This is a genomic window from Comamonas aquatica NBRC 14918 (genome assembly GCF_000739875.1).
In the GTDB taxonomy this organism is placed as follows: Bacteria; Pseudomonadota; Gammaproteobacteria; order Burkholderiales; family Burkholderiaceae_C; genus Comamonas; species Comamonas aquatica.
The window spans coordinates 1-41,325 of sequence record NZ_BBJR01000059.1 but is presented as its reverse complement, the minus strand read 5'-3'; the positions used below and the strand labels follow the sequence as shown (position 1 = coordinate 41,325).

At 66.6% G+C, this 41,325-nt stretch carries 34 protein-coding genes, 1 pseudogene and 1 riboswitch; of the genes and pseudogenes, 17 read left to right on the top strand and 18 right to left on the bottom strand.

Translation table 11 applies throughout. The annotated features are described in order from the left end of the window. The coding region (locus CA2_RS13910) for a M23 family metallopeptidase (RefSeq protein WP_042418479.1) at positions 1–306 on the top strand (306 nt) is incomplete at its 5' end. Positions 307–379: 73 nt separating this feature from the next. Then, complete coding sequence (locus CA2_RS13905) at positions 380–1,510, top strand: anhydro-N-acetylmuramic acid kinase (RefSeq protein ID WP_081889016.1); 1,131 nt, start codon at positions 380–382, stop codon at positions 1,508–1,510. A gap of 27 nt (positions 1,511–1,537) precedes the next feature. Here the strand turns inward: CA2_RS13905 and mdtD are convergent, their stop codons facing one another. The 4 genes from mdtD to rplM form a co-directional block, all read right to left on the bottom strand. Further along, complete coding sequence (mdtD, locus tag CA2_RS13900) at positions 1,538–2,956, bottom strand: multidrug transporter subunit MdtD (protein WP_042418474.1); 1,419 nt, start codon at positions 2,954–2,956, stop codon at positions 1,538–1,540. Positions 2,957–3,084: 128 nt separating this feature from the next. Beyond that, positions 3,085–3,450, bottom strand: a complete 366-nt coding sequence (gene erpA / locus CA2_RS13895) for an iron-sulfur cluster insertion protein ErpA (RefSeq protein ID WP_042418472.1) — start codon at positions 3,448–3,450, stop codon at positions 3,085–3,087. 230 nt (positions 3,451–3,680) lie between these two features. Beyond that, positions 3,681–4,073, bottom strand: a complete 393-nt coding sequence (gene rpsI / locus CA2_RS13890; RefSeq protein ID WP_042418469.1) for a 30S ribosomal protein S9 — start codon at positions 4,071–4,073, stop codon at positions 3,681–3,683. Positions 4,074–4,083: 10 nt separating this feature from the next. Further along, the gene (gene rplM / locus CA2_RS13885) at positions 4,084–4,512 is read right to left on the bottom strand and encodes a 50S ribosomal protein L13 (protein ID WP_003059004.1); all 429 of its coding nucleotides are present in this window, start codon (positions 4,510–4,512) and stop codon (positions 4,084–4,086) included. Between the two features lie 320 nt (positions 4,513–4,832). On the opposite strand from rplM, the gene CA2_RS13880 reads away from it, so the two are divergent. Further along, complete coding sequence (locus CA2_RS13880; protein WP_042418463.1) at positions 4,833–5,735, top strand: 23S rRNA (adenine(2030)-N(6))-methyltransferase RlmJ; 903 nt, start codon at positions 4,833–4,835, stop codon at positions 5,733–5,735. A gap of 283 nt (positions 5,736–6,018) precedes the next feature. Here CA2_RS13880 and CA2_RS13875 read toward each other — a convergent pair whose 3' ends face one another. The 5 genes from CA2_RS13875 to dtd all read right to left on the bottom strand — a co-directional run bounded on the left by CA2_RS13875 (position 6,019) and on the right by dtd (position 11,082). Next, positions 6,019–6,663: a septal ring lytic transglycosylase RlpA family protein gene (locus CA2_RS13875; RefSeq protein WP_052369945.1), complete on the bottom strand. Its 645-nt coding sequence runs from the start codon at positions 6,661–6,663 to the stop codon at positions 6,019–6,021. A gap of 69 nt (positions 6,664–6,732) precedes the next feature. Then, complete coding sequence (gene metF, locus CA2_RS13870) at positions 6,733–7,584, bottom strand: methylenetetrahydrofolate reductase [NAD(P)H] (protein ID WP_042418460.1); 852 nt, start codon at positions 7,582–7,584, stop codon at positions 6,733–6,735. An 89-nt stretch (positions 7,585–7,673) separates the two neighbouring features. Beyond that, positions 7,674–8,846 carry a TlyA family RNA methyltransferase gene (locus tag CA2_RS13865; protein ID WP_042418457.1) on the bottom strand — a complete coding sequence of 391 codons (1,173 nt, stop codon included), beginning with the start codon at positions 8,844–8,846 and terminating at the stop codon, positions 7,674–7,676. Positions 8,847–8,971: 125 nt separating this feature from the next. Continuing rightward, positions 8,972–10,387, bottom strand: a complete 1,416-nt coding sequence (gene ahcY / locus CA2_RS13860) for an adenosylhomocysteinase (RefSeq protein ID WP_042418454.1) — start codon at positions 10,385–10,387, stop codon at positions 8,972–8,974. 84 nt (positions 10,388–10,471) lie between these two features. After that, a riboswitch (S-adenosyl-L-homocysteine riboswitch) is annotated at positions 10,472–10,581 on the bottom strand. Between the two features lie 45 nt (positions 10,582–10,626). Next, positions 10,627–11,082, bottom strand: coding sequence for a D-aminoacyl-tRNA deacylase (gene dtd, locus CA2_RS13855; protein ID WP_042418451.1), 456 nt, complete (start codon positions 11,080–11,082; stop codon positions 10,627–10,629). Between the two features lie 305 nt (positions 11,083–11,387). Here dtd and CA2_RS13850 point away from each other — a divergent pair, with 305 nt between their 5' ends. Genes CA2_RS13850 through CA2_RS13840 form a run of 3 tightly spaced genes read left to right on the top strand, consistent with a single transcriptional unit; the run spans position 11,388 to position 16,186 of the window. Further along, a complete protein-coding gene (locus CA2_RS13850; protein ID WP_042418448.1) occupies positions 11,388–13,463 on the top strand; it encodes a putative bifunctional diguanylate cyclase/phosphodiesterase in 2,076 nt (691 codons plus the stop codon). A 3-nt stretch (positions 13,464–13,466) separates the two neighbouring features. Next, positions 13,467–14,963 (top strand): AMP nucleosidase, encoded by a 1,497-nt coding sequence (locus CA2_RS13845; protein WP_042418445.1) that lies wholly within the window; start codon positions 13,467–13,469, stop codon positions 14,961–14,963. A 20-nt stretch (positions 14,964–14,983) separates the two neighbouring features. After that, a complete protein-coding gene (locus CA2_RS13840) occupies positions 14,984–16,186 on the top strand; it encodes a GGDEF domain-containing protein (RefSeq protein WP_042418442.1) in 1,203 nt (400 codons plus the stop codon). A gap of 25 nt (positions 16,187–16,211) precedes the next feature. On the opposite strand, the gene CA2_RS13835 is transcribed toward CA2_RS13840, so the two are convergent. From CA2_RS13835 to CA2_RS13815, 5 genes are all read right to left on the bottom strand, one after another. Next, positions 16,212–17,456, bottom strand: a complete 1,245-nt coding sequence (locus CA2_RS13835) for an acetate/propionate family kinase (protein WP_042418438.1) — start codon at positions 17,454–17,456, stop codon at positions 16,212–16,214. 21 nt (positions 17,457–17,477) lie between these two features. Further along, entirely contained in the window at positions 17,478–18,911 is a 1,434-nt protein-coding gene (locus CA2_RS13830; RefSeq protein WP_042418436.1) for a bifunctional enoyl-CoA hydratase/phosphate acetyltransferase, read from the bottom strand. 71 nt (positions 18,912–18,982) lie between these two features. Next, a complete protein-coding gene (fabI, locus tag CA2_RS13825; RefSeq protein ID WP_042418433.1) occupies positions 18,983–19,765 on the bottom strand; it encodes an enoyl-ACP reductase FabI in 783 nt (260 codons plus the stop codon). Between the two features lie 94 nt (positions 19,766–19,859). After that, positions 19,860–21,656: a PHA/PHB synthase family protein gene (locus tag CA2_RS13820; protein ID WP_042418430.1), complete on the bottom strand. Its 1,797-nt coding sequence runs from the start codon at positions 21,654–21,656 to the stop codon at positions 19,860–19,862. A gap of 153 nt (positions 21,657–21,809) precedes the next feature. Next, a complete protein-coding gene (locus CA2_RS13815) occupies positions 21,810–23,459 on the bottom strand; it encodes a GMC family oxidoreductase (protein ID WP_042418427.1) in 1,650 nt (549 codons plus the stop codon). A 104-nt stretch (positions 23,460–23,563) separates the two neighbouring features. Here CA2_RS13815 and CA2_RS13810 point away from each other — a divergent pair, with 104 nt between their 5' ends. The 3 genes from CA2_RS13810 (at position 23,564) to CA2_RS13800 (ending at position 25,510) form a co-directional block, all read left to right on the top strand. After that, on the top strand, positions 23,564–24,412 hold the full coding sequence (locus tag CA2_RS13810; RefSeq protein ID WP_042418424.1) for a 3-hydroxybutyryl-CoA dehydrogenase: 849 nt from the start codon (positions 23,564–23,566) through the stop codon (positions 24,410–24,412). Positions 24,413–24,580: 168 nt separating this feature from the next. Next, positions 24,581–25,060 (top strand): MarR family winged helix-turn-helix transcriptional regulator, encoded by a 480-nt coding sequence (locus CA2_RS13805; RefSeq protein WP_042418421.1) that lies wholly within the window; start codon positions 24,581–24,583, stop codon positions 25,058–25,060. 33 nt (positions 25,061–25,093) lie between these two features. Next, on the top strand, positions 25,094–25,510 hold the full coding sequence (locus CA2_RS13800; RefSeq protein WP_042418418.1) for an organic hydroperoxide resistance protein: 417 nt from the start codon (positions 25,094–25,096) through the stop codon (positions 25,508–25,510). Positions 25,511–25,578: 68 nt separating this feature from the next. Here the strand turns inward: CA2_RS13800 and CA2_RS13795 are convergent, their stop codons facing one another. Next, entirely contained in the window at positions 25,579–26,250 is a 672-nt protein-coding gene (locus tag CA2_RS13795) for a 2'-5' RNA ligase family protein (protein ID WP_042418414.1), read from the bottom strand. A gap of 203 nt (positions 26,251–26,453) precedes the next feature. Here CA2_RS13795 and CA2_RS13790 point away from each other — a divergent pair, with 203 nt between their 5' ends. From CA2_RS13790 to CA2_RS13770, 5 genes are all read left to right on the top strand, one after another. Next, positions 26,454–27,209 (top strand): metallophosphoesterase family protein, encoded by a 756-nt coding sequence (locus tag CA2_RS13790; RefSeq protein ID WP_042418411.1) that lies wholly within the window; start codon positions 26,454–26,456, stop codon positions 27,207–27,209. A 76-nt stretch (positions 27,210–27,285) separates the two neighbouring features. Next, positions 27,286–28,752, top strand: coding sequence for a bifunctional serine/threonine-protein kinase/universal stress protein (locus CA2_RS13785; RefSeq protein WP_042418409.1), 1,467 nt, complete (start codon positions 27,286–27,288; stop codon positions 28,750–28,752). A gap of 173 nt (positions 28,753–28,925) precedes the next feature. Then, positions 28,926–29,651, top strand: coding sequence for a response regulator transcription factor (locus tag CA2_RS13780; protein ID WP_042418406.1), 726 nt, complete (start codon positions 28,926–28,928; stop codon positions 29,649–29,651). A 233-nt stretch (positions 29,652–29,884) separates the two neighbouring features. Then, on the top strand, positions 29,885–32,683 hold the full coding sequence (locus CA2_RS13775; RefSeq protein ID WP_042418405.1) for a response regulator: 2,799 nt from the start codon (positions 29,885–29,887) through the stop codon (positions 32,681–32,683). Positions 32,684–32,691: 8 nt separating this feature from the next. Further along, entirely contained in the window at positions 32,692–33,639 is a 948-nt protein-coding gene (locus CA2_RS13770; protein ID WP_042418402.1) for a diguanylate cyclase domain-containing protein, read from the top strand. 15 nt (positions 33,640–33,654) lie between these two features. Here the strand turns inward: CA2_RS13770 and CA2_RS18355 are convergent, their stop codons facing one another. Further along, positions 33,655–34,050 (bottom strand): hypothetical protein, encoded by a 396-nt coding sequence (locus CA2_RS18355; RefSeq protein WP_245620964.1) that lies wholly within the window; start codon positions 34,048–34,050, stop codon positions 33,655–33,657. Positions 34,051–34,330: 280 nt separating this feature from the next. Continuing rightward, the gene (htpG, locus tag CA2_RS13760; RefSeq protein WP_042418397.1) at positions 34,331–36,277 is read right to left on the bottom strand and encodes a molecular chaperone HtpG; all 1,947 of its coding nucleotides are present in this window, start codon (positions 36,275–36,277) and stop codon (positions 34,331–34,333) included. Between the two features lie 234 nt (positions 36,278–36,511). Here htpG and CA2_RS13755 point away from each other — a divergent pair, with 234 nt between their 5' ends. From CA2_RS13755 to CA2_RS13745, 3 genes are all read left to right on the top strand, one after another. Beyond that, entirely contained in the window at positions 36,512–38,794 is a 2,283-nt protein-coding gene (locus CA2_RS13755) for a TonB-dependent receptor (RefSeq protein ID WP_042418395.1), read from the top strand. Positions 38,795–38,947: 153 nt separating this feature from the next. Beyond that, positions 38,948–39,628 (top strand): Fe2+-dependent dioxygenase, encoded by a 681-nt coding sequence (locus CA2_RS13750; RefSeq protein ID WP_042418393.1) that lies wholly within the window; start codon positions 38,948–38,950, stop codon positions 39,626–39,628. A gap of 5 nt (positions 39,629–39,633) precedes the next feature. Then, entirely contained in the window at positions 39,634–40,782 is a 1,149-nt protein-coding gene (locus CA2_RS13745) for an alpha-hydroxy acid oxidase (RefSeq protein ID WP_042418390.1), read from the top strand. 99 nt (positions 40,783–40,881) lie between these two features. On the opposite strand, the pseudogene CA2_RS18340 reads toward CA2_RS13745, so the two are convergent. Then, positions 40,882–41,325: pseudogene (locus CA2_RS18340) on the bottom strand (DEAD/DEAH box helicase); the annotation flags it as partial.

Genomic DNA, 41,325 nt, shown 5'->3' with positions numbered 1-41,325 from the left:
CGATTCAGCAACAGCAGCCATGTCACCGTCTACGCCCACCTGAGCCGCATTGACGTCAAGAAGGGGCAGCCCGTGGAACAAGGCCAGTCGATTGGCGCCGTGGGCGCGACAGGCTGGGCCACCGGTCCGCACCTGCACTTCGAGTTCCGTGTCAACGGCGTCCACCAGGATCCCCAGACCGTGATCGCCAAGAGCGAAGCGAACGAAATTTCCGCCAAAGTGCGCCAGCAGTTCAAGCAGCACGCCGAATTCATGCACATGCAACTGGCTTCTGCCGAGCAGATCCGTCAAGCCAGCGCACAATAAGCCGCTGCGCGCGGTGACTTCCCAGGGCCTCCAGCGTGAGGCCCTTTTCTTTTACCGGATGCAGCTTGTGACGATGCCTGAACACTTTATTGGCCTGATGTCAGGCACCTCCCTCGACGGCGTGGATGGCGTGCTGGTACGCTGGCAGGCAGACCAGCCATCGCAGGTCCTGGCCTACGCCTGCCAACCCTTCCCCACCCCCTTGCGCCAGGAGCTGCTGGCCTTGAACAGCCCCGACGGCGTCAACGAATTGCACCGCGCGGCCCTGGCCGGCAACGCTATCAGTCGCGCCTATACCGCGGTGGTGCGGCAGCTGTTGCAGCAGGCCGACCTGCCCCCGAGTGCGGTACGGGCGATTGGCGCCCACGGGCAGACCGTGCGCCACCAGCCACAGCTGCACGACGGCACGGGCTACACCCTGCAGCTGCAAAACCCGGCGCTGCTGGCCGAAGCCACGGGGATCACCGTGGTCGCCGACCTGCGCAGCCGCGATGTGGCGGCCGCCGGCCAGGGTGCGCCCCTGGTCCCCGCCTTTCACCAAGGCGTCTTCGCCGATGCGCAGACCACCACGGTGGTGCTCAACATCGGCGGGATTGCCAACCTCAGCATCCTGCCGCCCAGCACCCAGGCCGATGCGGTCATCCTTGGTTTTGACTGCGGCCCCGGCAACGCGCTGATGGACTGGTGGTGCATGCAGCACACGGGCGCAGCCTACGACGACCAGGGCCGCTGGGCTGCCGGCGGCCAAGTGCACCCGGCCTTGCTGCAGCAGCTGCTGGCCGAACCCTTTCTGCAGCAACCGCCCCCCAAGAGCACCGGACGCGACCTGTTCAACCCGCACTGGCTGCAGGCGCAACTCCAGCGCGTGGCAGCCACGATCCCGGCCCAGGATGTCCAGACCACCTTGACCGCACTGACCGCCCACAGCTGTGCCGACGCGGTGCAACGGCATGCGGGTGACAGTGGTCGCTTGCTGGTCTGCGGGGGCGGCGCATTGAATACCGAGCTGATGCGCCAGCTGCAGGCCCTACTGCCGGCGTACACCGTCACCAGCACCGCCGCACAGGGACTGCCGCCGCTGCAGGTGGAGGCCGCGGCCTTCGCCTGGCTGGCACGCCAGTGCCTGCACGGTTTGCCGGGCAACCTGCCGACGGTCACCGGCGCCAAGGGGCCCCGGATTCTGGGCGCGATCTACCCCGCCTGAGCGGCACCGCGCGGGTGCGGGACCGTCTCAGCCCTCGGGGCGGTCGGGCGTGGGCGTGATGCGCTCGTCCGCATCCAGCTGGCTGAAGACCAGCGTGGCCGCCAACGTCATCACCCCCACCGTGACGAAGGTGGCCTGCAAGGCCAGCAGCTTGTAGCCCTCGCGGGCCTGCCACAGGTCGGCATAGCTGGCCAGCACCGCCCCCGCCACGGCCACGCCCATGCTCATGGCCAGCATCTGCACCATGGACAGCAGGCTGTTGCCGCTGCTGGCGGACTCGCCGGTCATGTCCTTGAGCGTGACCGAGTTCATGGCCGAGAACTGCATGGAGTTGATGCCACCGAAGATGAACAGCTGCAGCAGGATCAACCACATCGGCTGCCCCGGGTGTATCCATCCCAGGCAGGCAATCATCAGCCCCAGCAGCACCGAGTTCACTTGCAGCACACGCTTGTAGCCATAGCGCAGCACCGTGCGCACGGCCATGCGCTTGACCAACATGCTGCCGATGACCATGGCCAGCATCATGCTGCCGGCATGGAACGGCGACAGACCCAGCCCCACCTGCAGCATCAGCGGCACCAGGAATGGCGCCGCGCCACTGCCCAGGCGTGCGAACAGATTGCCCATCAGGCCGACGCGCAACGAGCGCACCTGAAACAGCGCCGGTGCAAACAGTGGCGTGGGCGTGCGCAGCGCATGCAACCAGTAGGCCGCCAGGCTGGCCATGCCGAAGACCAGCAACACCGTCACCAGGGCCCGCCCCATGCCGATGCCCGACAAGCCATCCAGGGCCAGCGACACCCCGACCATGCCCGTGGCCAGCAGGCTGAAGCCCACCCCATCAAACGGCCGTGGCGGCTGCGCATCCGACTTGGGCATCCAGCGCCAGGCCGCCCAGATGCCAACCACCCCGACGGGCACATTGATCCAGAAAATCCAGTGCCAGGAGGCATATTCCACCAGCCAGCCGCCCAGGGCGGGGCCCAGCAGCGGTCCCACCTGCCCCGGGATGGCGATGAAGCTCATGGCACGGATGAAGGCATCGCGCGGATAGGCCCGCAGCACCGCCAGCCGCCCGACCGGCAGCATCATGGCACCGCCCACCCCCTGCACCACGCGCGCGCCCACCAGGAACTGCAGCGACGGCGCCAGCGCGCACAGCACCGAGCCCAGCACGAACAAGGCCATGGCGGCGGTGTAGATGCGGCGCGTGCCGAACCGGTCCGCCACCCAGCCCGTGGCCGGGATCAGCATGGCCGTGGTCAGGGCATACGCCACGATCACCGACTGCATCTGCAGCGGACTCTCCCCCAGCGATGCGGCCATGCTGGGCAGGGCCGTGTTCAGGATGGTGGCATCCAGCGTCTGCATGAAAAAGCCGACCGCGACCAGCCACAACAGGCGTTCACTGGCCATGGAAGAAGTGGGGGGGACTGCGTTCATGGATAAAAAGATGAGCTGACTGCGCAGGCTGGATCAGGGCAAAACCCCAATTTGAATACAAAAAAGCCGCTGGAGGCAGCGGCTTCTTGGAGGGGGAGGGCGAATCCTGCAGACCCGCCACCTCGGGATCAGACCGAGAAGCTGGAACCGCAGCCGCAGGTGGTGCTGGCGTTGGGGTTCTTGATCACGAACTGCGCGCCCTGCAGGTCTTCCTTGTAGTCGATCTCGGCACCGATCAGGTACTGGTAGCTCATGGCGTCGATCAGCAGCGACACGCCATTCTTGGTCATGGTGGTGTCGTCGTCGTTGGTGATCTCGTCGAACGTGAAGCCGTACTGGAAGCCCGAGCAGCCACCGCCCTGCACGAAGACACGCAGCTTCAGATCGGGATTGCCTTCTTCCGCGATCAGATCCGCCACCTTGGCAGCCGCGCTGTCGGTGAAAACGATGGGATCAGGCATGTCTGTGACTTGTTGTTCGGCAACGGCGCTCATGGGGATACTCCGAGTGTTCTCTGAAATCGGCTCGAATGGTACTGCAATCCGCTCGGGAATTCGGTCCCTGGCGCGTTTGACGGCAGTGGCAGTGGGGGCATTGCCCGGGCCCGCTGGAGCCAGCGGGCCACGGGACGTCATCCCACAAAAAAGCCGCCCGACCCGAAGGCCCAGCGGCTTTTTTGTGGCAAGGCCGCTCCGAAGAACAGCCTGCCGAGGTCTGAAACGAATTAACGCTTCGAGAACTGCTTGGCGCGACGTGCACCACGCAGACCGACCTTCTTACGCTCGACTTCACGGGCGTCGCGAGTCACGAAGCCGGCTTGGCTCAGTGCAGGCTTCAGGGCCGCGTCATAGTCGATCAAGGCACGTGTGATGCCGTGGCGGGCAGCGCCAGCCTGACCAGATTCGCCGCCGCCATGGACGTTGATCTGGATGTCGAAAGCTTCGACGTTACCAGTCAGCACCAGAGGCTGCTTAGCGATCATGATGGAGGTTTCGCGGCCGAAGTACTGTTGAATGTCTTTGCCATTCACAGTGATCTTGCCGGAGCCCTTCTTCAGGAATACACGAGCGACGCTAGACTTGCGACGGCCGGTACCGTTGTTCCAATCACCAATCATTGAGGTCTCCTTAGATTTCCAGAGCCTTGGGCTGCTGTGCGGTATGGGGGTGCTCAGCACCGCCGTACACCTTCAGCTTCTTGATCATGGCGTAGCCCAGGGGACCCTTGGGCAGCATGCCCTTGACGGCCTTTTCCAGAGCGCGGCCAGGGAACTTAGCCTGCAGGTCGCGGAAGTTGGTGGCAGTGATGCCGCCGGGGAAACCGGAGTGACGGTAGTACACCTTGTCCAGGTTCTTGGTGCCAGTGACCTTGAGCTTGGAGGCGTTGATGATGACGATGTAGTCGCCGGTGTCAACGTGAGGTGTGTAGATGGCCTTGTGCTTGCCGCGCAGACGGAGTGCCACTTCGCTGGCGACACGTCCGAGCACCTTGTCGGTGGCGTCAATCACAAACCACTCGTGTTGCACCTCAGCGGGCTTTGCGCTGAATGTAGACATGAGATTTCTCTTTCTAGAGGGTTTGGCGGATCCTTTTCCGCGGTCGGTGCTTCTTCTTGACTCCATCGCTGGAGCAGGAAGCCTCTTAGGCGGGGACTGCCTGGGATCGCTCCCAAACACTTCGCCGCGGGACCCATAAAATCGCTGCGAAGCCCACCATTATACAAAATAGCGTCCAATACGACCATGCACCTTTGTCGGCATGTGGATTTAGGCACACGCGCACGAATCCCCGGACACTGGACCCCATCCCTGCGGCCCCGGGCCGCCTGCCCCGCTGCAGCCCGGCTGCCGCACTGCCAAGAAAAGAATTACGACCTATGTTCAGCTACCGCCACGGCTTTCACGCCGGCAACCACGCCGACGTCCTCAAGCACACCGTCCTGATCGCCGCCCTGCAGCACATGGCCCAGAAGGACACGGCCATCAGCGTGATCGACACGCACGCCGGCGCCGGCCTGTACCGCCTGGACGGCGACTTCGCCAGCACCAGCGGCGAGGCCAAGGACGGCATCGCCCGCCTGATCGACGTGCCCGAAGCACAGCTGACGCCGGCCCTGCGCGCCTATGTGCAAACCGTGCGCAGCGTGAACCAGGGCAAGGGCGTGAAGACCTACCCCGGCTCGCCCTTCATTACCCACAGCCTGCTGCGCCCGCAGGACAAGCTGCGCCTGTTCGAGCTGCACCCGACCGACTGGCGCGCGCTGGACGGCAACATGGCGCAGCTGGACACCGGCAAGCAGGTGGATATCCTGATGGAGGACGGCTTCAACGGCGTCAAGCGCTTCCTGCCCCCGCCCTCGCGCCGCGGCTTTCTGCTGTGCGACCCCAGCTACGAGATGAAGACCGACTACGGCCGCGTGATCAGCATGATCGAAGACGCGCTGGTGCGCTTTGCCACCGGCACCTACGCGATCTGGTACCCCATCATCCCGCGCCAGGATGCGCACGACCTGCCCAAGCGCCTGAAGACCATCGCCACCAAGGCCGGCAAGGGCTGGCTGCACGCCACGCTCACGGTCAAGGGCAGCAAGCTGCGCAGCGAGGTGAACGACTGGGGCAACACCACCGAGGCCAAGCGCCCCGGCCTGCCCGCCAGCGGCATGTTCCTGATCAACCCGCCCTTCACGCTGCGCGCGGCGCTCAAGGAAGCCCTGCCACAGATGCAGCAACTGCTGGCCCAGGACAAGAACGCCACGCACACCCTGGAATACGGCGAGTAAACACGCCCCAGGCGCAGCAAGGCGCCGGGGAGGCGCCCCAGGCCGTGCCGCAGCAGGGCCGCGGCCTGACCGGGCACGTCGCACGGCAAGCGCAATAAACGCGGAGATTCATCGCGGACCACCGGCACGGCAGTCCCAACGCCACATAAAAAAGGAGCTGTTAGCGCTGTCTTTCCAAGGGTTTCAGGCTTCAAAGACCCTGAAACCCACGAATGACAAGCGCTGACAGCTCTTTTTTTTCATCCATACCCGGGCGGCACGCTGGCCGCGCCGGTAATCCCGTTCAGTTGTTGGCCGCCAGCAGTGCCTCGGGGCAGCTGTCCTGGCCGTCGTCCAGCTTGTAGATTTCCACGGTTTTCACGCCCTTGCCCAGCATGCCGATTTCCTCGGCCGCGGCCTTGCTCAGGTCGATCACGCGGTTCTTGGCGAAGGGACCCCGGTCGTTCACGCGCACCACCACGGCCTGGCCGGTGCTCTTGCTGCGCACGCACAGCTGGGTGCCGAATTCGTAGGTGGGGTGGGCCGCGGTCAGCTCGTACTGGTTGAAGCGCTCGCCGTTGGCCGTCTTGCGGCCATGGAAGCCCGGGCCATACCAGGAGGCAATGCCCTGCTGATCCACCTCGGGCAGCTCCAGGTCGTACAGGCTTTGCTGCACGGCCTTGGCGGGATCGCCCAGGCGATCGGGACGCAGCGCAGGGGGCGCCATGCGGGCCAGCGCTTCGGAGCCGGTGCGGCCGCTGGCGCGCGGTGCGGTGCTGGTGGCGGAAGGGACACTGACCGCGGCCGCCTCGGTGGCCGGGGGCAGCGGTGCGCAGGCGCTGAGCATCGAGGCCAGCAGCACGGAAGCCGCAGGCCAGGCGCTGCGGCGCAGCGAAAACTTCAGATACACATTGGCGGTGGCAGCAGGCTGGCACGCAAGTGCGGACATGGTCTAACCCTTCTCACGGTGAGCGCTCAAAAAGCCGCACCACAGGGTCAGGGTCGCGCACAAGCCGGTTTACAGGCCCAAACGGTCGCACAGCTCCAAAGTGGCAGCGCTCTGGTTCATCGTATAAAAGTGCAAGCCGGGTGCGCCTTGGTCGCGCAGCTGCTCGCACAAGCGAGTGACCACATCCAGACCGAAGGCCCGGATGGAGGTCACGTCGTCCCCGTAGGCCTGCAGGCGCAGGCGGATCCAGCGGGGAATCTCAGCGCCTGTCGCATCGGAAAAGCGCATGAGTTGGGAGGAATTGGTGATCGGCATGATACCCGGAACCACCGGAGCCGACACGCCAAGTGCTTGAATCCCCTCGACAAAACGAAAATAAGCGTCCGCATTGTAGAAATATTGGGTGATTCCGGAGCTGGCGCCGGCCTGGATTTTTGTAGCAAAAGCTTTCAGGTCCGCCTCGGGCGAGCGGGCCTGGGGGTGGGTCTCGGGATAGGCCGCCACCTCGATGTGGAACCAGTCGCCGAACTCGCGGCGGATGAAGGCCACCAGATCGCTGGCGTAGTGGAATTCACCGCCCAGGCCATAGCCGCTGGGCAGGTCGCCGCGCAGCGCCACGATGCGCCGCACGCCCATGTCCTGGAGCTGCTGCAGCTCCGCGCGCACCTTGTCGCTGGTCGCACCGATGCAGGAAAAGTGCGAAGCCGCCTGCATGCCTTCGGCCTGGATGTCGCGCACCATGCTGAAGGTGCCGGCCTGCGTGGAGCCGCCCGCGCCATAGGTCACCGAGCAGAACTCGGGCTTGCGCGCGTACAGGTCCTGGCGCACCTGCACGTGCTTGGCCGCGCCTTCGGGCGTCTTGGTGGGAAAAAACTCGAAGCTGATGGGGAAGCTGCTGGGGTTTGCGTTTGCCACGTTCATCTCTCCTCGCCTGCCCTCCCGGCAGGCTGTTGGCGGTCTGGGGTCACGGCCAGGGGCCTGCAGTCCTGCGGGCACCCCGGGTTCCACCGTCAGTATTTCTTGGTGTTCTTGCGCTTGGGCCGGGCCGGGCCGGGGACGTTGTAGCCGTCTTCCTCGTCGTCGATCACGTCGATGCGCTTGAGCTCGCGCAGCACCGTGCGCGACACGCGCTTGGCCGCCGGCGCCGCGGGCTGATCGGGCAGGGGCTCACCCAGCCCCTTGATGGTCTGGCCTTGTACCGCATGGATGAAGAACTCACGGTTGCCGTCGCCACCTTCGATGGCGGATTCCATCCAGGCCTTGACCTCCAGACCCAGCTCGGTCAGGCAGGTGCGCACGCGCTCTTCCACTTCCTGGAAGTGGGCCGGCTCGCGCACGATGCCGCCCTTGCCGATCTGGCCGGGCTGCAGCTCGAACTGGGGCTTGACCAGCATCAGCAGCTGGCCGTGCGGCTTGAGCAGGCGCACCACGGCAGGCAGCACCAGGGTCAGCGAAATGAAGGACACATCGCCGGTGACGAAGTCGAACAGGGGCGTGGTGTCCACCTCGGCGTATTCCGCCTTGCGGCGGCGCTCGGTCGGCACGGTGCCCTCTTCGCGCGCCTTGGCCTTGGCCGCGCGCTCGGCCTTGAAGGCCTCGATGTCGCTGTCCTTGGCGTCATTGCTGTCGTCGTAGTCCTCGTCGACCTGGCCGCCGTTGCGCATCCAGGCGTAGGGTGCCTTGGGCTGGGTGTCGTTGTCTTCTTCCTCTTCCCAGCGCTCGCAGATCACTTCTTCGCAGGCGTCTTGCAGCACCTCGGCGGTCATGGCGCGGGCGTTCATGCCCTCCACGCAGACCACGCGCACATCGGCGCGCAGGCGCTCGTGCAGCTGGCCGTGACCCACGTCCACGCCGATCACCTGGGCCGCGCCGCGCTGCAGCAGGCAGTCGGTGAAGCCGCCGGTGCTCTGGCCCACGTCCAGGCAGCGCAGGCCATCGACCTTCAGGCCGGAGGCCTCCAGCGCGCCTTCGAGCTTCAGGCCGCCGCGCGAGATGTACTTGGCCTCGGCGTTGTCGAGCAGCTTCAGCTCGACGCCCGCGGGAATGTCGTCACCGTTCTTGGCGACCTTCTTCCACGGGGCCAGCGGCGTCAGGCGCCATTCCACGCCCGAAGCGATCAGGCGCTGCGCTTGGGAGCGGGTGGTGGCGTAGCCGTGGTCCACCAAAAATACATCTGCGCGCATAGCGTCTTTCCTTTAATACTCAAACAGACCCTGAGCGCACATCCAGTCTGCGCATGCAGCTATCAAATATGAATGTGCACCCAGGGCAGAGCCACGGCCCCTGCCGCGGCTCCGGTCCGCCATGATCAGTAGCGGTAGGTGTCAGGCTTGTAAGGGCCTTGCTTGTTCACACCGATGTAGGCGGCTTGCTCATCGGTCAGCTCGGTCAGCATGGCGCCGACCTTCTTCAGGTGCAGGCGCGCGACCTTTTCGTCCAGGACCTTGGGCAGCACGTAGACCTTGCCGGCTTGGTACTCGGCCGGCTTGGTGAACAGCTCGATCTGGGCGATGGTCTGGTTGGCGAACGAGGACGACATCACGAAGCTGGGGTGGCCGGTGGCGCAGCCCAGGTTCACCAGGCGGCCCTTGGCCAGCAGGGTGATCTTCTTGCCGTCGGGGAAGGTGATCTGGTCCACCTGGGGCTTCACTTCTTCCCACTGGTACTGCTCGATCGAAGCCACGTCGATTTCGTTGTCGAAGTGACCGATGTTGCAGACGATGGCCTGGTCCTTCATGGCGACCATGTGCTCGTGGCGGATGATGTCCTTGTTGCCGGTGGTGGTCACAAAGATGTCGGCCTTGTCGGCGGCGTACTCCATGGTCACGACCTTGTAGCCCTCCATGGCAGCCTGCAGGGCGTTGATCGGGTCGATCTCGGTCACCCACACCTGGGCGCTCAGCGCGCGCAGGGCCTGGGCCGAGCCCTTGCCCACGTCGCCGTAGCCGGCCACGCAGGCGACCTTGCCGGCGATCATCACGTCGGTGGCGCGCTTGATGCCGTCCACCAGGGATTCGCGGCAGCCGTACAGGTTGTCGAACTTGGACTTGGTCACCGAGTCGTTGACGTTGATGGCGCGGAACAGCAGCGTGCCCTTGGCGCTCATCTCGTTCAGGCGGTGCACGCCGGTGGTGGTCTCTTCGGTCACGCCGATGATCTGGGCCGACTTGCGGGTGTACCAGGTGGGATCGACAGCCAGCTTGGCCTTGATGGCGGCAAACACGATGCGCTCTTCTTCCGAGCCGGGGTTGGCCAGCACGGACAGGTCCTTCTCGGCCTTCTGGCCCAGGTGCATCAGCATGGTGGCATCGCCACCATCGTCCAGGATCATGTTGGGGCCTTCGCCTTCGGTGCCGGCGGCGCCGAATTCAAAGATGCGGTGGGTGTAATCCCAGTAGTCTTCCAGCGATTCACCCTTGATGGCGAACACGGGCGTGCCGGTGGCAGCGATCGCGGCAGCAGCGTGGTCCTGGGTCGAGAAGATGTTGCACGACGCCCAGCGCACATCGGCGCCCAGGGCCTTCAGCGTCTCGATCAGCACGGCCGTCTGGATGGTCATGTGCAGCGAGCCGGTGATGCGCGCGCCCTTCAGGGGCTGGGCCGCAGCGAACTCTTCGCGGATGGCCATCAGGCCGGGCATTTCGGTTTCGGCAATCTTGATTTCCTTGCGGCCCCAGTCGGCCAGGGAAATGTCGGCGATTGCGCGGTCTTGGGTATTGCTCATGGTTTCTCCGGTGCGGAAAACAACTTGAAAAAACCACGTTCTGGGGATTGGGGGCTGATGACAGAGGCCTCACCGCACAGAAAGCGTGGGTGAGCGTCGTTGCCTAGGAGCGAGGCCGCGTGACCACGGTCTGCTGCCCTTCCGAGCCTCACGGCACCGCCCATCGGGTGCACGCTGCAACGCTCCTCGGAAGGAAAAGAGGGCCAGATTGTAATCGAGCCCTGGCTGGCGTGCCAGGCTCAGGCCGCGGCAGGGGGAGCGATGCGCAGGGGAATCGTCACCGGCCCGTCGTTGACCAGGTGCACCTGCATGTCGGCGCCAAACTCGCCGGTCTGCACCACGGGGTGCAGGCGCCGGGCCTGCTGCACCACATGCTCGTACAGGCGCCGCCCCGCCTCGGGCCGTGCCGCCTGGGTGAAGCTGGGCCGGTTGCCGCCGCTGGCATCGGCCGCCAGCGTGAACTGGCTGACGATGAGCAGCCCGCCGCCCACGTCCTGCACGCTGCGGTTCATCTTGCCCTCGGCGTCGCTGAAGATGCGCAGCTTCAGAACCTTGGCCAGCAGCTTGTCGGCCTCCTGCTCGGTGTCGCCCTGCTCGGCACACACCAGGGCCAGCAGGCCCGCGCCGATCCGCCCCACCACCTGACCGTCGATTTCGACATGCGCGGCGCGCACGCGTTGCAACACAGTGATCACACCAATCTCACAAATTCATAGCTGCCTGCGCTCGCCCTACCTGGCAATCCAGGCCAAAACACCCCAGAAGCCAATCCCTGGGCGCGCAAACAGCTGCGGTTTTCAATGGCACCGCCGTTGGTCCGGGAGACCCGGCACAAAGTGCTCCAACGGCAGCGATCGGCGGCGCGCCTTGCCGTAACGCAAAACGCAGTCACCGGGCTTTGGGTATACCCACGGCTCTTCCTGCATGGATGGTGATTGTCCATGCAAGCCGGGCCTTACGCGCGCTCGCCACCACCACACTTCTCAACCCCATCTGTCTCATGAGCAACGTGCCCCCACGTGCCCCCCTCGTTCCGCCGCACGACCTGCTGCACGCCGTGGCCGTGGCCACCGGCACGCCCATGGCCTACCTGCAATGGCCGGGCGGACGGTGCATCTGGGCCACCGCCACCTACGCCCGGCTGCTGGAAATGCCCAGCCAGGAGCTGCTGGACAAGGCGCCGCAAAGCTATCTGTCCCCCTGCACCTGGAACGAGTGGAAGTGCGAGCTGGAGCGCCTGGCCGACAGCCCGCAGCCCGGCACCAGCCTGCAGACCCCGCTGCGCTTTGCCCGCCAGCAGGCCGTCCCCACCCAACTGGTGGCCGACGTGCAACACGGCGCAGTGCGCGCCATCGTGGTGATTCCGCTGCAGGACCTGTCGCACACCGACGCCCTGCAGATGGTGCAGGACAGCGACACGCGGCTGCAGCGCTACGCCCACGCCACGCGGGAGGCCATCATCTTCTTCCGCCAGGGCCGGGTGTTCGACGCCAACCCGGCCGCGATTGCCCTGACCGGCTACCCGCTGCACCAGTTGCTGGACCGCCCGGTGCTGCACCTGCTGCCCCACGTGCTGCGCGCCGAAGCCCAAAGCCTGATCGACCAGGGCACGGAGCACGCCCACGAAACCCGCCTGCTGCACCACGGCGGCCAGGAGCTGGACGTGGAAATCGCCATCCACCTGCTGCCCGAGGACGGGGACACCTACGGCATGCTGGTGCTCAACGACATCACCGAGCGCAAACGCGCCGAGGCCGAGGTCTACTTCCTGGCCAACCACGACCCGCTGACCCGCCTGCCCAACCGCCAGGGGCTGATGCAACAGCTGCGCCAGGTGCTTCTGCTGGCCGAGCGCACGCAGCAGCACATTGCCGTGCTGTACGTGGACCTGGACCGCTTCAAGGACGTCAACGACTCGCTGGGTCACGACGCCGGGGACAAGCTGCTGATCGATGCCGCACGCCGCATGCGCAGCAAGGTCCACCCCGACGACTTGGTCGCCCGGCTGGGCGCCGACGAGTACGTGGTGGTGCTGGCCTCGCCGCTGACTGCCTGCCAGCCCGACTGCATCCTGCGTGAACTGCGCTTCGCGCTGAACAAGCCCTATGTGCTGCCCAAGGAGGCGGTGAACCTGCCTGCCTCGATCGGCGTCAGTATCTACCCCGAGGACGGCAGCACGGCCGAGGAGCTGATGCTCAACGCCAGCGCCGCCATGGAGGCCGCCAAAAGCCTGGGCCAGGGCCACCTGCAGTACTACAGCGCCCACCTGCAGGTGCGCCCCAGCCGCCTGCTGGTGCAGGACCGCCTGCTGCGCGAGGCCGTGGCCAATGACCAGGGGCTGGTGCTGCACTTCCAGCCACTGTGGAACCTGGCCACCAACCGGCTGGAGGGCTTTGAGGCCCTGGTGCGCTGGCAGCACCCGCAGCGCGGCCTGCTGCCGCCGGCTGAGTTCATCGGCTTTGCCGAGGCGCGGGGTCTGATCTCCCTGGTCGACCGCTGGGTGATGCGCGCCGCCTGCAAGCAACTGCGCGCCTGGCGCGATGCCGGCCTGCCGCCCGTGGTGGTGGCGGTGAACATGTCCGCCACCGAATTCAACCAGCGCACCCTGGTCGAGGAGGTGCAACTGGTGCTGGCCGACACCGGCATCGACCCGCAATGGCTGGAGATCGAGCTGACCGAGACCACGCTGATGAAGCAGTCCGAGCATGTGCTGCACACGCTGCAGGCACTGCGGCAGCTGGGCGTGCGCCTGTCGATCGACGACTTTGGCACCGGCTACTCCTCGCTGGCTTACCTCAAGCGCTATCCGCTGGACAAGATCAAGATCGACCGCTCCTTCGTCAAGGACACGCCCCAGGATGCCGACGACGTCAGCCTGATCCAGGCCATCATCCAGATGGGGCGCAGCCTGAACCTGCGCACGGTGGCGGAAGGGGTGGAAACCAAGGCGCAGTGGGACATGCTGCAGGCCATGCACTGCGACCTGATCCAGGGCTATTACCTGGCCCGCCCGATGGCGGCCGAGGAGGCGCTGCGCTGGCAGCAGCACCGCTGTCAAATGAGTGCGCCACAATGAGGTATGGCACACACCCCTGTTTCATATTTCACCCTGGCGTCCGAGCCCACCGTCTTTGCCCGCGCCCAGGATGCGCTGGCACAGCTGCAGTGGCTCTACCAGCAACAGATTGACCACCTGCGCCAGGCCATGCAGGCCTATGTGGAAGGCCAGGATTTCCCACAGCCCGTGCGGGCCTGGTACCCGCTGCTGCGCATCCAGGCCCACAGCGTGCGCCGGCCGGAATCGGGCCTGGCCTTCGGTTTTCTGGACCATCCCGGGGTCTATGAGACCACCATCACCCGGCCCGACCTGTTCGGCCACTACCTGCTGACGCAACTGAGCCTGCTGGAGCGCAACCACGGCGTGCAGTTCGAAGTCAGCCTCAGCACCCAGCCGATTCCCATCCACTTCTCGTTCGCGGACAACGACCACGTCGAAGGCAGCCTGAGCGCGCAACGGCGCCAGTACATGCGCGAAGTGTTCGACCTGCCGGACCTGGCCGCCATGGACGACGGCATCGCCAACGGCACCTGGCAGCCGCGCCCCGGCGGGGCCCTGCCGCTGTCGCTGTTCACCGCCCCGCGCATCGACTACTCGCTGCACCGCCTGCGCCACTACACGGGCACGGCGCCCGAGTGGTTCCAGAACTTCGTGCTGTTCACCAACTACCAGTTCTACATCGACGAATTCATCCGCCTGGGCCACGCCGAGATGGCCCGACCGGACAGCGAGTACATCGCCTTCATCGAGCCCGGCAACGTGGTCACCCGCCGCGCCTGCCTGCCCGCCGAGGATGTGGACAGGCTGGGCGCGCCCCCACCCCGGCTGCCGCAGATGCCGGCCTACCACCTGGTGCGCGCCGACCGCAGCGGCATCACCATGGTCAACATCGGCGTCGGGCCGGCCAACGCCAAGACCATCACCGACCACATCGCCGTGCTGCGCCCGCACGCCTGGATGATGCTGGGCCACTGCGCGAGCCTGCGCAACAGCCAGCGCCTGGGCGACTATGTGCTGGCCCACGCCTACGTGCGCGAGGACCACGTGCTGGACGAGGAGCTCCCGCTGTGGGTGCCGATTCCGGCGCTGGCCGAGATCCAGCAGGCGCTGCAGCAGGCGGTGGCCGACGTGGCCCAGGTGTCGGACGACGACCTCAAGCGCATCATGCGCACCGGCACCGTGGCCAGCACCGACAACCGCAACTGGGAGCTGCTGCCCGACAACCTACCGCAGCGCCGCTTCAGCCAGAGCCGCGCCGTGGCGCTGGACATGGAGTCGGCCACAATTGCGGCCAACGGCTTCCGTTTTCGCGTGCCCTACGGCACACTGCTGTGCGTCAGCGACAAACCGCTGCACGGCGAGATCAAGCTGCCGGGCATGGCCAACCACTTCTACCGCGAGCGCGTGGACCAGCACCTGCGCATCGGCATGCGTGCCGTGGAACTGCTGCGCGACGGTGGTACGCAACGCCTGCACAGCCGCAAGCTGCGCAGCTTTGCCGAAGTTGCCTTCCAGTAAAAACACCGCGCCCCACACCCATGCCCCAGCTGGACTTCGCTTCGATGGCCATCCTGATCGCCATCAACCTGGCAGCCATCGGCCTGGCCCTGCACTGGGCCATGGGTTCCCCGGTCAGCCCGGCAGCACGGCACGTGCAGCGCTACTTTCTCCTGCAAGCCCTGGGCTGGTCCTTGATCCTGGTCGCCAGCCGCATCCGCGGCACCTTCTGGGACCCAGTACTCAGCCTGTCCGCCACCTGTGCAGCCGCCGCCGCCCAATGGCAGATGGCCCAGGCCCTGCAGTGCTGGCTGGGACCACGCCCCCTGCGTTGGCTGGTCATCGGACTGGCCATCCTGGGACCGCTGGGCTTTGCCTGGTGGCTGCACGACATCCCGACACGGCTGGCGTGGTACAGCCTCTACCATGGCACCAGCGTCGCCTGCCTGGGCTGGATGTGCCTGCACCCCCTGCGTCCGGTGGCCCGCGGCTGGCGCTATCTGATGGCCGCCTGCGCCACCACGCTGAGCCTGGGGCTGCTGGCACGCGCTTACCTGGCGTACTACACCCCCTGGCTGCGGGAATTCGCCCACGACTCCGCCGCCAACTACCTGTTCGCCATGCTGGCCCAGCTGTGCAGCAGCCTGGCGCTGGTCAGCATGCTGGTGGCCTGGCGCGACGAGACCAACCAGAAATTGCGTGACATGGCCTTGACAGACCAGTTGACTGGCCTGGCCAACCGCCATGCGCTGCTGCAAACCGCACCGCGCATGCAATCCCTGGCACAGCGCCAGCATCTACCGCTGGCGGTGGTGCTGCTGGATCTGGACCACTTCAAGAACGTGAACGACCAGTATGGTCATACCACTGGCGACCACGCCTTGCAGCTGGTCGCCAAGGTTTTGCACGCTGAGATGCGCCCTAACGAGATGGCATCGCGCTGGGGCGGCGAAGAGTTCTGCCTGCTGCTGCATGCCGATGCGGATGGCGTGCAAAGCTTCTACCAACGCTTCAGCACAGCGCTGCTGCAACGCGCGCAGCAGGAACTGGGCTTTGCCCTGCACATCAGTGCGGGCTGTGCCCTGCAGACGGACAGCGATCAAAATTTGGATCAGTTGCTGCAGCGGGCCGACACCGCCTTGTACCAGGCCAAAAGCCAGGGCCGCCGGCGCCTGGTGTTCGGCACGGTGGTGGAGCGGCCGCAACCGCCCACGGCCCTCAGTCCGGCGCAGACGCCCGCCTGAAGCCGCGACGCAGCGCGGCTAAAGCCTAAGCTCCGTGCTGTGCCAACGTTGGGTGCTGCGCCTGGCGCTGCGCTGCCACAGGCTGCCCGGCCAGCAAGGCAGCCGCTTCCTTGGCCGCAATGCGCCCCTCGTCGGTGGGCACCACCCACACCTCCACGGCACTGTCCGGGGCATGGATGGCATAGGCCCCCTGGCCGTTGGCGGCCTGGTTGCGCTGCTCGTCCATGCGGATGCCCAGCCAACCCAGGCGCTCGCACACCTGGGCGCGCAGCACGGCATCGTTCTCGCCAATGCCGCCGCTGAAGGCGATGGCATCCAGCCCGCCCAGGCAGGCGACCAGGGCGCCGGTCTCGCGGATCACCCGGTGCGTGAACTGGTCGATGGCGCGCTGCGCCGGCGCGCTGCCATCGGCCCGCAGCTTGCGCATGTCGGCCGAAATGCCGGACACGCCCAGCAGCCCGCTTTGCTTGTAGAGCAGCTTTTCGATCTGGGCATGGGTCCAACCCTGCTCCATCAGGTACAGCAACACCCCAGCATCGAGCGATCCGCTGCGCGTGCCCATCATCAGGCCATCCAGCGCCGAAAAGCCCATGGTGGTAGCCACGCTGCTGCCGGCCAGGGCCGCGCACAGGCTGGCGCCATTGCCCAGGTGGGCCATCACCACCCGGCCACGGCCGCGGATGGTGTGCGTCTGCAGCACCGACATGATGTACTGGTAGGACAACCCATGGAAACCGTAGCGGCGCACGCCCTGCTCCTGCAGCGCTTGCGGCAGGGCGAAGGCAAAGTCCACCTCGGGCATGCTGGCGTGGAAGGCCGTGTCAAAGCACGCGACCTGCGGCAGCTGGGGAAACGCCGCCCGGAACTGGCGGATGCCCTCCAGGTTGTGCGGCTGGTGCAAAGGCGCCAGCGAGTTGAAGCGCGCCAGCTGCGCCAGCACCTCGTCGGTCACCAGCACCGGCCCCGTGAACACGCCGCCGCCATGCACCACGCGGTGCGAGACGGCCTGGATGTCCGGTGCTGCCTCCAGGCGGTGCACCAGGGCCCGCAGGCTCTGCAAGGCACTTTCAAAAGAAGAGCTGCCTGCGCTGACTGCAAGCGGCTCAGAGTGCTTTTTTCCTAGATAAACCCAGTCCATGACGGGCGTCCCCTGGGGCTCCAGCCCCTGGATGCAGCCCGACAGGACATAGGGCTGCACCTGCCCTTCCTGCAGCGGGTGCAGGGAAAACTTCAGGGACGAGGAGCCGGCGTTCACCGCAAGAATGGCCATGTGCGTGTCTCCTGGCTGGGGTCAGCCCTGCTTCCAGGCGTTGGCCGCCTGCTGTTGGCGCCGGTCGTGGGCGGACAGCACCGCCAGCACGCACGAGGCCACGCGGGCCTGCGGGCCGTCGGCACGGCTGGTCAGGGCAATCGGCACGCGGGCGCCGAGCACCAGCCCGGAGCCCGAGGCACCGGCCAGGTACTCCAGCTGTTTGGCCACCATGTTGCCGCTTTCCAGGTCGGGCACGGCCAGGATGTCAGCCTGCCCCGCCACCTCAGAGGCGATGCCCTTGATGCGCACCGCGTCCATGGAGATGGCGTTGTCGAAGGCCAGCGGGCCGTCGAGCTGCGCCGCCGTGATCTGGCCACGGTCGGCCATCTTGCACAGGGCCGCGGCGTCCAGCGTGGAGGGGATGCTGGGCGTCACGGTTTCCACGGCCGACAGGATCGCCACCTTGGGCACGGCCGTGCCCAGCACGCGCGCAAAATCGATCGCGTTCTGGATGATGTCGGCCTTTTCCTGCAGCGTGGGGCGGATGTTGATGGCCGCGTCCGTGATCAGCAAGGGCTTGCTGTACAGCGGCACATCGAAGCGGAACACGTGCGACAGGCGGCGGCCCGTGCGCAGGGCCGGCTGCGCCAGCACGGCCTTGAGCAGCTCGTCCGTGTGCAGGCTGCCCTTCATCAGGATTTCCACCTCCTGGCTGGCCGCCATGCTGGCCGCCAGCTCGGCCGCGGCATGGCTGTGTTCCACGGCGTGGATTTCCACGCCATCCAGGTTGATGCCGGCCTGCTCCGCCGCGCGGCGGATGCGGCCTTCGGGGCCGATCAGCACCGGCACGATCAGGCCGTGGCGTGCCGCGTCCATGGCACCGGTGAGCGATCCCTCGTCACAGGGATGGACCACGGCGCAGCGCACCGCCGGCAGCGGCTCTGCGCGCGCCAGCAAGTCCTTGAGGCGGGCCTCCGGGTCGAACAGTTGGATCTGCGGTGCGTGCACCGTGGGCACCTTGACCTTCTGCGTCGGCGGCATCAGCTTGGCTTCGCCCTTGAGCACCACCTCGCCCTTCTGGTTGGTGACCAGGCAGTCCATCTTGACGCGCTTTTTCTCGTCGTCCTTTTCGGTCACCGTCGCCACCACGGTCAGGGTGTCACCGATGCGCACCGGCTTGGTGAACTTCAGCTCCTGGCCCAGGTAAATCGTGCCGGGGCCGGGAAACTGGGTGCCGAACAGGGCAGAGATCAGCGCCGCACCCAGCATGCCATGCGCGATCACGCCGTGGAACATGGTGGCGTCGGCATATTCGGCGTTCAGGTGGGCGGGGTTGATGTCCCCGGACACGGCCGCAAAGGCCTGGATGTCCTCCACCGTCACGGTGCGCAGCAAACGGGCGCTCTGGCCGACTTCCAGCTCGTCGTAGGTGACGTTTTCCATCCATTCCATCGCAGGGGCTTGGGTGTTCATGGGTTTCTCCGGTCGACCGGCGCCGGGGGCGCCGGTGCAGTGCTACAAAAGCCAAAAATCCAGGGGGATCTTCAGTCAACGGCGTGGACGCCGCCGTCCACATAGATGGTCTGGCCCGTCATGCCGGAGGCGGCATCCGAGCACAGGAAGGTGCTGAGCTGGGCAATCTCTTCCAGCGTGACCAGCCGCTGCAGCGGCGCCTTGGCCTGGGCCGAGGCCATCAGGCCATCGAAGTCGGCAATGCCCGAGGCGGCACGCGTCAGGATCGGGCCGGGCGAGACGGCGTGCACGCGGATGTTCTTCGGCCCCAGCTCCATGGCCATGTAGCGCACCATGGACTCCAGCGCGGCCTTGACCGGGCCCATCAGGCCATAGTTGGGCACGGCCTCGCCGGAGCCCAGGTAGCTCATGGACAGCATGCTGCCGCCGTCCGGCATGTGCGGTGCGCACAGCTTGGCCAGCTCCGCAAACGAGTGGCAGGAGACGCTGATCGCCCGGGCAAAGCCTTCGCGCGAGCTGTCCACCACGTCGCCGTGCAGATCGTCCAGCGGGGCCCAGGCGATCGAGTGGATCACGAAGTCCAGCTTGCCCAGCTTGCGCACGGCGTGCTCCACCAGGGCTTCGAGCTGGCCGGGCTCTTCCACGTTGCAGTTCACCAGGTCGACACCGATGGGGTCGGTCAGCGGCGTCACCCACTTGCGGGCCTTGTCGTTCAGGCACGAGGCCACCACCTCGGCGCCCTGGGCGCGGGCCTGCGCCGTGCACCCCCAGGCGATCGAGCGATCGTTGGCCACACCCAGCACCAGTCCTTTTTTACCTGCCACGCTGAATGCATGGGCTGCGTTGTTCTGCATCCTCTCTCCCTCTCTTGCGCCTGGGCGCTGTAGCTATGAAAAACGGGGGCCTGGCACACGGTGGCCAGGCCCGTATGGGGGATGCGCTCCGCCGTCAGTCGGCGTAACGCACCATGACGTACTCGCCCGGGGCTTCGCACACCACGTGCTCGGCCCGGATCGGCTGGGCCTTCATCGGTGCGCCCGAGCGGGCCTTGATCCAGGCGTCCATGGCCTCCCACCAGGAACCCTGGACCACCGGCGTGTGCGCGGCCCAGTCGTCGGGATCGGTCCAGCCATGGCCTTCTTCCACGCTGGCGATCTGGTAGCTGCGCCGTGGCCGGCCGGGCTCGGAGACGATGCCCGCGTTGTGCCCACCGGCGGCCAGCACGAAGGTGACGTGCGTGTCGGTCTGCAGGTGGATCTTGTAGACCGACTTCCAGGGCGACACATGGTCGCGCGTGGTGCCCACCACCATCATCGGCGCCGCGATGTCCATCAGGGCCACCGTCGACCCGGCAAAGCGGTACTGCCCCGATGCCAGCGCGTTGTTCAGGAACAGCGACGTCAGGTACTCGTTGTGCATGCGCGCGGGCAGGCGGGTCTGGTCGGCATTCCAGCTCATCAGGTCGAAGCTGGCATCGTCTTCGCCCATCAGGTAGCGCCGCGTGTTGCGCGACCACACCAGATCCTTGGAGGCCAGGAACTGGAAGGAGCCGCCCATCTGCTTGCCGGACAGGTAGCCGCGCTCGTTCATGCGCTGGCGCAGGTTGGCCAGTTGGTCCTCGTCGATGAACACGCCCAGCTCCCCGGGCTCGGCAAAATCGGTTTGCGCCGCCAGCAGGATGACCGAACTCAGCTGGGGCATATCGGCAGGCACCAGGGCCTGTTCCTTGGCCGTGCGGGTCTTCTTGCGCTGCAGGCGCCCCAGGGTGGCGGCCGCAATCGCCAGGAAGGTACCGCCCAGGCAATAGCCCACGGTGTGGATGCTGGCCGCGCCGGTGCGCGACTTCACCGCTGCCATCGCCTCCAGCACGCCGGTGCTCAGGTAGTCCTGCATCTTCAGGTCGCGGTCAGAGGCATCCGGGTTGCGCCAGGAGACGATGAACACCGTATGGCCCTGGCTGACCAGGTAGCGCACCATCGAGTTCTGCGGCGACAGATCCAGGATGTAGTACTTCATGATGCACGAGGGCACGATCAGCACCGGCTCGGGCAGCACCTGCTCGGTCTGCGGGCTGTACTGGATCAACTCGATCAGGTGGTTGCGGAACACCACCTTGCCCGGTGTGCACGCCACATCCTGGCCGACGGCGAATTCCAGCGGCTCCAGCTGGTCGGCCGCAGTGTCGGCGTTGGCCTTGCGCGCGGCCTGCACATCTTCGGCAAACAGCTTCACGCCCTGGCGCAGGCTCTCGCCCTGCGTGGCCTTGGCCTTGACCAGCACCTCGGGGTTGGTGGCCGCCCAGTTGGACGGCGACAGGGCATCCATCCACTGCCGGGTGAAGAACTCGACCACATGGCTGTGGTGGCGCGTCATACCGTCAACCTGCGCGGCCTCGCGCCACCAGCTGTCGGCCGCCTTGAAATGTTCCTTGACGGCCCGGTAAGGCCACTGCTGCCAGGCGGCGTCCTTGAAACGGGCATCGCTTTCGCTGCCGGGCTGCAGGCTGGCTTGCGCAGCCTGTTGCGCCAGTTGCACCGCCTTGTGGGCCAGCGTCATCTGTTTGCCCGGCGCTGTGGCGAGGTGCATCATCCAGTCGGCGGCAGCCAGGCCCAGGGCCACAGGGGACAGGCCCATGGTGCCGGCGCTCAGCGCGGCACGCACCTGGTCATCCAGGGCCTGCGCGGCTTCGGCAGGGGAAGATCCATGGGTTGGGCGGGTCGGTATGTTCGGTGAAGTCTCGCTCATCTCGGGGCCTAATGGTTACAACTGTAGCTACCAGTAACCATTCTCGGGAAAACCACCGCAACCACCAAATCCAAACCTCCGCACCTTGATTCGCATCAAGCTTCACCCGCTTCCCGGCGTCCGCGGCTTGACGCCCAGCCCGCGCTCCGCGCCTTACGCCATGCTGACCAGGCCAACCGCCGCTGCGGCATGCTGCGCAGCGTGCAGCACCAGGTGCGCCGCCTTCTCTGCCACCATGATGGTCGGGGCGTTGGTGTTGCCACTGGTGATGCGCGGGAAGATGGAGGCGTCCACCACCCGCAACCCCTGCACCCCGTGCACCCGCAGTTGGCTGTCGACCACGTCCAGGGGGCCAGGGCCCATGCGGCAGGTGCCAACCGGGTGGTAGATCGTGTCGGCAGTCTGCCGCAGCCAATCGGCGATCTGCGCCTCGGTCTGCGCCGCGGCGGAGGCCGGCAGCTCCCTGGCGCCATGGCGCGCCAGCGCCGGCTGGGCCAGGATGTGGCGCATGCTGCGCACCCCCTGCACCATGGGCGCCAGGTCCCGGGCGTCGCCCAGGAAGTTCGGGTCCACGGCCGGCAGGGTCAGCGGATCGGCACTGCGCAGCCGCACCTGGCCGCGGCTGTGCGGCTGCAACAGGCACAGGTGGCAGGAAAAACCATGGCCCCAGACGGTCTGGCGCCCATGGTCCAGCAACTTACCCACCACGAAGTGCAGCTGCAGATCGGGCTGCGCCAGCTCCGCACGGCTGCGTACAAAGGCGCCGGCCTCGGCAAAGTTGGTCGTCAGCAGGCCGGTGCGCTGGCGGTGCCACTGCCAGGCCCCGCGCGCCACGTGCCACAGCCCGGCGGGCGACAGGCCGAACGACTGCGTCAGCCCCGGCGCATCGCACAGCAAGATCGCATCCAGATGGTCATGCAGGTTGCCCCCGACGCCCGGCAGGTCGCACCGCAGCGGGATGCCCAGTTCCTGCAGGTGGCCCGCCGGCCCCAGGCCCGACAGCATCAGCAACTGGGGCGACAGCAGTGCGCCCGCGCTGAGCAGCACCTCGCGCCGCGCCTGCACCACGTGGCGTGCGCCATCGCGCAGGTATTCCACCCCGGTCGCACGCAGCCCCTGCGGGGTGTCCGACAGCAGGATGCGCAGCACCTGGGCCCCGGTGCGCACCCGCAGGTTGCGGCGTCCGAGGTGGGGCGTCAGATAGGCCTTGGCGGCGCTGCAGCGTTCCCCCTGCTTCTGGGTGACCTGGTAGCAGCCGACGCCTTCCTGGGAGGGGCCGTTGAAATCCGCGTTGCGGGGCAGCCCCGCCTGCACCCCGGCCTCGACAAAATCCAGGCTCAGCGGATTGGGCTGCTGCAAATCCGCCACATGCAACGGCCCGCCCTGGGCATGCAGCGCGTCAGCGCCACGTGCGTTGTGCTCGGCCTTCAGAAACCAGGGCAGCACCTCCTGCCACGACCACCCGGGGTTGCCTTGCGCGGCCCAGGCGTCATAGTCCTGCGGCTGTCCGCGCAGGTAGATCATGGCATTCACCGAGCTGCTGCCGCCCAGCACCTTGCCGCGGGGCTGAAAGCCGCAACGGCCATTCAGGCCGGGCTGGGGCACGGTGTCGATCGACCAGTTGAACTGGCCGGTCTTGGCCATGCCCGCGATGCCGGCCGGGCACTGCACCAGCGCGCTGGCATCAGCGCCCCCGGCCTCGAGCAGGCACACCTGGTGCGCACCGTCCTCGCTCAAGCGGCCAGCCAGCACGCTGCCCGCAGAGCCTGCGCCGATGACCACGAAATCAAAGGTTTCATCCATGCTGCTCGCTCCCCCGGTCTGAAGACGCGCACTTTACGGGCGTGCTGCGGGAAATTCGCTACCATCTTTCCCGCATTTCAATCATTAACTGGGGAGATAACACTGTGAGCATTCAAACCGTAGGCATCGTTGGCGCAGGCACCATGGGCAACGGCATCGCGCAGGCATGCGCCGTGTCCGGCATCCAGGTGGTGATGGTCGATATTTCCGAAGCCGCCGTGCAAAAGGGCCTGGCCACCGTGGCCGGCAGCCTGGACCGCCTGATCAAGAAGGAAAAGATCACCGCCGCCGACAAGGAACAGGCTCTGGCGCGGATCAAGACCTCCACCAGCTATGACGACCTGCAGGGCGCCCAGCTGGTGATCGAGGCCGCCACCGAGAACTACGACCTCAAGGTCAAGATCCTCCAGCAGCTCGACGCCCTGCTGGCCCCCGAGGTGCTGATTGCCACCAACACCTCCTCCATCTCCATCACCCAGCTGGGTGCCGCGACGCGCCGCGCCGACAAGTTCATCGGCATGCACTTCTTCAACCCCGTGCCCATGATGGCCCTGGTGGAGATCATACGCGGCCTGCAGACCAGCGATGCCACGCACGACGCCGTCAAGGCCCTGTCGGAAAAGCTGGGCAAGTCGCCCATCACCGTGAAGAACGCCCCCGGTTTTGTGGTCAACCGCATCCTGGTGCCCATGATCAACGAAGCCTTCCAGGTGCTCTCCGAAGGCACGGCCTCGGCCGAGGACATCGACGCCGGCATGAAGCTGGGCTGCAACCAGCCCATCGGACCACTGGCCCTGGCCGACATGATCGGCCTGGACGTGTGCCTGGCCGTGATGGAGGTCTACCTGAAGGAATTCGGTGACAGCAAGTACCGCCCCTGCTACCTGCTGCGCGAGATGGTGGCCGCCGGCCGCCTGGGCCGCAAGACCGGCCAGGGCGTGTACACCTACTGATCCCCTGCTGGCCCACCCTCGCGCCCTGCGCGGGGTGCTCTACCCTCCAACGGCCAGGCGCACTGCCTGGCCGTTGTGCTGGGGCCTATCCCCTGTGCTGACCTTGCTGTCGGCATGGATTTCACAATTAAATTGCACGCAATTTAATTAAGCACTACATTTACCCCCATGACTTCCACCGCACCCGGCCTTGATGCCCGCTCCCAGCAACTGGACCACCAGCTGTGCTTTGCGCTGTATTCGGCGTCGCTGGCCATGACCAAGCTGTACAAGCCCCTGCTCGAAGGCCTGGGCCTGACCTACCCGCAGTACCTGGTGCTGCTGGTGTTGTGGGAGCGCGATGACCTGATGGTGTCGGAACTGGGCGAGCGCCTGTTCCTCGACTCCGGCACGCTCACCCCCCTGCTCAAGCGCATGGAAGCCGCCGGCTGGCTGCAGCGCCAGCGCGACGCGGCCGACGAGCGCCGCGTGCGCGTCACGCTCAGTCCCGCCGGGCGGGCCCTGCAGGCCCAGGCCGCAGGCATTCCCGCCTGCGTGCTGCAGCACAGCCAGTGCACACTGTCCGAGCTGCAGGCGCTGACGGCCCAGGTGCAGCAACTGCGCGACCGCCTGGCCGCCCCCCTTTCGTTGTCCCCCGCTTCGTCCTGAAGCGATTCCTCAGCCCTTTGTCAGGAGCACACCATGGCCTCTTTGGAAAAAGTTCTCTACACCGCCCGCGCCCACACCACCGGCGGCCGCGATGGCGCCTCGCGCACCGATGACGGTCGCCTGGATGTGAAGCTGTCCTCGCCCGGCACCAGCGGCACCGGCACCAACCCCGAGCAGCTGTTCGCCGCCGGTTACTCGGCCTGCTTCATCGGCGCGCTGAAGGCCGTGGGCGGCAAGCTGGGCATCGCCGTGCCCCAGGACGTGGCCATCGACGCCGAAGTCGACCTGGGCACCATCCCCAATGCCTACGGCATCGCCGCCCGCCTGAAGATCAGCCTGCCCGGCCTGGACCGTGAACAGGCCCAGAAGCTGGTCGACGCTGCCCACCAGGTTTGCCCCTACTCCAACGCCACGCGCGGCAACATCGACGTGACGCTGACCCTGGTCTGAGCCCGCAGCACCCACTCCCCACAGCCGGGCCCAGCCCGGCTTTTTTGCGTGCACCGGGGGCTGCGCCTTCAGGGCCGCAGCAGCGCCCCCGGCAAGGCGGTGTAGCGGCGCGTGGTCAGGTCCAGGCAGCCTTCGGCAACCAGGGGGCCGGCGATGGCGTGCGTGCGGTAGCGCACCAGCCACAGTTGCGGCGCCGCGCACGCCAGTGGCGCCAGGCCGGCCAGCGCGGCCTGCAGGGTGTGCAGGATGGGCGCCATCGGCACGCTCTGGGCATAGTGGCCCAGGGTCACGTGCGGCACGTAGTGCCACGCCGGGGCCGGCGGCTCGGGCACCAGGGCCTGGTGCAGCGGCTGCAGGGCGGCGGCATCGGCCGGGTCCAGCCCCAGGTAGGGCACGGTGGTGAAGCTGCCGCTGCCCTGCACGCGCAGCACCCGCGGCCACGCCGGCGCATGCTGCAGGCGGGCGATGTCGGCGCGCAACTGCGCCACCCCGAAGGTGGCGGCCGCTGGGCCCGCACCCTGCGCCATCAATCCCCGGTAGGCCACCGTGGCATGCGGCTGGCGGGCATAACCCGGCCACAGCCGGGGCCCCAAGGCCTGGCGCGCCCGCTGCACACGCTGTGCCAACGCCGGTGCGCGCAGCCACAGCACCCAGACGGCGCACCAGGCGCAACCCTGGTGCCATTCGGTAAAGTCGCGGTCTTCGCAGGCCTGGGTGAAAACGGGAGGGTCAAACGGCATGGCCTGCGCAGTGTGCCAGCAAACCCCGCCCCCTCGGGATTCAGAAAAAGGAGCTGCTTGTGCGCTGCATGGCTGGATTTCATGGCCATTTGCATGGCAAACGCGCATTGAGCCAGCGCAATCAGCTATCTTTTCCAATCCCCGGGAAAGCCCCAGGGCACACTGCAAGCCAGCCGCCAGCTTGGAAGCGCAGCATGTCGTCCATGAAACTGGCCCTGTTCTCCGACATCCACGCCAACCTCCAGGCCCTGCAGGCCTGCATGGACCACGCCCGCGCCCAGTCCGCCACGCAGCTGGCATTCCTGGGTGATCTGGTCGGCTACGGCGGCTCGCCCGCCGAGGTGCTGGACACGGTCATGCAGGCCGTCGAGCAGGGTGCCTGGGCCGTGCGCGGCAACCACGATGACGTGGCGCTGCACCCGCCCCGCCACATCCAGCACCAAGGGGAACAGGGCGCGCAGTGGACGCACGACCAGCTCGGCCGCCACCACCAGGACTTCCTGCAGCACCTGCCGCTGCTGGCCCCGCACGGCCGCATCCTGCTGGTGCACGCCAGCGCCCACCACCCCGAGCGCTGGCCCTACGTCGAAAACAGCGTCATGGCCGAGCGCAGCATGGCCGCCGCCAGCGACCTGGACCCCGGCATCCGCTACGTCTTCAGCGGCCATGTGCACCAGCAGGCGCTGTACTACCGCACGCCCACGGCCAAGCTCATGCGCTTCGTGCCGCAGCCCGGCGTGCCCATTCCCGTGCCCAGCCACCGCCAGTGGCTGGGCATCGTCGGCGCCTGCGGCCAGCCGCGCGACGGCGACCTGCGCGCCATGTACGCCCTGTACGACGACAGCGCCGCCACCCTGACCTTCTACCGCGTGCCCTACGACCATGCGGCCGCCGTGCAGGCCGTGCAGCGCAGCGGCATGCCGCCGGAATTTGCCGAGCGCCTGGAGCAAGGCCGATGAGGACGCAGACCCTGCCCCGCCGCCCGGGCCTGGGCGCCCCCCACAGATCCCCGAAGCACCAGGGAACAGCACGGCCATGAAGAAACTGGCACCCGGCACCGAAGTCGACGGCTTCCTGGTGCACGACTGCATCCATGCCGGCGGCATGGCCCACATCTACACCGTCACCTACGCCCAGCCGCGCAGCCCCGGCAGCAGCCCGGGCTTCCCGATGGTGATGAAGATCCCGCGCATGACGGCCGGTGACGGGGCCGAGAACATCGTCAGCTTCGAGATGGAGCTGCAAATCCTGCCGGCCCTGCACGGCCCCCACGTGCCCCGCTTTGTCGCCGCCGGCGACCTGCTGCGCCTGCCCTACCTGGTCATGGAGCACATGCCCGGCCACACCCTGCAGCACTGGCTGGACCAGCCCGGCGCGCAACCGATTGCCACCATCGCCCAGTTGGGCGCGGCCATGGCCCAGGCCGCCCACAGCCTGCACCAGCAGAACTGCTGCCACCTGGACCTCAAGCCCGGCAACGTGCTGATCCAGGACGACGGCAACGCCGTGCTGCTGGACTTCGGCCTGTCCTGCCATGCCCACTACCCCGACCTGCTGGCCGAAGAGCTGCGCAAGGCCGTGGGCTCCCCCGCCTGGATGGCACCCGAGCAGATCGTGGGCGTGCGCGGCGACCTGCGCAGCGACATCTTCGCCATCGGCGTCATGCTCTACGAGCTGACCACGCGCGAGCTGCCCTTCGGCAACCCCAGCACCGATGGCGGCCTGCGCCAGCGCATGTGGATGGCCCCCACGCCGCCGCGCGCCCTGCGCGCCGACGTGCCCGACTGGCTGCAGGAGATCATCCTGCGCTGCCTGGAGCCCGAGGCCGCCAACCGCTATGCCACGGCGGCCGAGCTGGCCTTCGACCTGGCCAATCCCGGACAGGTTCCGATCACGCGCCGTGGCCTGCGGCTGCGCGGCCTGCCGTTGTGGGGCCAGCTGCGCCGCTGGATCCGCGCGGCCGGCATGGCGTACCACCCCAGCCCGCTGCCCACGCAGCAGATCTCCGAAGTGCCGATCCTGATGGTGGCGCTGCCGCACAAGGACGTCAGCGACGCCACCCTCTACAGCCTGCGCCAGGCCGTGGCACGCTCGCTGTCCACCCGCCCCAGGGCCCGGCTGGCGGTGGTCACCGTGATCTCGCCCTCGGCCAGCAGCAGCACCGACAGCCGGCGCAGCGAAACCCAGTTGCACCGCACCCACCTGGCCCAGCTCAAGCAGTGGGCCCAGGGTCTGGACAGCGCCGGCCACGGCATCAGCTTCCACGTGCTCGAAGCCAGCGACGTGGCCCAGGCCCTGGTGCGCTATGCCGAGGGCAACAGCGTCGGCCTGATCATCCTGGGCGCAGCCACGCACGGCCTGCACATGCAGCGCCTGATTGCCACCGTCCCCATGCGCGTGGCCCGCGATGCCCCGTGCACCGTCATCCTGGTCAAGCAGCAATTGCCCTTTGAAGCCCTGGGGCAGTTGCACACCGGTCACGCCAGCACCCCCACCACTTAATTGGCACGCACTCTTTCGCTAGACTTGAAGCGTGCACTTCGGCGGGCGAGCGTCCCATCCTGGGCCAAAATGGGGCCTGAGAAAGGGTCCCTGCATCGGGCGTTCCTGGCGTTTTTGCATTCATTTGCATTGCCGCACACCATCATGTGAAATTTTTTGTTACAAACGCCACCATGCGCATTGCTGTTCTCGACGACGACACGGTTTTTTTACGGCTGGTGGAGGCCACGATTCACCAAATGGGTCATGCCACCATCTTGTTTGAGACGGGCGAAGACCTGCTGCGCGCCATGCGTCGCGAAAGCTTTGACCTGCTGATCGTCGACTGGCTGCTTCCGGGCCTGAGTGGCATTGACGTGGTGCGCGCCCTGCGCGAAGCGGGCGGCAGCAAGCTGCCCATCCTGTTTGCCAGCCAGCGCCACGAGGAACAGGACATCGTCGCCGCCTTCCATGCCGGGGCAGACGACTTCATGATCAAGCCCCTGCGCGTGCAGGAGCTCATGGCCCGCGTCACCGCCCTGATGCGCCGTGCCTACCCCGACGTCACCACCATGCGCCTGGACTTCGAGCCCTACCGGCTTGATCCCGTGGCACGCACGGTGTACCTGCACGACCAGCCGATCGAGCTAAAGCACCGTGAGTACGAGCTGGCCGAGTTCCTGTTCCAGAACTGCGGCCGCCTGCTGTCGCGCAACCACCTGACCGAAGCGGTCTGGGGCAGCATCACCCCCACGCCTTCGCGCACCCTGGACATCCACGCCTCGCGCCTGCGCACCAAGCTGCAGCTGGGCCAGTTCCATGGTCAGGGCCAGATCTACCAGCTCAGCGCGATCTACGGCTTGGGCTACCGCATGGAAATCCTGCCGGCCCCGGAAGCGGCCACAGCACCCACGGCCTAGGGCCGCCCCCGGCAGGCACGGCGACGGGCATGCCGATCCGGCACGCGGTCCGCGCAGCGCCCGCCCACGGCCATCGCGGGAGCTGGGCCAACCCCGTCCGTCGGCAGCAGGCACCATCGCCAGCCCCATGACAGGCTGTGCCTGCCATACTTGAGCCCCATTAGGTCCGCCACCCTGTGACAGCGGGTCTGCCGCACCACCCTGTTCCATCCGCCCATGCCGCGCCCTTGGCCATGAAGCTTTCCTTTTCCAGCCTGACTGCCAAAATCGTTGCCCTGGTCGCTTGCTTGGGTGCGGTATCGAGCATCATCACGCTGTATGCCACATGGCACATGCAGCGCATCGAGGGCCAGTACCACGCCCTGCTGGACCAGCAAGTCCTGGTGGCGGACAAGGTCAGCCAGGTGCGCCAGCACCTGACCGACGCCTCCAGCCTGGTGCATGCCAGCTTGAGGGCCCCGGGCACCGGGCAGGCACAGGCCAGCGCCGAGCAGCTTGACCAGACCCAGCAATCGTTCGAGCGCACCCTGCACAGCCTGTACCCGGCCTTGCCGGGCTATGAACTCCGCCTGGATACCGTGCTCATGCAGGCGCGCCACAGCTTTGCAATCGCCCGCCGCATCATTGAGCAAACCCTGCACTGGCACAGCGATCAGGCCCTGCAAAGCCTGACCCTGAGCCTGAACCCGGCCCTCGGCCTGCTGCACACCGAAGTGGAAGCCCTGCGCGTGGACGCCCAGCATGTGCTGGCCCACAGCACGCAACAGATGGCCATGGACACGGCCCAGACCATCCGCCAGGCCACCTGCGCTGGCTGGCTGAGCCTGCTGCTGCTGTGCGCCGGCACCGCCTGGATCGCCTGGCTGCATGTGTCGCGCCCGATCGGGCGGCTGACACGCAGCATGCAGCGCATGAGCCGGCAGCAGTACGACACGCCCATCGCCGACCAACACCGGCAAGACGAGATCGGCTCCATGGCACGGGCCCTGCAAAGTTTCGGCCAGTCGCTGCAGGAGGCTGAGCAACTGGAGCAGGCCCTGGTCCAGCACCAGAACAACCAGTTGCTGACCGACCAGTTGCTGCAGCTGACCAGCGCTTTGCCGGGCGCGGTGTTCCAGATGCGCATGACACCCGATGGCGCGTGGCGGCTGACCTTCGTCAGCCCCCAGTGGGCCCAGCTAATGGGCATGGGCGCCAGCGAGGACAAAGACACCCAGACCGGCACGGTGGCCCAGATCATCAAGCACTACGACGCCCACGCCACCGCCACGGCGCGGCAACACTTCCAGGACAGCGCACAGACGCTCACCCCGGTGGACTTCGATGTCTCGATGCGCATGGCCGACGGCGTCACCCGCTGGATCAAGACCCGCGCCAACCCCCACATGGAAGGCGATGGCTGCGTGGTCTTCAACGGCGTCTGGCTGGATGTGACCAAGGAGGTGATGCAGTCCCTGGCGCTGGAAAAAGCCAAGCGCCAGGCCGAACTGGTGGCGCAGGAGAAATCCAACCTCCAGGCCAGCATCAGCCATGAGATCCGCACCCCGCTCAATGCCATCCTGGGCCTGACGCAGCTGCTGCTCAAGGCCAACCTGCCAGAGACGCAGCACGAGCAGTTGCAAAGCGTGCTGCGCGCCAGCCAGCACCTGCGCGGCATCGTCAATGAAGTGCTGGATTTCTCCAAGATCGATGCCGGCCAGCTGCAGCTGGAAAGCACCGATTTCAGCCTGCACGACGTGGTGCTGGATGTGCTGAGCATGTGCCGCGAAGATGCCAACCACAAAGGCCTGGCGCTGGACTACCACATCGCCCCCCAGGTGCCCGACAGCTTGCGCGGTGATCCGCACCGGATTGCGCAGATCCTGCTCAACTACGTGAACAACGCCATCAAGTTCACGGCCTCCGGCTGGATCCGCATCGCCATCCACCTGGCCCCCAGCAGCACCTTGCACCGCATCATCCTGCACGCCAGCGTCCAGGACACCGGCCCCGGCATTCCCGCCGACCGCATGCCCCTGCTGTTCCAGGCCTTCCAGCAGGCCGACAACTCCATCACCCGCCGCTTTGGCGGCACCGGGCTGGGGCTGACCATCTCGCGCGCGCTGGCCAAGCTGATGGGCGGAGAAACCGGCGTCAAAAGCCAGCTGGGCCAGGGCAGCACCTTCTGGTTCACCGCCTTGCTGGAGCCCGCCCGCACGCCCGTACAGCGCACGCACGCCCCCACGCCCACCACCTGGCAGGGGCAGCGCGTGCTGGTGGTGGACGACCACCCCCTGAACCGCGCAGTGGTCGAGGGCATGCTGCACGCGGCCGGCCTGCAGACCGAGGCGGCCGAAGACGGCGTGCAGGCCCTGCTGCGGCTGCAGGCCGTGGGCCCGGGCCATTACCACTGCATCCTGATGGATGTGCAGATGCCGCACATGGATGGCCTGAGCGCCACCAAGGCACTGCGCCAGATGCCCGGCTTCGAATCCGTGCCGGTGATCGCCATGACCGCCCACACCGGGGTGCAGGACATGGAGCGCAGCAAGGCCGCCGGCATGAATGCCCACCTGTCCAAGCCTCTGCTGGAGTCGTCCTTGCACGCCGTCTTGCAGCAATGGCTGGCCGCCAGCCCTGGGGCGCCCACCGAACGCCAAGACGGCAGCGATGCCGCGCCCCCCAGCCCGCCCCAACCCCTGGTGTTCGACGCCTCCGCGATCGACGCCCTGGCACAGCTGTTCAATCCCGACAAGCTGCAGCAGCTCGTGACCCAATTTGCCAACGACAGCCTTCAGCGGGCGCGCAGCCTGCCCGCCCTGGCTGCCCAGCACGACTGGCTGACCATGCGTGCCGAAGCGCACAAGCTGTCCGGGACGGCGGCCACCTTCGGGCTGATGCGCCTGGGCTTCCTGTCGTCCGCCCTGTCGACCGCGCTCAAGGCCGCCGACGCCGCCCAAACAACCACACTGTCACAACAAATTGCAGATTGCGCGGAAGATGGCGTGGCACAGTTGCGCGCCTATTGCCCAGCGTGTTTTTCCCAAGCCTGAGCCCCGCCATGTCCCACGCAAGTCTGCAGCCCATTCACCCTCACTTGCTGGCGACCACCCACGCACAGAAGGTGCTGGTGATTGACGATGTGGAGATGAATGCCACGCTGATCGCCAGCGTGATCAGCACCTTGTGCGAGGTGCAGACCGCCACCTCGGGCACTGAGGGCCTGCAACTGGCACTGCAGTACAACCCCGACCTGATCCTGCTGGACGTGCTGATGCCCGGCATGGATGGCTTCGAACTGTTCCGCCGTCTCAAGAGCGAGCCACGCACCGCCCACATCCCGGTGATTTTCCTGACGGCCATCTCGGACATGAGCGCCGAGGAAGTCGGCCTGAACATGGGGGCCGCAGACTTCATTGCCAAGCCTTTCCGCACCGCCGTGCTGCTGGCGCGCGTGCGCAACCACCTGGAGCTGGTGCGCCAGCGGCATCTGCTGGAACGCCTGTCCCACAGCGACGGGCTGACCGGGATTGCCAACCGCCGCTACTTCAACACCATGCTGTCGCGCGAATTCAGCCGCATGCAGCGCCAGAACCAGCCCCTGGGGCTGGTGATGATCGATGTGGATGATTTCAAGGCCTTCAACGACCACTACGGCCACCTGCGCGGCGACGAATGCCTGCAGCTGGTGGCCCAGGCCATCGCTCAGTGCCTGCAGCGCCCCGGCGACATGGTGGCGCGCTATGGCGGCGAAGAATTCGTCTGTTTGCTGCCGAACACCCCGGTCTCCGGCGCCCTGAAGCTGGCCCATGACATCCAGACCGCGATTGCCGGCCTGCAGATGCCCCATGTGCAGGCCCAGGCCACGGATTTCGTCACGGTCAGCATGGGGGTGGCCGCGGCCACGCCGCAGGAAGTGCCCGGCAGCCACCAGTTGCTGGCCTTGGCCGATGCCCGCCTGTACCGCGCCAAGCGCGGCGGCCGCAACCGGATCATCAGCGAGGACTAGCCGGCGGGCGAGCGCCTAGCAGCGCCCACGCACGCGGCATTCGGGCACCACGTTGCCGTGGGCATCCCGCCACTGCAGTGGCGGCGTCGTGGCCTCGGGCGCGGCAGGTGCCGGCGCGGGGGGCGATGCGGGCGGGGCACTCTCAGCCCCGGGGGCGTGCAACACGGTGGACGTCCCCACCCCGGCGCCCACGTGCGCACCGCCGCCGACCGGCACCGACGTGCCCACGCCCGCATGCCCGGTCACCTGGCCGCTGGAGCCCACACCGACGCCCACCCCCACGGGCCCGACGCCCGTTCCGACCCCGGCCGACACACCGCCCGAGCCCACACCGACCCCCACGTTGAACGGCCCCACAGGCACGCCCACCCCCACGTAAGGGGAACAGGCGGTCAGGGCCAACACGCCCATCAGGCCCAGCCGGCGCAAAGAAACGGTGTGTGTATGCATGCCCCGATTGTGCGCGGCCCACGAAACCCTGCCAAACGCCGGTGTTCCAGGGCCGGTGTTCCAGGATTGGCGGCGTTGCCGGCGCCAGCCACCCACCCCGTCACACCACACCACGGTGATTGGCAAATTACATAGCACCCTGCGCTTGATGGATAAGGGTCAAGCCGCTTTTCAAGCATAAAAAAAGCTCCAACAGTCGGGGCTGCTGGAGCGGACGTGGTGGGAACGCGCGGCTGGCGGCTTACACCAGCAGGGCGTTCACACGCTTGACGTAGGCGGCCGGATCTTCGGGGATACCGCCTTCGGCCAGCAGGGCCTGGTCGAACAGGATGTGCGCCAGATCGTGGAAGTGCACGCTGCCGTCCAGCTTCTTGACCAGGGCGTGCTCAGGGTTCACTTCCAGCACGGGCTTGCTGGCGGGCACCGCCTGGCCGGCCTGCTTGAGCATGCGCGCCAGCTGCTGGCTCATGCCGTCATCGGTCACCACCAGGCAGGCCGGCGAGTCCACCAGGCGCGTGGTCACACGCACGTCCTCGGCCTTGTCTTTCAGCGCTTCTTTGAGCTTGGCCAGTACCGGCTTGAAGGCTTCGGCGGCTTCCTCGGCGGCCTTTTTCTCGGCCTCGTCCTGCAGCTTGCCCAGATCCACGGCGCCCTTGGCCACGGACTGCAGCGGGGTGCCATCAAAGTGCGTCAGGTAGTTCAGCGCCCACTCGTCCACGCGGTCGGTCATCAGCAGGACTTCAATGCCCTTTTTCTTGAAGACTTCCAGCTGCGGGCTGTTCTTCGCAGCGGCCAGCGTTTCGGCGGTGATGTAGTAGATGGCTTCCTGGCCGTCCTTCATGCGCGCCTTGTAGTCGGCCAGCGAGACCGTCACCCCGTCCGAGGTGGTCGAGGGAAAGCGCAGCAGCTTGGCAATGCGCTCCTTGTTGGCGAAGTCCTCACCCAGACCTTCTTTCAGCACCGCGCCAAATTCGGCGTAGAACTGGCTGTACTTGCCTTCCTTGGCCTTGTCCTCTTCGCTGACCACATCGGTAACGCCATCGGCATCGGTTGACGCTTCATGCTTATCGTGCTTGGCCAAGTCTTCCAGCATGCCCAGCACGCGCTTGACCGAGCCGTCGCGGATCAGCTTCACGTCGCGGCTTTCCTGCAGCAGCTCGCGGCTGACATTCAGCGGCAGGTCGGCCGAGTCGATCACCCCCTTCACAAAGCGCAGGTAGCCGGGCAGCAGCGCTTCGGCGTCGTCCATGATGAAGACGCGCTTGACGTACAGCTTCACACCCGCCTTCTTCTCACGGTGGTACAGGTCAAACGGGGCCTTGCCGGGGATGTACAGCAGCTGCGTGTACTCGGTGTTGCCCTCGACGCGGTTGTGGCTCCAGGTCAGCGGATCGGCGTAGTCGTTGCTGATGGCCTTGTAGAACTCTTGGTACTGCTCTTCGGTCACGTCCTTCTTGGCACGGGTCCACAGGGCACTGGCCTTGTTCACGGTTTCCCACTCGCCGGTCTTGACCATGGCGCCGGGCTGATCGTTCTCGCCGTCCTTCCACTCTTCCTTTTCCATCAGGATGGGCAGGCTGATGTGGTCGGAGTACTTGGTGATCAGCTGCTTGAGCTTCCAGCCATTCAGGAATTCGCGGGCATCGTCGCGCAGGTGCAGGATCACGCTCGTGCCGCGCGCCTCGCGCGTGATGGTTTCCACCTCGAAGTCGCCCGTGCCGCCGCTGGTCCAGCGCACGGCCTCGCTGGCGGGCAGACCGGCACGGCGCGATTCCACGCTGATCTTGTCGGCCACGATGAAGCCCGAGTAAAAGCCCACGCCGAACTGGCCGATCAGCTGCGAATCCTGCTTCTGGTCGCCCGACAGCTGCTCGACGAAGGCCTTGGTACCGCTCTTGGCAATCGTGCCCAGGTGCTCGATGGCCTCGGCCTGGCTCATGCCAATGCCGGTGTCGGTGATGGTGATGGTCTTGGCCTGCTCGTCAAAGGCGATGCGCACTTCCAGGTTCGGCTGGTCGCCATACAGGCTGGCGTCGTTCAGCGCCTGGAAACGCAGCTTGTCGCAGGCGTCCGAAGCGTTGGACACCAGCTCGCGCATAAAAATCTCGGGGTTGGAGTACAGCGAATGCGTCACCAAGTGCAGCAGTTGCGCGACTTCGGCCTGGAAGGAATGGGTTTGCTTGCTCATGTTTTTCTATCGAGTTGCGTCTTCGGTTTCGATCCGTCACACCACGCCGGAAACCCGGCTCGCACCCCATATGCAGGCACTTGGTGGCAATTCAAGTCCCCCATAGCGCCCGCAGCTGTTGCCCCCAGGCAACGCTGACCAAGATCAACAAGAAAGTAAAAAAGAATTGTTATCAATCACGCTTAGAATTCGCGCCACCCCCTGCCCAGGGGCTTTTTTCATCGCGAAATTCCCATGTCCAACGCCACAAAACCATACAACAAGGCCGGACTGCACTGCGAACTCACCCAGCTGGCCTTGGCCACGGGTTTGTGTGTCGTTGGTGCGTCCGCTTTGGCCCAAGACGCCACCCTGTCCACCGTCACGGTGCAGGAAAGCGCCACACCGTCCCTGAAGGTCGACACCGCCCCTTCGGCCAAGTTCACGGTCCCGCTGCTCGACACCCCCAAGACGGTCCAGGTGATCAATGAAGAATTGATCAAGCAAAGTGGCGCCACCAGCCTGCAGGAAGCGCTGAAGGCCACCCCCGGCATCACCTTCGGCAATGGCGAAGGCGGCAGCCCCACGGGTGACCAGCCCTTCATCCGCGGCGCCGACGCACAGTCCAGCACCTTCGTCGACGGCCTGCGCGACATCGCCGCCGGCACCCGCGAGGTGTTCAACCTGGAATCGGTGGAAGTCATCAAGGGCGCCGACTCGGCCTATTCCGGCCGTGGCGGCGCGGGCGGCTCCATCAACCTGACGACCAAGAAGGCCAAGGCCGACAACTTCATCAGCGGCGACGTGGGCCTGGGCACCGACAATTACAAGCGCGCCACACTGGACCTGAACCGCAAGCTGGGCGAGACCATCGGCTTCCGCCTGAACGCCATGGCGCACGACGCCGACGTGCCCGGCCGCAACGGCCCCGAGAACCAGCGCTGGGGCATTGCACCGACCGTGACCTTCGGCATGGGCACGCCCACGGAAGTGACCCTGTCGTGGCAGCACCTGCAGACCGACAATGTGCCCGACGGCGGTGTCCCCTACCAATACACGAGCAGCCTAGTTACTGGTAAAGCCAGCAGCTGGGCCGGCAACCTGCCCGGCGGTAGCACCGTGCGCCCCACCTACGGCAACAGCCGTGAAAACTGGTACGGCCTGACCAACCGTGACTACGAAAAGGAAAAGAGCGACCTGTTCACCGCCTCGGTCGAGCACAAGTTCACGGACTCCAACAAGCTGCGCAACAGCCTGCGCTATAGCAAATCCAAGCAGGACTACGTCTGGACCCAACCTGACGACAGCAAGGGCAATGTCATCAACGGCTACGTCTGGCGCCGTGGCAATGCCCGCGTTTCGGAGACCACGACGCTGCAAAACGTGACCGAGTTCACCGGAAAGGAACAGACTGGCTCGGTCGGGCACAGCTATGCCTTCGGTCTGGAGTTGTCCAAGGAAAAGGCGGAAGTACGCTCTGCCGCCATCCAAAGCTCCAGCAGCTCCTGTACAGCGGTCAGCGATCCCTGGTGCACCACCTTGAGCAACCCCGGCGGTGCCAACGCGGCCTGGAACTTTGCCTGGACGCTGCCCGCGCAGCCCACGCTCAACCAGATCGACACCACGGCCCTGTACGGCTTCGACACCCTGAAATTCAACGACCAGTGGTTGCTGAATGCCGGCCTGCGCGTGGACCACTACCGCCTGAGCACCTCCGGCCCTGAAAGCCGGCGTGGCGCCACATTGCTTTACCCAGCGTACGACCTCAAGCGCTCGGACACCCTGTTCAACTACCAGTTGGGCCTGGTCTACAAGCCTGCGGCCAACGGCAGCATCTACGCCAGCATCGGCACCTCATCACGTCCCGGCGGCTCCACCCTGGGCAACGGCAATGAAGACCTGAGCACCACCACCGATGCCCTGGCCGATCTGAAGCCCGAGAAGACCCGCTCCATTGAGCTGGGCACCAAGTGGGAGGTGCTGCAGCAGCAGCTGAGCCTGAATGCCGCTTTGTTCCGCAATGAAGTCACCAACGTGCGCATCACCGAAAACGGCGTCACCTACATGGGCGGCAACAAGGTGGTCAACGGTCTGGAACTGGGCTTCAGCGGCCGCATCCTGCCCCAGCTCAGCGTCTTCGGTGGCTACACCTACATGGACAGCGAGCAAAAGGATCTGGGCCTGAACAACGTCGGCAACGGCCTGCCCTTCCCCAACACGCCCAAGCACAGCTTCAGCCTGTGGGCCAGCTACAAGCCCATGGCCAAGCTGACACTGGGTCTGGGTCTGTACGCCCAAAGCGATGTCGCCCAGGGCTATGTGCGCTCCAGCGTCGATGGCGGCATCGTGACCAAGGGCGTGGCCGGCTACAGCCGCTACGACGCCATGGCCAGCTACCAGTTCAACCCCAACCTGGCGCTGCAGCTGAATGTGTACAACCTGACCGACAAGGTGTACTACACCGGCGTGCGTTCGCCGCACTACGCCAACATCGGTGCTGGCCGCTCGGCGGTCGCCACCCTGAAGTTCACGTACTAAGCCGGCACGACACCGCCTGCGCCCGGGTTGCATCCGGCGCAGGCGGCCGGCTTTCCAGCCCCGCCAGCGTCTGCTGCTGCGGGGCTTTGCCATAGATACTGTCCCCCTCCGCCACCGCGCTGAGGGCGGATTTTCTGAAAGGCTGCTGACCCCATGATGCTGCGCATCCCTTCCCTGCTGACCCCGGACGAAGTCCGCGACTGCCGCCAGGCCCTGGAACAGGCCACCTGGCAGGATGGCCGCACCACGGCGGGCAGCCTGGCCGTCAAGGTCAAGAGCAATCTGCAACTGCCCATCGACAGCCCCATCGCCGCCCAGCTGGGCCACCTCATCCTGGACCGCCTGGGCCGCAACCCCCTGTTCCTGTCGGCCGCGCTGCCGCTGCGCGTGCTGCCCCCGCGCTTCAACCGCTATGAGGGTGGTGACACCTACGGCAACCACATCGACAACGCCCTGTTCGTCATCCCCGGCACCGCCATCAAGGTACGCACCGACGTGTCCACCACCGTGTTCTTCAGCGACCCCGAGGAGTACGAGGGCGGCGAGCTGATCGTAGAGGACACCTACGGCCACCAGAGCGTCAAGCTGGCGGCGGGCGATGCCATCGTCTACCCCGGCACCAGCCTGCACCGCGTCAACCCCGTCACCCGCGGCACGCGCTATGCCTCGTTCTTCTGGACGCAAAGCCTGGTCAAGTCCGACGAACAACGACGCCTGCTGTTCGACCTGGACCAGTCCATCCAGCAGCTCAGCCTGGACCACCCGGACCACGCCAAGCTGTCCGCGCTGTCCGGCACCTACCACAACCTGTTGCGCATGTGGTCCGAGGCCTGACACCCATGGCCGCCCTCAACGCCCTGGGCGCCGCCGTGCGCCCCGCCCACGCACAGATCCCGCCGGACATCGCCCATGCCGCCGATTACGAGCGGCATGCCATCCACCATGTGGAGGCCCAGGCCTGGCAGCACATCCAGGGGGGCACGGACCAGGGCCTGACCCTGGCCCACAACCGCGCCACCTTCGCCCAGCTGCGCCTGCTGCCCCAGCCGCTGGCGCAGCTGCAGCAGGCCCACACCCGCTGCACGCTGCTGGGCCAGCCGCTGCACTGCCCGCTGCTGCTGGCGCCCGTGGCCTACCAGCAGCTGGTGCACCCGGCGGGCGAGCTGGCCACCATCCAGGCCGCCATGGCGCTGCAGACAGGCATGGTGGTCAGCACCCTGTCCAGCCACACGCTGGAAGCCATTGCCGCCACCGCCGACCAGACCACGCAGGAGCTGGGCCAGGGCGCACCGCGCTGGTTCCAGCTCTACCTGCAACCCGACCGCCAGCACAGCCTGCAGCTGGTGCGCCGCGCCGAAGCCGCCGGCTACACCGCCCTGGTCTGGACGGTGGACGCCAGCATCAAGCGCTCGGGCTTCCCCCTGCCGCCCGGGGTGGAGGCCGCCAACCTGCGCGGCATGCCGGCCACGCAGCACACCAGCGCACTGCAAGGCCCCATCCTGTTCGGCACGCCGCTGGCCCAGCAGGCGCCCACCTGGGACGACCTGCGCTGGCTGCGCGACCAGACCCACCTACCCCTGGTGGTCAAGGGCATCCTGTCCGCGGCGCAGGCGCAGCAGGCCGTCGCTCTGGGGGCCGATGCGCTCATCGTCTCCAACCATGGCGGCCGCGTACTGGACGGCGTGGTCAGCCCGCTGGAGGTGCTGCCCGCCATCGCCCAGGCCGTCGGGCCCACCGTGCCGCTGCTGCTGGACAGCGGCGTGCGCCATGGCACGGACGTGGTCAAGGCCCTGGCCCTGGGTGCACAGGCCGTGCTGATCGGCCGCCCCCAGCTGCACGCCCTGGCCACGGCCGGCATGCTGGGCGTGGCCCACCTGCTGCACCTGCTGCGGGCCGAGCTGGAACTGGCCATGGCCCAGCTGGGCTGCGCCAGCGTGGAAACCATCACGCCCCAGGTGCTCTGGCAGCCGGCAGCGTCCAAGCAATAAAAAAGGGAGCTGCTTGTGCGCTCCCTTTCTTGATTTCAAAGCCTTTCGGCCTTGAACGGCTTGAAAAACCAGCGCCAGGCGCTATGTTTTCAGTAGGTCTTACTGGTCGTCCTCTTCACGGCGGATCACCTTGACCGGGGCGGCCTTGCCCTTCAGGGATGCAGGCGCACGGTAGGTGCGGATGCCACCCAGCGAACGGCGCTCTTCGCCCTCGCGGGGCTGGAAGGAGCGATCGCCCTGCGGCTCGCGGCCACCACGGTCGCCGCCGTCCTTGCGCGGACCCTTGCCAAAGCCGGGCTTGCGGTCACCAAAGCTGCGCTCGGGACGGGGACCACGGTCCTGGTTGAAGCTGGGGCGCTCCGAACGAGCGGCGCCGCCGTCCTCACGACGCGGACGATCGCCGAAGCTGCGTTCGGGTCGGGGGCCACGCTCGTTGCGGTCGTTGAAGCGGGGGCGGTCCGAGCGGCCAAAGCCACCCTCTTCACGGCGCGGAGGACGGTCGCCGAAGCTGCGCTCGGGACGGGGGCCACGGTCGTCGTTGTT

Coding starts and splice junctions, on each gene's coding strand:
- CA2_RS13905 (WP_081889016.1), top strand. CDS start 380: ATGCCTGAACACTTTATTGGCCTGATGTCAGGCACCTCCCTCGACGGC.
- mdtD (WP_042418474.1), bottom strand. CDS start 2,956: ATGAACGCAGTCCCCCCCACTTCTTCCATGGCCAGTGAACGCCTGTTG.
- erpA (WP_042418472.1), bottom strand. CDS start 3,450: ATGAGCGCCGTTGCCGAACAACAAGTCACAGACATGCCTGATCCCATC.
- rpsI (WP_042418469.1), bottom strand. CDS start 4,073: ATGATTGGTGATTGGAACAACGGTACCGGCCGTCGCAAGTCTAGCGTC.
- rplM (WP_003059004.1), bottom strand. CDS start 4,512: ATGTCTACATTCAGCGCAAAGCCCGCTGAGGTGCAACACGAGTGGTTT.
- CA2_RS13880 (WP_042418463.1), top strand. CDS start 4,833: ATGTTCAGCTACCGCCACGGCTTTCACGCCGGCAACCACGCCGACGTC.
- CA2_RS13875 (WP_052369945.1), bottom strand. CDS start 6,663: ATGTCCGCACTTGCGTGCCAGCCTGCTGCCACCGCCAATGTGTATCTG.
- metF (WP_042418460.1), bottom strand. CDS start 7,584: ATGAACGTGGCAAACGCAAACCCCAGCAGCTTCCCCATCAGCTTCGAG.
- CA2_RS13865 (WP_042418457.1), bottom strand. CDS start 8,846: ATGCGCGCAGATGTATTTTTGGTGGACCACGGCTACGCCACCACCCGC.
- ahcY (WP_042418454.1), bottom strand. CDS start 10,387: ATGAGCAATACCCAAGACCGCGCAATCGCCGACATTTCCCTGGCCGAC.
- CA2_RS13850 (WP_042418448.1), top strand. CDS start 11,388: ATGAGCAACGTGCCCCCACGTGCCCCCCTCGTTCCGCCGCACGACCTG.
- CA2_RS13845 (WP_042418445.1), top strand. CDS start 13,467: ATGGCACACACCCCTGTTTCATATTTCACCCTGGCGTCCGAGCCCACC.
- CA2_RS13840 (WP_042418442.1), top strand. CDS start 14,984: ATGCCCCAGCTGGACTTCGCTTCGATGGCCATCCTGATCGCCATCAAC.
- CA2_RS13835 (WP_042418438.1), bottom strand. CDS start 17,456: ATGGCCATTCTTGCGGTGAACGCCGGCTCCTCGTCCCTGAAGTTTTCC.
- CA2_RS13830 (WP_042418436.1), bottom strand. CDS start 18,911: ATGAACACCCAAGCCCCTGCGATGGAATGGATGGAAAACGTCACCTAC.
- fabI (WP_042418433.1), bottom strand. CDS start 19,765: ATGCAGAACAACGCAGCCCATGCATTCAGCGTGGCAGGTAAAAAAGGA.
- CA2_RS13820 (WP_042418430.1), bottom strand. CDS start 21,656: ATGAGCGAGACTTCACCGAACATACCGACCCGCCCAACCCATGGATCT.
- CA2_RS13815 (WP_042418427.1), bottom strand. CDS start 23,459: ATGGATGAAACCTTTGATTTCGTGGTCATCGGCGCAGGCTCTGCGGGC.
- CA2_RS13805 (WP_042418421.1), top strand. CDS start 24,581: ATGACTTCCACCGCACCCGGCCTTGATGCCCGCTCCCAGCAACTGGAC.
- CA2_RS13800 (WP_042418418.1), top strand. CDS start 25,094: ATGGCCTCTTTGGAAAAAGTTCTCTACACCGCCCGCGCCCACACCACC.
- CA2_RS13795 (WP_042418414.1), bottom strand. CDS start 26,250: ATGCCGTTTGACCCTCCCGTTTTCACCCAGGCCTGCGAAGACCGCGAC.
- CA2_RS13790 (WP_042418411.1), top strand. CDS start 26,454: ATGAAACTGGCCCTGTTCTCCGACATCCACGCCAACCTCCAGGCCCTG.
- CA2_RS13785 (WP_042418409.1), top strand. CDS start 27,286: ATGAAGAAACTGGCACCCGGCACCGAAGTCGACGGCTTCCTGGTGCAC.
- CA2_RS13780 (WP_042418406.1), top strand. CDS start 28,926: ATGCGCATTGCTGTTCTCGACGACGACACGGTTTTTTTACGGCTGGTG.
- CA2_RS13775 (WP_042418405.1), top strand. CDS start 29,885: ATGAAGCTTTCCTTTTCCAGCCTGACTGCCAAAATCGTTGCCCTGGTC.
- CA2_RS13770 (WP_042418402.1), top strand. CDS start 32,692: ATGTCCCACGCAAGTCTGCAGCCCATTCACCCTCACTTGCTGGCGACC.
- CA2_RS18355 (WP_245620964.1), bottom strand. CDS start 34,050: ATGGGCGTGTTGGCCCTGACCGCCTGTTCCCCTTACGTGGGGGTGGGC.
- htpG (WP_042418397.1), bottom strand. CDS start 36,277: ATGAGCAAGCAAACCCATTCCTTCCAGGCCGAAGTCGCGCAACTGCTG.
- CA2_RS13755 (WP_042418395.1), top strand. CDS start 36,512: ATGTCCAACGCCACAAAACCATACAACAAGGCCGGACTGCACTGCGAA.
- CA2_RS13750 (WP_042418393.1), top strand. CDS start 38,948: ATGATGCTGCGCATCCCTTCCCTGCTGACCCCGGACGAAGTCCGCGAC.
- CA2_RS13745 (WP_042418390.1), top strand. CDS start 39,634: ATGGCCGCCCTCAACGCCCTGGGCGCCGCCGTGCGCCCCGCCCACGCA.